This is a genomic window from Butyrivibrio sp. XPD2002 (assembly GCF_000423945.1).
In the GTDB taxonomy this organism is placed as follows: Bacteria; Bacillota; Clostridia; order Lachnospirales; family Lachnospiraceae; genus Butyrivibrio.
The window spans coordinates 1-57671 of the sequence record NZ_AUIY01000025.1 but is presented as its reverse complement, the minus strand read 5'-3'; the positions used below and the strand labels follow the sequence as shown (position 1 = coordinate 57671).

The 57671-nt window shown below is 43.3% G+C and carries 51 protein-coding genes, 1 other RNA gene and 1 pseudogene (1 of these 53 running past the window's edge); 46 read left to right on the top strand and 7 right to left on the bottom strand.

Translation table 11 applies throughout. The features are described 5' to 3' along the window. Together G587_RS0112975 and G587_RS22700 are read right to left on the bottom strand one after the other, a co-directional pair. Positions 1 to 189, bottom strand: partial view of a hypothetical protein gene (locus G587_RS0112975; RefSeq protein ID WP_207637472.1) — the 5' portion only. The gene continues 2037 nt to the left of window position 1, outside the view; only the first 189 of its 2226 coding nucleotides appear in the window; it begins with the start codon at positions 187 to 189; its stop codon lies beyond the left edge, outside the window. A 222-nt stretch (positions 190 to 411) separates the two neighbouring features. After that, entirely contained in the window at positions 412 to 1383 is a 972-nt protein-coding gene (locus G587_RS22700; RefSeq protein ID WP_051201024.1) for a hypothetical protein, read from the bottom strand. A 220-nt stretch (positions 1384 to 1603) separates the two neighbouring features. On the opposite strand from G587_RS22700, the gene G587_RS22695 reads away from it, so the two are divergent. The 8 genes from G587_RS22695 (at position 1604) to G587_RS0112935 (ending at position 8962) form a co-directional block, all read left to right on the top strand. Beyond that, complete coding sequence (locus G587_RS22695) at positions 1604 to 2098, top strand: cupin domain-containing protein (protein ID WP_081679443.1); 495 nt, start codon at positions 1604 to 1606, stop codon at positions 2096 to 2098. Further along, positions 2095 to 2655: a GNAT family N-acetyltransferase gene (locus G587_RS0112960; protein ID WP_026492605.1), complete on the top strand. Its 561-nt coding sequence runs from the start codon at positions 2095 to 2097 to the stop codon at positions 2653 to 2655. The genes G587_RS22695 and G587_RS0112960 overlap by 4 nt, the downstream gene beginning before the upstream one ends. Before the next feature lie 66 nt (positions 2656 to 2721). Next, the gene (locus G587_RS22690; RefSeq protein WP_035786648.1) at positions 2722 to 3684 is read left to right on the top strand and encodes an alpha/beta fold hydrolase; all 963 of its coding nucleotides are present in this window, start codon (positions 2722 to 2724) and stop codon (positions 3682 to 3684) included. 51 nt (positions 3685 to 3735) lie between these two features. Then, positions 3736 to 4081, top strand: an RNA gene (gene rnpB, locus G587_RS24545) — RNase P RNA component class A. Positions 4082 to 4340: 259 nt separating this feature from the next. Next, positions 4341 to 5177 (top strand): S1 family peptidase, encoded by an 837-nt coding sequence (locus G587_RS0112950; protein WP_081679442.1) that lies wholly within the window; start codon positions 4341 to 4343, stop codon positions 5175 to 5177. Further along, entirely contained in the window at positions 5174 to 6547 is a 1374-nt protein-coding gene (locus G587_RS0112945; RefSeq protein WP_026492603.1) for an MATE family efflux transporter, read from the top strand. The genes G587_RS0112950 and G587_RS0112945 overlap by 4 nt, the downstream gene beginning before the upstream one ends. A 147-nt stretch (positions 6548 to 6694) precedes the next feature. Next, positions 6695 to 7963, top strand: a complete 1269-nt coding sequence (locus tag G587_RS0112940) for a CobW family GTP-binding protein (RefSeq protein WP_026492602.1) — start codon at positions 6695 to 6697, stop codon at positions 7961 to 7963. Between the two features lie 30 nt (positions 7964 to 7993). Beyond that, entirely contained in the window at positions 7994 to 8962 is a 969-nt protein-coding gene (locus G587_RS0112935) for a TIGR03943 family putative permease subunit (RefSeq protein ID WP_035786646.1), read from the top strand. Positions 8963 to 9105: 143 nt separating this feature from the next. Here G587_RS0112935 and rpsT read toward each other — a convergent pair whose 3' ends face one another. Further along, on the bottom strand, positions 9106 to 9369 hold the full coding sequence (gene rpsT / locus G587_RS0112930) for a 30S ribosomal protein S20 (RefSeq protein ID WP_026492600.1): 264 nt from the start codon (positions 9367 to 9369) through the stop codon (positions 9106 to 9108). Positions 9370 to 9470: 101 nt separating this feature from the next. Beyond that, positions 9471 to 10118: a hypothetical protein gene (locus G587_RS0112925; RefSeq protein ID WP_026492599.1), complete on the bottom strand. Its 648-nt coding sequence runs from the start codon at positions 10116 to 10118 to the stop codon at positions 9471 to 9473. A 298-nt stretch (positions 10119 to 10416) separates the two neighbouring features. Here G587_RS0112925 and lepA point away from each other — a divergent pair, with 298 nt between their 5' ends. The 4 genes from lepA to fucO all read left to right on the top strand — a co-directional run bounded on the left by lepA (position 10417) and on the right by fucO (position 15387). After that, positions 10417 to 12234 (top strand): translation elongation factor 4, encoded by a 1818-nt coding sequence (gene lepA / locus G587_RS0112920; protein WP_026492598.1) that lies wholly within the window; start codon positions 10417 to 10419, stop codon positions 12232 to 12234. 65 nt (positions 12235 to 12299) lie between these two features. Then, positions 12300 to 13478: a radical SAM family heme chaperone HemW gene (hemW, locus tag G587_RS0112915; protein WP_026492597.1), complete on the top strand. Its 1179-nt coding sequence runs from the start codon at positions 12300 to 12302 to the stop codon at positions 13476 to 13478. Positions 13479 to 13498: 20 nt separating this feature from the next. Further along, positions 13499 to 14062 carry a TetR/AcrR family transcriptional regulator C-terminal domain-containing protein gene (locus G587_RS0112910; protein ID WP_026492596.1) on the top strand — a complete coding sequence of 188 codons (564 nt, stop codon included), beginning with the start codon at positions 13499 to 13501 and terminating at the stop codon, positions 14060 to 14062. 176 nt (positions 14063 to 14238) lie between these two features. Further along, positions 14239 to 15387, top strand: coding sequence for a lactaldehyde reductase (fucO, locus tag G587_RS0112905; RefSeq protein WP_026492595.1), 1149 nt, complete (start codon positions 14239 to 14241; stop codon positions 15385 to 15387). Between the two features lie 140 nt (positions 15388 to 15527). Here the strand turns inward: fucO and G587_RS0112900 are convergent, their stop codons facing one another. After that, positions 15528 to 16589, bottom strand: a complete 1062-nt coding sequence (locus tag G587_RS0112900) for a type IV pilus twitching motility protein PilT (RefSeq protein ID WP_026492594.1) — start codon at positions 16587 to 16589, stop codon at positions 15528 to 15530. A gap of 281 nt (positions 16590 to 16870) precedes the next feature. On the opposite strand from G587_RS0112900, the gene G587_RS22685 reads away from it, so the two are divergent. The 29 genes and pseudogenes from G587_RS22685 (at position 16871) to G587_RS0112760 (ending at position 47516) form a co-directional block, all read left to right on the top strand. Beyond that, positions 16871 to 18490: a YifB family Mg chelatase-like AAA ATPase gene (locus G587_RS22685; RefSeq protein WP_051201022.1), complete on the top strand. Its 1620-nt coding sequence runs from the start codon at positions 16871 to 16873 to the stop codon at positions 18488 to 18490. Positions 18491 to 18492: 2 nt separating this feature from the next. Next, the gene (gene dprA, locus G587_RS22680; protein ID WP_051201021.1) at positions 18493 to 19641 is read left to right on the top strand and encodes a DNA-processing protein DprA; all 1149 of its coding nucleotides are present in this window, start codon (positions 18493 to 18495) and stop codon (positions 19639 to 19641) included. Further along, on the top strand, positions 19613 to 19846 hold the full coding sequence (locus G587_RS0112885) for a hypothetical protein (RefSeq protein WP_026492593.1): 234 nt from the start codon (positions 19613 to 19615) through the stop codon (positions 19844 to 19846). Before dprA ends, G587_RS0112885 begins: the two co-directional genes overlap by 29 nt. Positions 19847 to 19856: 10 nt before the next feature. Continuing rightward, a complete protein-coding gene (locus G587_RS0112880; protein WP_026492592.1) occupies positions 19857 to 20117 on the top strand; it encodes a hypothetical protein in 261 nt (86 codons plus the stop codon). Between the two features lie 462 nt (positions 20118 to 20579). Continuing rightward, a complete protein-coding gene (locus G587_RS0112875) occupies positions 20580 to 21977 on the top strand; it encodes an extracellular solute-binding protein (RefSeq protein ID WP_026492591.1) in 1398 nt (465 codons plus the stop codon). 105 nt (positions 21978 to 22082) lie between these two features. After that, the gene (locus G587_RS0112870) at positions 22083 to 23480 is read left to right on the top strand and encodes a carbohydrate ABC transporter permease (RefSeq protein ID WP_026492590.1); all 1398 of its coding nucleotides are present in this window, start codon (positions 22083 to 22085) and stop codon (positions 23478 to 23480) included. Then, positions 23477 to 24340 carry a sugar ABC transporter permease gene (locus G587_RS0112865; RefSeq protein ID WP_242830084.1) on the top strand — a complete coding sequence of 288 codons (864 nt, stop codon included), beginning with the start codon at positions 23477 to 23479 and terminating at the stop codon, positions 24338 to 24340. Before G587_RS0112870 ends, G587_RS0112865 begins: the two co-directional genes overlap by 4 nt. 34 nt (positions 24341 to 24374) lie before the next feature. Then, the gene (locus G587_RS0112860) at positions 24375 to 25370 is read left to right on the top strand and encodes a LacI family DNA-binding transcriptional regulator (protein WP_026492588.1); all 996 of its coding nucleotides are present in this window, start codon (positions 24375 to 24377) and stop codon (positions 25368 to 25370) included. Between the two features lie 29 nt (positions 25371 to 25399). Further along, on the top strand, positions 25400 to 27706 hold the full coding sequence (locus G587_RS0112855; protein ID WP_051201020.1) for a beta-galactosidase: 2307 nt from the start codon (positions 25400 to 25402) through the stop codon (positions 27704 to 27706). Between the two features lie 388 nt (positions 27707 to 28094). After that, complete coding sequence (locus G587_RS25520) at positions 28095 to 28259, top strand: hypothetical protein (RefSeq protein WP_196812576.1); 165 nt, start codon at positions 28095 to 28097, stop codon at positions 28257 to 28259. A 126-nt stretch (positions 28260 to 28385) separates the two neighbouring features. After that, positions 28386 to 29915, top strand: a complete 1530-nt coding sequence (locus tag G587_RS0112845) for a hypothetical protein (RefSeq protein WP_026492586.1) — start codon at positions 28386 to 28388, stop codon at positions 29913 to 29915. 764 nt (positions 29916 to 30679) lie between these two features. Then, a complete protein-coding gene (locus G587_RS0112840; RefSeq protein WP_026492585.1) occupies positions 30680 to 32044 on the top strand; it encodes a transglutaminase domain-containing protein in 1365 nt (454 codons plus the stop codon). Positions 32045 to 32175: 131 nt separating this feature from the next. Further along, complete coding sequence (locus G587_RS0112835; RefSeq protein ID WP_026492584.1) at positions 32176 to 32874, top strand: metallophosphoesterase; 699 nt, start codon at positions 32176 to 32178, stop codon at positions 32872 to 32874. 2 nt (positions 32875 to 32876) lie between these two features. After that, the gene (locus tag G587_RS0112830; protein ID WP_035786642.1) at positions 32877 to 33503 is read left to right on the top strand and encodes an NUDIX hydrolase; all 627 of its coding nucleotides are present in this window, start codon (positions 32877 to 32879) and stop codon (positions 33501 to 33503) included. Positions 33504 to 33545: 42 nt separating this feature from the next. After that, on the top strand, positions 33546 to 34943 hold the full coding sequence (locus tag G587_RS0112825) for a serpin family protein (protein ID WP_081679441.1): 1398 nt from the start codon (positions 33546 to 33548) through the stop codon (positions 34941 to 34943). A gap of 102 nt (positions 34944 to 35045) precedes the next feature. Continuing rightward, entirely contained in the window at positions 35046 to 35288 is a 243-nt protein-coding gene (locus G587_RS0112820) for a hypothetical protein (protein WP_026492581.1), read from the top strand. Positions 35289 to 35561: 273 nt separating this feature from the next. After that, complete coding sequence (locus G587_RS0112815) at positions 35562 to 35861, top strand: hypothetical protein (RefSeq protein ID WP_026492580.1); 300 nt, start codon at positions 35562 to 35564, stop codon at positions 35859 to 35861. Positions 35862 to 35871: 10 nt separating this feature from the next. Further along, entirely contained in the window at positions 35872 to 36057 is a 186-nt protein-coding gene (locus tag G587_RS0112810; protein ID WP_026492579.1) for a hypothetical protein, read from the top strand. A gap of 22 nt (positions 36058 to 36079) precedes the next feature. Then, a pseudogene (locus tag G587_RS26880) lies at positions 36080 to 36241 on the top strand (winged helix-turn-helix transcriptional regulator); the annotation flags it as partial. A gap of 6 nt (positions 36242 to 36247) precedes the next feature. Continuing rightward, positions 36248 to 37237, top strand: a complete 990-nt coding sequence (locus tag G587_RS0112805) for an ROK family protein (RefSeq protein WP_207637473.1) — start codon at positions 36248 to 36250, stop codon at positions 37235 to 37237. A gap of 98 nt (positions 37238 to 37335) precedes the next feature. After that, a complete protein-coding gene (gene glpK, locus G587_RS0112800; protein WP_026492577.1) occupies positions 37336 to 38835 on the top strand; it encodes a glycerol kinase GlpK in 1500 nt (499 codons plus the stop codon). A gap of 100 nt (positions 38836 to 38935) precedes the next feature. Beyond that, a complete protein-coding gene (locus tag G587_RS0112795) occupies positions 38936 to 40384 on the top strand; it encodes an NAD(P)/FAD-dependent oxidoreductase (RefSeq protein ID WP_026492576.1) in 1449 nt (482 codons plus the stop codon). Further along, on the top strand, positions 40381 to 41643 hold the full coding sequence (locus tag G587_RS0112790) for an NAD(P)/FAD-dependent oxidoreductase (protein ID WP_026492575.1): 1263 nt from the start codon (positions 40381 to 40383) through the stop codon (positions 41641 to 41643). The genes G587_RS0112795 and G587_RS0112790 overlap by 4 nt, the downstream gene beginning before the upstream one ends. Before the next feature lie 3 nt (positions 41644 to 41646). After that, the gene (locus G587_RS0112785; protein WP_026492574.1) at positions 41647 to 42012 is read left to right on the top strand and encodes a DUF1667 domain-containing protein; all 366 of its coding nucleotides are present in this window, start codon (positions 41647 to 41649) and stop codon (positions 42010 to 42012) included. A gap of 180 nt (positions 42013 to 42192) precedes the next feature. Continuing rightward, on the top strand, positions 42193 to 43326 hold the full coding sequence (locus G587_RS0112780; protein WP_026492573.1) for a phosphate/phosphite/phosphonate ABC transporter substrate-binding protein: 1134 nt from the start codon (positions 42193 to 42195) through the stop codon (positions 43324 to 43326). A gap of 109 nt (positions 43327 to 43435) precedes the next feature. Further along, complete coding sequence (gene phnC / locus G587_RS0112775; protein WP_026492572.1) at positions 43436 to 44224, top strand: phosphonate ABC transporter ATP-binding protein; 789 nt, start codon at positions 43436 to 43438, stop codon at positions 44222 to 44224. A 5-nt stretch (positions 44225 to 44229) separates the two neighbouring features. Beyond that, the gene (gene phnE, locus G587_RS0112770) at positions 44230 to 45051 is read left to right on the top strand and encodes a phosphonate ABC transporter, permease protein PhnE (protein WP_026492571.1); all 822 of its coding nucleotides are present in this window, start codon (positions 44230 to 44232) and stop codon (positions 45049 to 45051) included. 15 nt (positions 45052 to 45066) lie between these two features. Beyond that, the gene (gene phnE / locus G587_RS0112765) at positions 45067 to 45876 is read left to right on the top strand and encodes a phosphonate ABC transporter, permease protein PhnE (protein ID WP_026492570.1); all 810 of its coding nucleotides are present in this window, start codon (positions 45067 to 45069) and stop codon (positions 45874 to 45876) included. A gap of 65 nt (positions 45877 to 45941) precedes the next feature. After that, positions 45942 to 47516, top strand: a complete 1575-nt coding sequence (locus tag G587_RS0112760) for a bifunctional metallophosphatase/5'-nucleotidase (RefSeq protein ID WP_026492569.1) — start codon at positions 45942 to 45944, stop codon at positions 47514 to 47516. A gap of 176 nt (positions 47517 to 47692) precedes the next feature. On the opposite strand, the gene G587_RS24540 is transcribed toward G587_RS0112760, so the two are convergent. After that, positions 47693 to 48751: an acyltransferase family protein gene (locus tag G587_RS24540; protein WP_051201018.1), complete on the bottom strand. Its 1059-nt coding sequence runs from the start codon at positions 48749 to 48751 to the stop codon at positions 47693 to 47695. Positions 48752 to 48955: 204 nt separating this feature from the next. On the opposite strand from G587_RS24540, the gene G587_RS0112750 reads away from it, so the two are divergent. The 5 genes from G587_RS0112750 to G587_RS0112730 all read left to right on the top strand — a co-directional run bounded on the left by G587_RS0112750 (position 48956) and on the right by G587_RS0112730 (position 57224). After that, positions 48956 to 50014: an FIST signal transduction protein gene (locus tag G587_RS0112750; protein ID WP_026492568.1), complete on the top strand. Its 1059-nt coding sequence runs from the start codon at positions 48956 to 48958 to the stop codon at positions 50012 to 50014. A gap of 19 nt (positions 50015 to 50033) precedes the next feature. Continuing rightward, positions 50034 to 50996, top strand: coding sequence for a methyl-accepting chemotaxis protein (locus tag G587_RS0112745; protein WP_035786638.1), 963 nt, complete (start codon positions 50034 to 50036; stop codon positions 50994 to 50996). A 101-nt stretch (positions 50997 to 51097) separates the two neighbouring features. Continuing rightward, positions 51098 to 53491: an HD-GYP domain-containing protein gene (locus G587_RS0112740; protein ID WP_026492566.1), complete on the top strand. Its 2394-nt coding sequence runs from the start codon at positions 51098 to 51100 to the stop codon at positions 53489 to 53491. 157 nt (positions 53492 to 53648) lie between these two features. Further along, entirely contained in the window at positions 53649 to 55433 is a 1785-nt protein-coding gene (locus tag G587_RS0112735; protein WP_051201017.1) for an ABC transporter ATP-binding protein, read from the top strand. A gap of 3 nt (positions 55434 to 55436) precedes the next feature. Beyond that, positions 55437 to 57224: an ABC transporter ATP-binding protein gene (locus G587_RS0112730; RefSeq protein ID WP_026492564.1), complete on the top strand. Its 1788-nt coding sequence runs from the start codon at positions 55437 to 55439 to the stop codon at positions 57222 to 57224. 239 nt (positions 57225 to 57463) lie between these two features. On the opposite strand, the gene G587_RS26270 is transcribed toward G587_RS0112730, so the two are convergent. Next, positions 57464 to 57610 carry a hypothetical protein gene (locus tag G587_RS26270; protein ID WP_196812581.1) on the bottom strand — a complete coding sequence of 49 codons (147 nt, stop codon included), beginning with the start codon at positions 57608 to 57610 and terminating at the stop codon, positions 57464 to 57466. Between the last annotated feature and the right edge of the window lie 61 nt (positions 57611 to 57671).

Here is a 57671-nt window from a genome sequence, read left to right as displayed (position 1 = left end):
AACGCCAAGGGAGTCCTTACGAACCTCCTGCTGTGCTGCAGTGGCACTGATTGTCGGAGTAGTCACGTAGACGAATGCTCCACATAAAAGTGTTGCCACTACTACACCTGATGCAAGCACAAGTGTGTCATGTCTCTTAAGCTTTTTTAAAAGCTCTTTCATCGAGTTACTCTGTTTAATTGGTCTCATAAAAATTTAAAAACCGCCTTTCATAAAAACTTAAGGAAAATAAATGGAAAATCGTCTCGGAAAACACCGGACTTATCGTCAGCAGAACGCCGACAAGTTGAGACTATAACACGTTATAAAAATTATGGCAAGAGTTAATTTTGAAATTAAGAAAGTCTTAAGAATTCTATAAAATTATTAAGGCTGGAACTATTGATATGGTTCCAGCCCTGTCATTGTAATTTATTGTATGGGAGAAGTCTCCTTGTATTCAGTTAACAGTTTTGCTCTGAAATCTTTGTCCGTAAATGCTCGCTGCATATCCTCATTTCTGCCTGCGGCAACTAACCAGGCATACAAATCAGAAATGGTATCGGCTCCCTTTTCTATACCTTGTTTAATACCTTTTTCGACGCCTTTTTCAACGCCTTTTTCAAAGCTTTCATCCTGAAGCTCCTGCATATGTCCCTCAACGGTATATCCAAATAATCCCATATCTATAACCTCCTGTCTGTTTGCCAAGAAGAAATCTTTAAGAATATCCTCTGCTATACATTCATCGATTGCTTTTGATACGGCATCGGATATTATTTTCTTCTCAATATCCTCCTTTTTGATGATATGAAGGGGAGTCTCATGAGAAAGATTATATGCATCCTTCGCCTCTTTTATATATTTTCGCACTTTTGATACGAAAATGGAATATCCCTTTAATGTTTGACAGGCTTCTAATAACTGAGCGCTATGTCCTGCATTTATGTTGTACATAGCTACGATAAGTTCAAGTGAATTGTCTTTAATGGGCTTTTCATACATATCGGATAGCTTATATGTTACTTTGTCCGGTACATCTGCCATACCGTTATAGAATACGATAAACTTAGGAGCCGGAATCTTTATTAGGCTGTCGCGATAAGTCTTCTTGACAGGAATCAGTTCAATGTAGGTTGAGGCTACATAGTAAAGATCACGTAGAGGAATGTTTGGACAAACAGTAGACTGGTGTTCAAACATATTTAGCTCAAAATCTATCAGGAAGGACACATCATTCTTCATGTTAAGATAGGTACTACCTTCCAAAGTGGTTATGGTAAGGTCATCCATATTTGTATAGTTAGTACCATTGATAGCATTGTATAATTCTAATAATCTTGATTTATCATTGAATAGCATACGGAATACCGTATCTCTATATTTTTGATTTTCAAATTGCAATAAATTACTCCTCCAGTTATTTGTTAATGTTTCGTTATTCATGAATAAGGAATGGAATTTTCAGAAATAAAATTTCTGTTGCATCGGAAGTGATGCGAATACCAAAATAACAAAATGACTGTGAAATGTCAATGGAAAATTATAAAATGATTCCTGCGCTGTTGGTGAATTCCTGATAATTTTGTATGTTAGAATATGAGTAGGATTTTAATGAAAAAAGATGGCAGGGGAGACAATGGAGAGAACAGAGTATTTAAAAGAAAAATACCATATGGAGCAGCATCCTGAAGGCGGATGGTTTGCAGAAGTATACACTGCCCCATTCGGACATGAAAACCGTTCGCTGATGGGTAGCATCTATTTTTTACTTGAAGGAGAGGATATATCTCATTTTCATCAGATTGACTGTGATGAGATATGGTACCACCATGAGGGCTGCGCTCTTAAGATTACCATGATCATATATGGTATCGTGTCGGAGGTTGTAATTGGTCAGGGTGAAGATCAGAGGGCTATGACAGTGTTACCTAAGGGAGCCATTTTTGCTGCAGAAAATCTTGATAAGGGTAGCTTCTGTTTTATGTCATGTGCTACTACTCCTAAGTTTACATATGATAAATTCAGACTTATAGGGGATAAAGAGATAAGAGATATCTGCCCTGCAGATTATGAGAAGATAAAGCATCTTGCTTATCCGGAGGACATGATCAGATGAAAATCAGGCAGCTTCAAAGGGGCGAGATCACAACAATATATCAGGAGCGGCTGGTCCACGATTTTATCAAGGATGAGCTCAAAAAACTTTCGATAATTCTTAAAGCAGTTGATAATGGCGTATATGAGTGTTTGGGATTATTTGATGATTCCAGAATCATAGGGTATGCGTTCCTTGTGAAGCAGGGAATGAGTTATCTTGTGGATTATCTTGCCGTTTATCCAGAGTACAGGAATAAAGGTATTGGTAGTGAGATCATTAAAATGCTCCGTGATTATATGGCGGGAGCCGGGCTTATCATCCTGGAGGTAGAAGACCCTGTTTATTCTAAGGACCGCGATCTTAAAGAACTTCAGACGAGACGCATAGGCTTTTATGAAAGGAACGGATGCACTGATACCGGACTTCGGGCAAGGTGCTTTGGAGTCCCTTTCATAATACTTGCACTGGAAAATAGTAGTATCAGATCCAAAGAAAAGCTTTGGGAGATTTACAGGTCATTTTATGGGACAGTTTTTTCAAAGGATATAGTGGAGAAAAATGTAGAGTATCTGTGAGAAAGTCACAGGTTTTGATTATGGTGATCTGTGGGATATAAGACATTCAAATAAAAAAGGAGATTTATGAGCAAGGTAAATTTCTTGGGTGAAGATAATTTCATCCGGACAATGAAAACTGAAAACAGTGAGTTTCGCAAAGCTCATGTGAAGCAGGGGAAATTTAAATCCTTTGACGGGACTACTCTCAATTACTATTTTGCCATTCCTGATAATGCAACTAAGGTTGTTGTCTTTGCTCATGGTTTTTGCGAATTTTTCGGGAAATATCATGAGTACGTCTGGTATCTGTATCAGGCCGGTTTAGGTTTCTATTTCCTTGAACAGCGAGGACACGGTTATTCTGAGGGCAAGATGAAGGAACCTGATGTAGTCTATATAGATGATTACAATACGTATGTTGAAGATTTCCATGTTTTTATGGATAAGGTGGTTATGCCTGCGACATCAGAAATGAAGCGAATTCTTATTGCGCACTCCATGGGAGGTGCCGTGGGAACTCTTTTTCTTGAGAGCTATCAGGGTTATTTCGACAGGACTATTCTGAGCTCTCCTATGTTGAAGATGAAGTCAGTTCCTTCAAAACTTGTGATCATACTGATAAGATTTTATGCTTTCTTATTTGGAAAACGAAAATCTATGGCACCCAGACAAAAGCACTTTGATGCAAAACCTGTTTTTGAAACAAGCAGTGCTCAGTCCAGGGCCCGTTATGACTATATGTTTGAGATGCGGTTAAAAGACGAGCATTATCAGACCTATGGTGCAGCCATTGGTTGGGGACTTGCAAGCTATAAGGTGCATGACAGGATTTTCAAAAATATTTCAAGGCTCACACTGCCAATAACTGTATTTACAGCGGGGCAGGACCATCTTATTGATCCGGATGGTTATAGGGAATTTGCTGCGAAGGTTCCCCATGCGAAAATTATTGCTTTTGAGAATTCCAGACATGAAATTTTCAATGCAACAGAAGAAACACGTAATGAATATTTCAGGCAGGTACTTGAGATTGTGGAATCCGTATAGATCCGGAATAAGGCTTGACATAATTTTATACACTGATAAAATGCATATGTATGAGCAGGACAAATGATCGCGGCCGCAAGTCCCGAAAGGGCGCGGGTGAGGAAAGTCCGGGCTTCGTAGGGCAGGATACCGGATAACGTCCGGCGGAGGTGACTCCCGGGAAAGTGCAACAGAAAACAACCGCTCTTTATGAGTAAGGGTGAAAAGGCGGTGTAAGAGACCACCGTGCAGATGGTAACATCTGTAGCAATGTAAACCCTATCCGAAGCAAGACCAAAAAGAAAACCATGGGCCGGCCCGGTCCGTTTTCAGGTGGGTCGCTTGAGGCTGTTGGCAACAGCAGTCCTAGATAGATGATCATTCTCGACATAACCCGGCTTACAGGCCTGCTCATACAATAGAATGAATGACAAAGCTTAGCCGCGGAATCGGCGAGCAAAATACACACTATATGCTCGTGTTAAACCGGGCACTTCGATGAGCCCTGAGCATCAATCTCTTCGTGCAATGGCACTCGAGATTGCCAGGTCTCATCTTCGTGGTTTAAATCTCGCATAGTATTGTGCATTTTGCTCACTGTTTCCACGGCTAAGCTTTTGTTTATTCATACCACTACATATTTGGGTGAGCATATCCATTTGGGAAGATGAGTAGCTATGGGGTTGAGGAATTTTTCAGTAATACTTCTAACTATAGGGATAGTATTCGGGGCTAATGTGTTTGGGGTGACTGAACTCGAGGTTAAGGCCCAGGGGCCTAGGCCGGAGGAAGTGGCTAAGGACATGATTGAGTGCGAGGCTTTTGCTGTTCCTGTGGCTAAGGATAATGAAGAGACTGAGGATAATCTGATAAGGACAGCGCTGAATGTGAGGCCATCAACTGTTCAGATCCAGGTGGGCTCTGAGTATGGCACGGGAAATATTATTTCTGTAGATGAAGAGAAGATTTTGATTCTGACTGCCAGGCATGTGGTTAAGACCTGGAGTGATGCTGGCAGTAATTATGTGATTTTTTATAATGGTTATATTGCTGATGCGACGCTTGAAGCGGTAGATAATTATTATGATGCCGCTGTTGTCAGCGTGAAAACTTCCGACATCGATGCTTTTAATCTTATGAGGCTTCGCAGTGTGAAGCCCCATTATGAGGTTATATCCGATTTTGATAAGAAGAAAAATGAAGTGGTGTTTTCATTGGACTCAGAGCATGTAGTCAATGCCAAGGAGGTCCAGACCTACGATTATTTCGGGAAGGACACCGGAATAGGCTATAAGTACGTCTATGGCCCGGTTATAAATCCTGATATAATGGTCAGGGATTACGGCTACAATATGCTTTATGTGAAATGCGACGCGCATAGCGGAATGTCAGGCGGTGGGGTGTTTGACATTAACGGCAATTATGTAGGAATGCTTGTGGGCGGTTCGGATAAAAAAGAGATGGTGGCCGTAAGGCTGGCTGATATTAGAAAGCTTGTTGAGGGTACAGAGTGAGCAAAGATAAAGATCTAACCAGGGGGAATCCGTTTAAATTAATATTTTCATTTGCTGTTTCCATGATGATGGGAAATGTTTTTCAGCAGCTATATACTGTCGTTGACGGCATCATCATTGGAAAGAAGATAAGTGCCATCGCCCTTGCTGCAATCGGCGGAACTGAATGGCTTATTTTTCTTGTGAATGGATTTTTGATTGGCCTTATACAGGGCTTTTCGGTCATTCTCGGGAAAAAGTTTGGCGAAAAGAATGAGAAAGCCTTTGAGGATTACTATAAAAAATCCCGACTAATATGTCTTGCTATATCAGTAGTCTTTGTAGTTCTGCTTTTGTTATTTTCGGGACTGTTTCTTAGAATAATCGGAACAAAAGAAGAGGCCTTTGAGTACGCAAGAACCTATGTGAATGTGCTATTTGCAGGAATTCCGTTTCTTGTGTTCTATCAGTTTTTTGCGGCTGTGCTTAGGAGCCGCGGGAACAGCCGCATTCATCTTATGGCTATGACGGTTTCTTCTATCTGTAATATTATCCTTGACCTTGTTTTTATATGCATTATGAAAATGGGCATAGCAGGGGCTGCTCTTGGAACGGTGATTTCCGAGGCCCTTGTCATGGTTATCTGTGGATATCATGTTTTTGAAATAAGAAAAGAAACAAAGCACTTTTCAGAGAGTGTATCAACTACTGGGAATTTAGCAAAAGTTTGGGAGCTTTTGGAAGTAGGTTTGCCAATGGCTTTTCAGAGCGTGATAACTGCTATAGGCGGACTTATTGTCATAAGGTGTGTGAATCAGTATGAGATCAGTTTCCTTACAGGATACACGATAGCAGGTAAGATATATGCGCTTCTTGAAATTGCGGCTTCATCCTATAGTATGGCTGTCGTGGCTTATGTTTCACAAAACTATGGCGCAGGCAGAACTGACAGAATAAAGAGCGGAGTACGGATAAGCCTGGCGATGGGAATTATCACTGCGCTTATGTGTTCGTTTATCATGATTTTCTTTGGAGAAGCGGCAATGGGACTTTTTGTGGACAGGGCTTCGGCTTCTGAGGAGATATTTGCCTATGGACATGATTATCTTGTGGTTCTGGGCATCTTTTATCCGCTGCTTTACATGCTATACATTATGAGGGCATCCCTTCAGGGCCTTGGAAACACTGTGATTCCAATGGTTTCAAGCATGGGGCAGCTTGTTATGAGAGTATCCTGCGCACTTATTCTTACGAGACTTATAGGCTGCAGTGGAATTTATTATGGAGAGATCAGTGCCTGGATATTGGCGGATATTATTCTGGTGGTGACATATTTTCTTGAGATGGGAAAATTGAAAAAACATGCACAGAATAAAGCAGTTAATTTCTGATTCTATGATTTATCAGGATGTTTTCAGCATATCGGATAATAGCAAAGGCTAACAGGTTTTCTTGACTATTAACTATGCTGGGGATAAAATATGCGGTGAATAACTTGTAATAGAAGCACATATAATTAAGAACGGAGTGTGATTGAAATGACAAAGATTGATATTATATCCGGTTTCCTGGGAGCAGGTAAGACTACTCTTATTAAGAAGCTTTTGAAGGAAGCTCTTGCAGGAACCAAGACTGTACTTATAGAGAATGAGTTTGGTGAGATCGGTATTGATGGCGGATTCCTTAAGGAGTCAGGAATCGATATCAGAGAGATGAATTCAGGTTGTATCTGCTGCTCACTTGTTGGAGACTTCGGTACATCACTTAAGGAAGTTATGGATACTTATGCACCTGAGAGAATCCTCATCGAGCCCTCAGGTGTTGGTAAGCTTTCAGACGTTATGAGAGCAATTCAGAACGTTGCAGACGGAATGACTGAAGTAACTATGAACAGCGCAGTTACAGTTGTTGACGTTAGCAAGGCTAAGATCTACATCAAGAACTTTGGTGAGTTCTTCACAAACCAGATCGAGAATGCAGGAACTATCCTTCTTACAAGAACAGACAAGGCTGATGCTGCCAAGATCGAGACTGCTGTAGAGCTTATCCGTCAGCACAATCCTAAGGCAACAATTATCACAACACCCCTTGATCAGCTTGATGGTAAGGAAGTGCTTGATACATTCGAGGGCAATCATGACCTTGAGGCAGAGCTTCTTAAGGAGGTTCTTGCTCAGAAGGCTGAGGAGCACCATCATCACCACGATCATGGCTCTGAGAAGTTCACTGATGAAGAGGGTGTAACTGTTTACAGAGCACACAAGCATGACCATGACCACGACGATCATGATCATGAACACGAGCATGAGCATGACCACGAACATGAACATGAACATAAGGAAGTTCCGCTCTCGCATAGCTCGCCGGAACACGTTCACACTAGCCTCGAAGATACCTCGGCAAGTGTTCACAGCCACGACCACGATCATGAGCACGAGCATCACCACGAACATGAACATCATCATGACCATGACCACGAACATGAACATCATCACGACCATGAGCACGATCACCACCATGATGCGGATGATATCTTCGTCAGCTGGGGAATGGAGACTCCCGCTAAGTACAATAAGTCTGAGATCGAGGCAATGCTTGGCAGACTTGAGGATGAGGAGACCTTCGGTGTTGTTCTTCGTGCAAAGGGAATGGTTCCCGATGAAAACGGCGGATGGATCGAATTTGACTATGTACCCGGTGAGCCTACTATCAGAGAGGGTTCAGCTGATGTAACAGGTAAGTTCTGTGTAATCGGAGCTGAGCTTAATCAGGATAACCTCGAGAAGCTCTTTAGAAGAAAGCTTTAATGATTTCCTTTTGATGGAGACGACCTATTTATGTTTGGAAGGAAAAGAGAAAAGAAAATGAAACCGGTTTATGTAATAAATGGATTTCTGGATAGCGGAAAGACAGACTTTTTCAAATATACACTGGCTCAGCCCTATTTTAAGACAAAGGGAGAGACTCTTCTTATCGTCTGCGAAGAGGGCGAGAATGAATATGATGAAAAGCTTCTTGCTGCTACCAATACCATTCTTGAGACCATTGAGGACGAGGAGGATTTCACTCCTGCAACTCTCATGGCTCTGGAAGCAAAGTATGATCCTGAGAGAGTACTGATAGAGTTTAACGGAATGTGGAATTTTAAGAATTTCCGCCTTCCTAAGGCATGGAGACTGGAGCAGCAGATCACAATCATTGATGCTTCTAACTTCGAGCTCTATTTCACCAATATGAAGTCACTGCTCTCTGAGCAGCTCAGAAATTCTGAGCTCATCCTGTTCAACAGATGTGATGGAATAGAGGATCTTGCTACCTATAAGAGAAATGTAAAGGCCATAAATCAGAAGGCTGATATTATTTTCGAGGATATGAACGGCGAGGTTGATGTTACTCTTGATGAGGATCTTCCCTTTGACCTTAATCAGGATCCCATCGAGCTTAACAATTTTGGCTATGGAATGTTCTATCTTGATGCTCTTGAGCATGTAGACAGATACGATGGCAAGAAGGTAAGCTTTACAGCTATGGTAGCTAAGCCCTTTGACATGGCGGATAACGCCTTTGTTCCCGGAAGGATGGCTATGACCTGCTGCGCAGATGATATGCAGTTTTTAGGCTTTAAATGTGAGTATGATAAGGCTCCTGAACTGAAAGAGAAGGAGTGGATCAAGATAACTGCTGAAGTCAGAAAGGCACTTGTTCCTGAATATCAGGGAGTTGGACCTCTTCTTAACGTAGTTGAGCTTGAGCATGTATCAGAGCCTAAGAATCCCGTTATAGATTTTTCAAATCCTGAAGTATGATAATGATTATGCCTCCCATATCAATGGGAGGTATTTTTCTTTAGTGGAAATTCACTCAGAGTGCTTGTGAAAAGACATAAAAAAATCCCGAAGATATCGGTGAGAAGATATCTTCGGGGTTTTTAAAGTTCATATATATTATCTTACTGAATCTTGTTAACAGCCTGAGCAAGACGTGAAACTTTTCTGGAAGCTGTATTCTTCTTGAATACGCCCTTAGACTCAGCCTTGTCGATTGCTGATGTAGCAGCAAGAAGTGCCTTAGCAGCCTCATCCTTGTTGCCAGCCTCGATTGCTGTTCTAACCTTCTTGATCTCTGTCTTTACAGCAGACTTGATAGCCTGATTTCTAGCAGCTTTCTTCTGATTTGTAAGAATTCTCTTCTTAGCAGACTTAATATTAGCCATAACTTCCTCCATAAAATATTACTAAAAGATTGAATTGTCATCTAAGTTATATGGCTATGAAACCGGACACGGACAGTCAATGCCACATACACCAAAATATTTTATCCATTTGTGGCCTTTGTGTCAAGTGATATATTTGTATTTTCAATGTTTGCTATAGCTTTGTCTGTCTCATCAGTTGTGAATGCGGAAGCTGTAAGTGTCATTGCATATCCGTCCTTAAGGAAGGTTACTGCTTCCTGATAGCAGTCAACATCGCCTATTGATAAATCAGCAGAAAGTACATAATGGTCTTCGCCGGCTACCTTCTTCTTATTTACTTCAAGCTTGTTTACTACGTATCCGGAGGAGGTATAAAGGTCACTCAGAAAATCCTTGAGGATATTCATGACCTCTTGCTCGTTATCCATGTCTATCTTTGCAAGACTTACATTTATATTGTTTTTTCCTGTGCTGTCGAATGCATAGCAGATGATAACAGAATCACCGCCGTCTATGGTCTTTACCAGCCCTGCGGGATCATTTAACTCCTTAAGAGGGGTTCCTGACTGGGTGGCCAGCTCCTGACCCTCAAGGAAGGTATATCCTTTGGGAAGTACGAGCTTTTTCCCGAAAAACTCGTTTGCATAGGTATCACCCTCTGTGGTTCCAACAGAAAATCCGGCTGCCCTTACAGGGGTAACACAAAATGATACTACAAGAACTAATGATAAAAGCATTAATGATGCATTTTTTATAATACTCTTCATAGGCGCACCTCTCAACTTAAAACTTTTCTGCAAAGATTAACGTACATCTGCAGTATGCACATGGTTATGGCATCATAATACAATACAAAAACGCAAAATAATCCGTTTTTAAGAAGATTTAATACAACATTTATCCGTGCTTTACAAAACTTTCAAAGAGGGAAATTCTTGCAATACAGAGCCTCGGGGAACGTTTTTACTCGCAGCATTGTGAAGGATGGCACAATTATGGTATGATTATTCATAGTTTGCCATAGAGTTGGCGCATTAGAATTATTAGAATGGAATTTGGAGTACAATGTCAGAATTTGATCAGAGTAAAATAAGAAATTTTTGTATAGTAGCCCATATTGATCACGGCAAATCAACACTTGCCGATCGTATGATCGAGACAACGGGTGTCCTCACCAGCAGAGAGATGCAGAACCAGGTTCTGGATAACATGGAGATCGAGCGTGAGAGAGGAATTACGATCAAGTCTCAGGCTGTCCGAATGGTATATAAGGCTAAGGACGGCGAGGAATATGTTTTCAACATGATTGACACTCCCGGACATGTAGACTTTGGTTATGAGGTTTCACGAAGCCTTGCTGCCTGCGATGGTGCAATCCTTGTTGTTGATGCTACTCAGGGTGTTGAGGCTCAGACTCTTGCAAATGTTTATCTTGCACTTGATCATGACCTTGATGTTTTTCCTGTAATAAATAAGATAGACCTCCCCAGCGCGAGACCTGATGAGGTTAAGGAAGAGATAGAGGACGTTATCGGTATTGAAGCCCACGACGCGCCTCTTGTTTCAGCTAAGATGGGAACAGGTATTGAGGATGTTCTGGAGTCTGTTGTTCACAAGATTCCTGCACCCAAGGGAGATCCTGCAGCTCCTCTTCAGGCGCTTATCTTTGACTCAGTATATGACTCATACCGCGGAGTTATAGTATTTGTCCGCGTAAGAGAGGGCGTTTTGAAAAAAGGCATGACTGCTAAGTGCATGGCTTCAGGAGCTTCATGGGAAGTAGTTGAAGTAGGTTACTTCGGTCCCGGACAGTTCATCCCCTGTGATGAGCTCTCAGCAGGAACCGTTGGATACTTTACTGCATCTATCAAAAATATTCAGGATGCCCGGGTCGGTGATACAGTTACAGACGCTGAGAATCCCTGTGCAGAGGCTCTTCCCGGATATAAGAAGGTTATGCCTATGGTTTACTGCGGATTATACCCTGCAGATACAGCCAGATATCCTGAGCTTCGTGATGCGCTTGAGAAGCTTCAGCTTAATGATGCATCTCTTTTCTATGAGCCTGAGACTTCACAGGCTCTTGGATTCGGTTTCAGAGCAGGCTTCCTTGGTCTTTTGCACCTTGAGGTTATCCAGGAGAGACTAGAGAGAGAGTACAATCTTGATCTTGTAAGTACCGCTCCCGGCGTTGTTTATAAGGTTCACAAGACAGATGGCACAGTATTTGATTTGACTAACCCGTCCAACCTTCCTGATCCTTCAGAGATTGAATACATGGAGGAGCCTATCGTTAATGGCGAGATCATGGTCACTACCGATTATGTCGGCTCTATCATGCAGCTCTGTCAGGAGAGACGTGGAAGATACATAAGTACAGAGTACATTGAGGCTACAAGAGCGGTTCTTAAGTATGAGCTTCCGCTTAACGAGATCATCTACGATTTCTTTGATGCATTAAAATCAAGGTCAAGGGGCTATGCGTCCTTCGACTACGAGATAAAGGGTTATGAGCAGTCAGAGCTTGTTAAGCTTGATATTCTCATTAACCGAGAGCAGGTGGATGCGCTTTCATTTATCGTTCATAAGGATGGTGCCTACGAGCGTGGACGCAAGATGTGCGAAAAGCTTAAGGGTGAGATCCCGAGACACCTGTTTGAGATTCCGATTCAGGCTGCAGTTGGCGGCAAGATCATTGCCCGTGAGACTGTTAAGGCTATGCGTAAGGATGTCCTTGCCAAGTGCTACGGTGGTGATATCAGCCGTAAGAGAAAGCTTCTTGAAAAACAGAAGGAAGGTAAAAAGAAGATGCGCCAGATTGGTAGCGTAGAGATACCTCAGCAGGCATTCCTTAGCGTTCTTAAGCTTGACGAGGGTAACTAAGAGTATTCATAAAGCCTTCTCTGTTTTTGAGAAGGTGTCAGCTATGCTGACGTGCAGGGGGAATTATGAAAAGTCTGGGAATTTATATACATATACCATTTTGTAAACAGAAGTGCCTTTATTGCGACTTCCTCTCCTTTCCGGAGGGGAGGGAGCAGCAGGCACTTTATTTTGATGCTCTGAAAAAAGAGATAGAGCTAAGTGCCGGTGAATGCAAAGACTATGAAGTGACTTCAGTTTTCATAGGAGGCGGAACGCCCACATATCCTGAGCCAGCGTATATCGCGGATATCATGGAGATAGTAAAGAGGGATTATAACCTGTCTAAGGATGCTGAGATAACAATCGAGTGCAATCCCGGAACTGCTGATTATAAGGCCTTAAGGCTCTACAGAGACGCAGGCATAAACAGGATAAGCATCGGCCTTCAGTCAGCAAGGAATGAGGAGCTTATGGCTCTTGGGCGTATTCACAACAGGAAGCAGTTTGAGGAGTGCTACGCTGATGCAAGGCAGGCAGGCTTTGATAATATAAACGTGGATCTGATGAGCGCCCTGCCGGGACAGACACTTAGGGACTGGGAGAATAACCTTGAGTATGTATGTGGCCTTGAGCCGGAGCCTGAGCATATATCCGCATATAGTCTCATAATCGAGGAGGAAACGCCCTTTTATGAGATGTATGGGCAGAATAGCAGCGCTGTGCAGGGAGCTTCTGAGAAAAATAATGGAAAAAGATATCTGCCCCTTCCTGATGAGGACACTGAGCGTGAGATGTATCATCGCACAAAAGAGATTCTTGAAAAGTATGGCTACAGCCGCTACGAGATATCCAATTATGCGAAGGATGGATATGAGTGCAGGCACAACGTAAGGTACTGGGACTGCGGTGATTATATCGGTTTTGGCCTTGGCGCAGCTTCACTGATGAAGGGTGTAAGATACAGGAATACTCCTGAACTGCCTCACTATATAGAGGCATATGATGCGGCCCGCACCGAGGTGCAGGAGCTCACAAAAGAAGAACAGATGGAGGAGTTCATGTTCCTTGGACTTCGCATGGTTCGCGGTGTTTCGGGAGATGAGTTTAAAAAGCGATTTTCCTGCGAGATGGCGGATATGTTCGGTGATGTGATAGCTGAGCTTCGCGGAGAAGAGCTTCTGGAAGTGACAGAAGAGGGCATACATCTCACTGATTATGGGATGGACCTGAGTAATTACTGCATGGCGAAGTTTTTACTATAAATGATGAGTTGGAATTAGAAATGACTATTAGCAAACAGAATGACAGTAAGTACAAGCTGGCAGAGGCTATAAAGGAGTGTATGAAAACTACCTCTGTCGAGAACATAACAGTAAAACAGATTGTGGAGGTCTGCGGTGTATCGAGGCAGACCTTCTATCGCAATTTCATAGACAAATATGACCTTATAAACTGGTATTTTGACAGGCTTCTCGAGCAGTCCTTCAAAGAGATGGGAAGCGGAGAGACTTTAAGAGAGGGGCTTATCAAAAAGTTCAAATACATAAAGGCAGAGAGACTGTTTTTTACAGCCGCTTTTAAGGTGGATGAGCAGAATAATCTTAAGGAGCATGATTTTTACATGATCTTCGAGCATTACTGTAAGCTTATAAGGGAAAAATCCGGCGCTTTGCCTGAAAAGAAGATAAGAAAGATTCTTGAGATGTACTGCCAGGCCTCAATTTACATGACTGTGAAGTGGGTGCTTGGAGGGATGAAAGAATCGGAAGAGGAGCTGGCGGATCTGATGATCGATGCTATGCCGGAAAAACTTCACGAGGTTTTTACAGAGCTTGGAATACTTTGATTAAGTGCGAACTTTGCAGCTGGGAAAAGAGAATGATTTTTCCTTTTGCAAAGTTCTTTTTTTGGTACAAAAGCGGCAAAGTGTAACTTATAAAAGATGCCCTGAAATGCTAAGCTTGTAAGTGGTAATCAAATCCTGTGTAACGCAGGAAATCATTTATATGGGAGGCATTTATAATGGCAAACAGAATTTCATTAAACGGAACATCTTATCATGGGGCAGGAGCTGTAGCTGAGGTTGTTAACGAGATCAACAGCCGCGGTTTTAAGAAGGCATTTGTTGCATCAGATCCTGATCTTATCAAATTCGGTGTAACCGCTAAGGTTACAGATCTTCTTGACGGAGCAAAGATCCCTTACGAGATCTATTCAGATATTAAGCCCAATCCTACGATCGAAAATGTAAAGAATGGTGTTGAGGCATTTAAGAAGTCAGGCGCAGACTGCATCGTAGCAGTTGGCGGTGGCTCATCAATGGATACCTCAAAGGCAATCGGTATCATCATCACAAACCCTGAGTTTGCTGATGTTCGTTCACTTGAGGGCGTTGCACCCACAAAGAATCCCTGCGTTCCGATCATCGCTGTAGCTACTACAGCAGGAACCGCTGCAGAGGTTACAATCAACTACGTTATCACTGATGTTGAGAAGGAGAGAAAGTTCGTATGCGTTGATACACACGATATGCCTATCGTAGCTATCGTTGATCCTGAGATGATGTCATCAATGCCTAAGGGACTTACAGCTTCTACAGGTATGGATGCCCTTACACACGCTATCGAGGGCTATACAACAAAGGCTGCATGGGAGATGACAGATATGTTCCATCTCGAGGCTATCAAGCTTATTTCCAAGCATCTTCGCGGTGCTGTTGAGAATACCAAGGAAGGTCGTGAGGGAATGGCTCTTGGTCAGTACATCGCAGGTATGGGCTTCTCAAATGTTGGTCTTGGTATCGACCACGCTATGGCTCACACACTTTCAGCTCACTATGACACACCTCACGGTGTTGCTTGTGCTATGTTCCTGCCTATTTCCATGGAGTTCAACCGTGAATACACAGGCGAGAGACTTCGCGAGGTTGCAAGAGCAATGGGTGTAGAAGGCGTTGATAACATGTCACAGGAAGAGTACAGAGATGCTGCTATTAACGCAGTTAAGAAGCTTTCTGAGGATGTTGGAATCCCGAAGACACTTGATAAGATCAAGGAAGAAGACCTTGACGTACTTGCAACAGATGCACTTAACGATGCATGCTATCCCGGCAATCCGAGAGAAGCAACCAAGGAGCAGGTTATCGAGATGTTCCGCATGCTTATGGCCTAAAAGTGAGAACCTGATGAGGTATTTTCGAATCTGGTTCGAACTTTGCTCTGGCGAGCGTAGCGAGAGCAGAGCTTCCTTGTGAAAAATATGAGGTAAATAATAAAGGTGATGCAGAGTTTGCTGCATCACCTTTTGTACTTTTATCTTAAAATTTTGGTTTGCATTATATCCGGATCCTGCGCGTACTGTACAGCTTTATCTCTGGATATTTTTCCTGCTCTGCACAGATCGATTATCGCTTCATCCATGGTTATCATACCGAGCTTTCTGTTCGTCTGCATGATGGTGATGAGCTGGTGGGTCTTGCCCTCGCGGATCATGTTGCGCACCGCTGAGTTAACATGCATTACCTCGAAGGCTGCAACTCTGGCATCCCCTGTCGCTGTAGGAATAAGCTGCTGGGAGATTACTGCCTCAAGAACGTTTGCCAGCTGGATTCTGATCTGCTGCTGTTGGTGAGGCGGGAAAACATCTATGATTCTGTCCACTGTACTTGCGGCACCTATGGTGTGCAGTGTTGATAGTACCAGATGACCGGTCTCTGCAGCGGTGATAGCTGTGCTTATGGTCTCAAGATCACGCATTTCTCCTACGAGGATTACATCGGGATCCTCACGAAGAGCAGCTCTTAGGGCATTAGCATAATTGTCACTGTCAAGGCCAACCTCTCGCTGGTTAACGATGGACTTGTTGTGCTGATACAGGAACTCGATGGGATCCTCAAGGGTTATGATGTGAGCTTCCCTGTTGTTGTTTATCATATCAATGATTGACGCAAGGGTAGTGGATTTTCCTGAACCTGTAGGACCTGTTACCAGAACAAGACCGCGCTGTCTCTGATAAAGATTAACAACTGATGGCGGTATTCCCAGGGTTTCTGCATCCGGAATTTCGGTTTCAACCAGGCGGATTGCCATGGCGATTGAGCCTCTCTGTTTAAAAACGTTAAGTCTGAAACGGCCAAGTCCCATGATGGAAAATGACATATCATGCTGTCCGTTTGCATCAAGAAGCTCCTTTTGCTTGACGCTCATTATGGTGTCGGCGATCTCTCTGGTGTCATCAGGCATCATTTTGGTATAGCCTTCAAGTGCGATCAGTTTGCCATTTACACGCATCTTGGGCGGAATACCTACAGTGATGTGAACATCAGAAGCTCCCTGTTCTTTTGCTGTTTTGAGAATATCATCGATTCTTGACATTTTCACCTCTCCCTGTGTCTTCATGCGGGTCAGTCTCGCAGAAATTCCTACCTTTATCTTGTCGATAAATAGAACGAAAATCAACGAACTTAGAATGAAATAAAGGTAAAATTTAGATAAAAAAAATCCAGCTTGCAAAATAATTGGAATCTTATATAATAAGTTTTGCGTTTTAAACGCTCGATTTTTTCACGCGAAGTTTCTTCGCATTTTCCTATTTGTATTTATGAAGCAAAGGTCCTTTGCTGCACTTTTGGTGCAATGCGAAAGGAGTTTTTAGTATGTTTAGTACAGTTGTTTCGGGTGCGGTAAAAGGAATCATGCCGTATCTGATGCAGGTTGAGGTGGACACCTCTGATGGGCTTCCCATGTTCAGCATGGTGGGCTTTATGAGCAGCGATGTGAGAGAAGCCGCTGAGAGAGTGAGAGTCGCTTTGAAAAATGCGGGATATCCGCTTCCTCCCATGAGGATAACAGTGAATCTGTCTCCGGCGGATATCAGGAAATCCGGTATTGCTGTTGATCTTCCGGTGGCAGTTGGAATCCTCACGGCGATAGGGGAGATTGAGGAGGAGAGCCTCAAGGATACGATTGTCATAGGAGAGCTCGGCCTCGACGGTGAGGTTAAGGCTGTGAGCGGCGTTCTTCCCATGGTTTCCCACGCCTATAAATGTGGTTATAAGACCTGTATTCTTCCCGCTGATAACGCAAGAGAAGGCGCTGTTGTGCAGGGGATGAAGATAATCGGAGTGGAGTCTTTATCGGAGGTAGTGGCCTACTTTAAATCCGATAAGGAGGAACGGGATCAGATAATAGCGCCCACTGTGGTGGATGTTGATGCGCTTTTTACAGAAACGGGAAGCTATGAGGATTACCTTAAGGGAATCGATTTTGCAGAGATAAACGGACAGTCTGCTGTGAAAAGAGCCGTTGAAATTGCGGCAGCAGGCTACCACCATATACTGCTTATTGGCCCGCCGGGCTCAGGGAAAAGTATGGTTGCAAAAAGGATACCTTCAATAATGCCGCCGCTTTCCAGAGAGGAGGCGCTGGAGGTTTCGTCAATATACAGTGTTGCAGGAATGCTTAAAAAGGGCGAGACGCTGATTACAAGGAGACCCTTTATGAGTCCCCATCATTCAATTACGGAGTCTGCCCTTGCAGGAGGTGGGAATATACCGCATCCGGGAGTGATTTCGCTGTCCCATCGCGGAGTTATGTTTCTTGACGAGATGGCAGAGTTTAAGAGGAATACCCTGAATCTGTTAAGGCAGCCTTTAGAGGACAGGGAGGTGCATATAGCAAGGAGCGGTGGCAATTTTTCATATCCTGCGGATATTCTTCTGGTGGGAGCAATGAACCCCTGTCCGTGCGGCTATTACCCTGACCTTAATAAGTGCAAGTGCTCTGAAAAGGAGATACTAAAATACCTTGGCAGGATTTCCGGACCCATTCTGGACAGAATAGACATCTGTATCGAAGCGGCCAAGATTGATGTGAGTGAGCTGAGCCACGGTACTCAGTGCAATGAATCAAGTGCGGACATCAGAAAGAGAGTCATGGAGGCTGTGAAAATACAGCAGAAAAGGTTTGAGAAGGATGGAATAAGATTCAATTCTGAAATGAATCCCACGCAGATTCAGAGATACTGCAAGTTGGGCATGAAGGAGCAGAGGCTGATGGAACAGATTTTTAATACCATGGATCTGTCTGCTAGGGCTTACCATAAGGCCCTTCGTTTGGCAAGAACCATCGCGGATCTGGACGGTGCTGAGCAGATTGAAGCAAGGCATCTGACAGAGGCTGCCTGCTACAGGATGATGGATGCGAAGTATTTTGGTAAGTCAGGCCTTGCTGCTGAGCAGAATAACGCCGCTAAATACGCCGGGAGAGGAGCCTGATCATGACTGACAATAATTATGCCTATATGCTCCATAACATTCCGGGATGGGGAAATAAAACTCTCATTAGGCTCATTGATGAGTTTGGGAGCTGTGAAAATATCTATAATGCGACAGAAAATGAGCTGAAGACGAAGGTGACTGTAAAGCAGTATGAGGCCTTTCTTAAGGCAAAGAAAAAATGGAGTCTGGAGGGCGAATATGAGTACCTTTATAATCGCGGCATAGATTTCTATTCTTACGTGTCGGATAAGTATCCCAAACGCCTCAAGGACATACCTGATCCGCCTTTTGCGCTTTACTGTATGGGTAAGCTCCCTGATGAAAACAGACCATCGGTTTCAATAATCGGTGCCAGGAACAGTTCTGAGTATGGGAAATATGCGGCTAAGCTTTTTGGAGAAAAGCTGGCCATGTCAGGAGTACAGATAATTAGCGGCATGGCAAGAGGCGTTGACGGTATATCCCAGCAGTCTGCCATATTTGCCGGTGGAAGCTCTTTCGGAGTGCTGGGGAGCGGAGTGGATATCTGTTATCCCGAGGAAAACCACAGCCTATACGATTCTCTTATAACCAGCGGCGGCGTTATATCAGAATATTTACCGGGAACGCAGCCAAAGCCTCAGTATTTCCCTCCGCGCAACAGGATAATCAGTGGATTGTCGGATGTGGTGCTTGTGATTGAAGCCAGAGAGAAGAGTGGAACTTTGATCACAGTTGATATGGCCTTGGAACAGGGCCGGGAAGTTTTTGCAGTTCCTGGAAGGATCTGTGATTCTCTAAGCTATGGCTGCAATTCGCTGATAAGGCAGGGGGCAGGGATTGCTTCGTGCGCAGAGGATATAGTGGAGTATTTGAGGAGGAATATATGCGACGCAACAATGAAGATAAAAGAAAGTGAGGACAATAATAAAGGATTGAAGAAAAATATAGATGCAGAAAGCAGCAGAGAAGCACTGTTAAATAACGATATGCAGAAATGTATATACAGAGAACTGGACTTTTACCCTCAGACCACTGGAGTAATATTCGAAAAAATAATTGCTCAGGGCCTTCAAATGACCGTTTCTGAAGTTATGAATGCTTTGGTAGAGTTGTGTCTTCTTGGCGTGGCGTCCCAAAATGGGATGGGATTTTATAAGAGGGGATAGAAACGTTGTTACTGATGATTTGGAAACATTGCTTAAATGTGGGAAAATGGAGCTAATAGCACATTCTCATCCTGATATAGAGAAAATAATTCCTTCAAGTAAGGATAGAAGATTCCTAAAGGAAATCGGTCAGGAAAAAAGTATAATAATATCATGGTATACAGGACAGCAGGTGGAGTTTTATGCGGATGAGTTTGTAGAATAGGAGAAGAACTATGTCAGATAAAAATATTGGATTTGATATATGTGTCAAAACAATAGGAAAAGATTTTTATGAATCATATAAAGATAACAGTGTTTTTGCATGTGGAGAGGATGAGAAAGGATTATGGTGCTTTTTGGGAATAAATACAACTGATCCAGATTGCGAAGAGCTAAAACTCACGAATGGCGAAAAATGGGAATATAGTGTATCCTGCTATGTTAAGGATGGCATTGTTCAGCTAGATGAAATACATACACCAGAGCTAATTTAATTATCTCCGGATTTTTATTGACCAGTCCATGTGACTGGTCTTTTTTTGTGACACAAGACCGACAAGAGAAAGGTTAATGACAAGGTTATATGTTTAACCTATCAGTAAACATCAGCATTTATGCATGGGACGCATTTTTGTTAAGGGAAATTTTTAGGTTAACGAAAGGTTTTTGTAGTGGTGGTTATCAAAAATGGAAATGAATTAACGGTAACGATTCCAATATAGATAAATACTAGTGAACAAACGGTTGCGCAGCTTTTTTTGGAAAACGTTTGCTACCGGAAACGAATTTGGTTAATCTGTATAAGGAAAACGTTTTACGTTTGTACAAGATTGACGATTGACGGTAAATTAAAGCCGAATTAAAATTACTTTCAGAACAACCGATTGCGCAATTTGAACAATTTGCGCGAACAACAAAACCTTTTCTTGTGAAGGTAAAACAACGGAGGAAAAAATATGAAAAAGAAATTGGTTTCAGTTTTGATGGCTACAGCTATGACAACATCACTGATGGCAGGCTGCGGCAACGGTGCAGCACAGCAGGCAGCTGATACTGCAGAGAGCACAGCAGAGGAAGCTGCTGATGCTGCAGAGAGCACAGCAGAGGAAGCTGCTGATGCTGCTGAGGAATCAGTAGAAGAGGTTGCAGATGCAGCAGAGGAAGTTGCAGATACAGCAGAGGAAGCTGTAGCAGACGATACAGATTATGGCACAGGCGACATCAAAGTTTGGGTTGCTGATAACGTAGTTGATTTCACAAATGAGCAGATCGAGACTTTCAAGTCTGAGCATCCTGAGTTTGCTGGTTACACATTTACAGTTGAGCCTGTAGGTGAAGGCGATGCAGCCGGCAACATGATCACAGACGTTGAGGCAGGTGCAGACGTTTTTGCATTCGCACAGGATCAGATCGCAAGACTTGTTACTGCAGGTGCTCTTGAAGAGGTTGAGGAAGAGAACGCTAAGGTAGTTACAGCTGAGAACGATGCAGGTGCTGTTTCAGCAGCTACAGTTGGTGGCACACTTTATGCTTATCCTATTACATCTGACAACGGATATTTCCTTTACTATGATAAGAGCGTTGTAACAGATCCTTCCACACTTGAAGGTATCGTTTCTGATTGTGAAGCAGCTGGTAAGAACTTCTACTTCGAGATCAACTCAGGTTGGTATCAGACAGCATTCTTCTTCGGAACAGGTGCTAAGCTTACATACGATACAGATGATCAGGGTAACTTCACAAAGTGCAACTCTACATACGCAAGCGAAGAGGGTATCGTAGCTCTTAAGAAGATGGCAGAGCTTGCTTCTTCTAAGTCATTCCAGAATGGTTCAGCAGTTGGTGAGGCTACAAACGTTGGTGCTATCGTTGATGGTACATGGGATGCTCAGGCAGCTAAGGATCTCTTCGGTGACAACTATGCATGTGCTAAGCTTCCTACATTCGAAGGTTCAGACGGTAAGACATATCAGATGAGCGGCTTTGGTGGATTCAAGCTCCTTGGTGTTAAGCCTCAGCAGGATGATAACAAGCTTGCAGTTTGTGATGCACTTGCAGCATTCCTTTCAAGCGAAGAAGTTCAGCTTGCAAGATACAATGCAGTAGGTTGGGGCCCTTCAAACCTTAAGGCTCAGCAGTCTGATGAAGTTAAGGCTGACGAAGCTCTTTCAGCTCTTGGTGAGCAGCTTCAGTACACAATTCCTCAGGGTCAGTACCCTGGAGATTACTGGTCACTTGCTACATCACTTGGTGATTCTATAATTTCTAAGGAGCTCACAGTTGATTCTTCAGATGATGACTTCAAGAAGGCGCTTGATGATTTCCAGGCTACATGTGAAAGCTACGCTCAGTAATAAACTGTGAAATCAGGAATACATTGAACTAACTAAAGGCTCGGATTCAATACTGTTTCCGAGCCTGTTTTTAACTAAGGTTATTTAGATAAGGAGGCCAAAGATATGGCAGGGGGCGCGAATAAGAGAAAAAAAGATGCAGCGTCTTTATCCTTCAAGGCTATAGGCAACGGCTTTAAGGAAATAGGAGTGACATTTGTTGAAGGCGATATAAAGACAAAGCTTTCATATTTAATATTCGGACTTGGTCCAATTTTAAGAGGACAGTTTTTAATCGGAGCTGCGCTCTTGTTATGTGAAGTGCTGTTTTTCTGGTTCATGTTTGGATTTGGATGGCAGTATTTATCCAAGATTACAACCCTTGGTACAGTTGAAACCCATAAGGTAAAGCGTAAGACAGTATATGGTGATAATAGCTTCCTTATTTTGTTGTTTGGAATATTATGTATCTTTGCAATTATTGCATTTATCACAATCTGGTATATCAATGTAAAGGTAAATCGTAACGAGGAGCTTGCTCTTAAGCAGGGTAAGAAGCTTCCTTCAAACAAAGATGCTTTCCGTTCTTTATTTGATAAAAACTTTGATAAGACATTACTTGCACTGCCTGTAACAGGTGTGTTTGTTTTCACTGTGCTGCCGATTGTTTTCATGATTCTGGTAGCGTTCACTAATTATGATAAGAACCATCAGGCGCCTACCAACCTGTTTACATGGGTTGGACTGGAGAACTTCAAGAACCTGGTATCCTTCTCAGGAACAGGACTTGGCCCCACATTTATAAAGGTCCTTCTGTGGACTCTTATATGGGCTTTCCTTGCTACATTTATTGATTACTTCCTTGGACTTGCTGTAGCGATTCTTATCAACAAAAAGGGTATAAAGTTTAAGAGACTTTGGAGAACAATCCTTGTACTTACAATTGCTGTTCCTCAGTTTGTATCTCTTCTTTATGTTATGAAGATGTTTGCGAATGATGGAATCATTAATGGCTACCTGATAAAGTGGGGAATCATTGATAACTATATTCCCTTCTGGTCAGATCCCATGCTTGCCCGCATCACGATCATCGTAGTAAATATCTGGATCGGTATTCCTTACATGATGCTGATCGCAACAGGACTTCTTATGAATATTCCTGAGGATCTTTATGAGAGTGCAAAGATCGATGGCGCTAACGGCTGGCAGATGTTTAGAAGCATTACACTTCCTTACATGCTGTTTGTCACAGGCCCGTTCCTTCTTACACAGTACACAGGAAACCTTAACAACTTTAACGTTATCTACCTTCTTACACAGGGTAGACCTCAGTCTATGAACATGGCTGAGAGAGCAGGTGCATCAGACCTTTTGGTTACCTGGCTTTATAAGATGACAGTAACAGACACCAACTACAAGATGGCTGCTGTACTGGGAATTGTAGTATTTATTGTTACAGCTTTCATTTCTCTTGGTGTTTATAACATGCTTCCATCAGTTAGAGATGAGGAGGGATTCCAGTGATTAAATCATATAAGAAGAAAAGAGCCATGGGAAATGCCCTTGGCTATATAGTACTAATACTTATAAGCTTTATCTGGCTGTTCCCTTTTGTGGGACTGGTGCTCCAGAGCTTTAGATCATATTCAAATGAATACGGCGGAATGGTAGATTATCTGGTGCCTCACCAGTTTTCACTTGATAACTACAGATTCCTGTTTTCAGGTGAGACCAATTATATCAGATGGTACCTTAACACCCTGATAATTGCTGTTTGCGTAGCATTACTTCAGACCATAATAGTTCTCTGCGTAAGCTATGCACTTTCCAGAATGAGATTTAAGGGAAGAACCTTCCTTATGAGATTCTGGCTTATCCTCGGAATGTTCCCTGGATTCCTTACAATGATCTGTCTGTATTTCCTTTTGAAGCAGTTTGGACTTACACAGGCAGGTGCGGTACCCGGACTTATTCTTGTAGGCGTTGCCAGCTCAGGTATGGGTTACTATGTATGTAAAGGCTATTTCGATACTATTCCCAAGGCACTTGATGAGGCAGCAAGAATTGATGGTGCGACAAGAGCCAGAATATTCTTCACAATGATCATTCCTATGTCAAAGCCTATCATTATCTACACTGCGCTGGTTGCCTTCATGGGACCCTGGTGTGATTATGTATTTGCTTCCTACGTGGCTTTCGGACATGATACAAGCTACAACGTAGCTGTTGCTATGACAAGATGGGTATGGACTAACGACTATCAGGGATATTTCACAAGGTTCTGTGCCGGTGGTGTGCTTATCGCAATTCCCGTAACATTATTATTCATGTTCCTGCAGAAATACTATGTTGAGGGTGTTACCGGTGGAGCTGTTAAGGGCTAAGCCTTCCTTGTGCAAACGATAAAAGGACAAAAACATGGGGACACAAATTACTATCGAGGATGTGGCGGATGCCCTTGGCGTATCTAAAACGACCGTATCCCGAGCAATTTCCGGGAAGGGAAGAATTGGTGAAGTAACAAGAAGACGCGTCCTTGAATTTATTGAACAGAATAATTACAAGCCTAACGTGGTTGCAAAAGGACTTGCTCAGCGAAGAACCTTTAATATTGCAGTAGTCTGGCCGGGGGATTATTTGCTTGTGGATCTGCCGTTTTTTCAGAGGTGCCTTGTGGGAATGAGCGAGGTTACAAGCGGTTACAGCTACGATATCATTATATCGGTGGTTACCGGGGATGAGATATCCAACCTCAAGAGGATTATTGATAATCACAAGGTGGACGGAGTAATCCTGACCAGAACCCTCATAGATGATAAGCCTGCAGAATATCTGCAGCGAACCGGTATACCGTTTGTTGCGATAGGAACTTCAATCGATGAGAGTATAGTTACTGTAGATAATGACCACTTCGATGCGTGCAGGGAGCTTACCTCCATTCTGATAGGAAAAGGGCAGGGCAAGCTTGCTCTCATCGGCGGTTCACAGAATCATATGATTACAAGGACAAGATACGAAGGCTTTGCCCATGCATACGAGCAGGCCGGGAAAAAGCTTGATGAATCGCTGATTTTCCTGAACCAGGGTAATGAGCAGAAACTTACAGAAATAGTTAAGCACCTTGCAGAAAAGAAAATTGATGGTGTAATATGTATGGATGACCAGCTCGCTGGATATGTCATGAGCATATGCAGAGCTTCCGGGATACGCATACCTGAGGATTTGAGACTTGCATCATTTTATAACAGTAATATCCTTGAGAATGCTATAGTGCCTGTCACCTCCCTTAATTTTGATGACAGGAATCTTGGAGCAGTTGCCACAAGAATGCTGATGCAGCTTATTGACGGCGAGAGGGTTGGAAGTAAAAAACTGAAAAATTATGAAGTTATTATGAAGGAGAGCACGAAATAACGTGCTCCCTTTTCACAAGGAGAATTTTTATGTTATCTAGTGCGAGTAAACTGTCATATACACCGATGTCTCTTACTGTTGACGAAAAGCCCTATTTCCCTGTGATGGGAGAAATGCACTTTTCAAGATACAGAAACAGATACTGGGAAGAGGAGCTCTGCAAAATGAAAAGTGGTGGAGTGGACATTGTTTCGCTTTATACCATCTGGATCCATCACGAAGAGATACGCGGAGAGTTTGATTTTAGCGGTGATAAAAACTTAAGAAAATTCCTCGGGACAGTTAAACGCGTCGGCTTAAACTGTATTCTCAGGATTGGCCCCTGGGCTCACGGTGAAGCCAGAAACGGTGGATTTCCGGACTGGCTCCTTGAGGATGCTAAGGAAAAGGGCTATGAAGTAAGAAGTAACAGCCCTGAATATCTTGCTCATGCAAGGAATTTCTATGAACACATTTATGAGCAGGCAAAGGGAATGTTTGTAAAAGATGGCGGTCCTGTCATTGGCGTTCAGATTGAGAATGAGTACGGACACTGTGGCGGTTTTGGCGGCGAAGAGGGCGAGGAACATATGAGAATCCTCCGCGACATGGCGATTGAGATCGGCTTTGACGTTCCGATTTATACCGCAACCGGTTGGGGCGGTGCCGTGACAGGCGGAATGCTTCCTGTTATGGGCGGATACTGTGAAGCACCCTGGGATCCCAGAACCACAGAGCTCGAACCCAGTGGCAACTACATTTTTACAAGAGAAAGAAATGACCACAACATCGGATCTGACCATGGTTTAGGTGCAGGCATCACCTTTGATATGGATAAATTTCCTTATCTCACGGCTGAGCTTGGCGGTGGTTTGCAGGTTACTCATCACAGAAGATGCATTGCAACCGGAAAAGATACAGAAGCCATGAGTATGGTCAAGCTTGGAAGCGGTGCGAACCTCCTTGGTTACTATATGTACCACGGCGGAACCAATCCTGAGGGAAAACTCACAACTCTTCAGGAGAGCACTGAGACAGGATATCCCAATGACCTTCCTGTATTATCCTATGATTTTAATGCACCGCTCAAGGAATATGGACAGATGTCTGATACATACAGGAAGATCAGAAGATTATCCATGTTTATCAGGGATTTTGGCTCTGATCTTTGCGAGATGCCTTATATAGAACAGCCGGGGAATCCGGATAAGCCTGACAATCTTGCGGATTTGAGGACTGCTGTTCGTGCTGTGAAAAAGGATGTAAACGGAAGCGAGCTGATGAGCGGATTCCTTTTCGTGAATAATTATCAGCGAAGATATGATATGGCAGATCATGAGGATAACGTTCTTAAAGCCTATGACCGCGAGGGTAATGTTATTACCGAATTCGAGGAGAGGGATATCAAAAACGGAGATACATTTTTCTATCCCTTCAACATGCCTATAGGCTATGATGCGGTATTAAAGAGAGCCAACATGATTCCGCTCTGTAAGCTCCATGATGAAAAGAACAGAGAGATTGCCTATGTTTTTTATACTGATGACAGAGACTCTGCAGCTGCTGAGATAGAGGGCGACCTTGGCTATATCAAGATTGTGACTCTTAGCAGCTACGAAGCTGAGCATGCTGTGAAGATAAAGGATGAACGCGGCGCAGAGCATCTTGTAATCTGCGAATATGATGTTGTAGACAGGATGATCGGAACCAATAAGAAACGTGCCGGAGTCCTTGAAAACGGCAATCCCAATGGTTACGAGATCTATGCGGAGATTCCTGCTGACGGAAGAGAGCATAATGTTGCCTTCAGAGTATGGCCTGATCTTGACGAGACACCTATTGGCTTTATCCATGATGATGCTGAGAATGTCAGCGATACCTATATGGTAGACAGCATGGATTTTGCGGATTACAGATATGTTGATGCACTTACCTGCAATGTGAAGACTGAGCTTACTACTGAAAAGAGCGATGCAACTGCGAAATATATCATCAAAGTTTCGGATATTGATGAGGAGGTTGACGAAGTTTACCTCCATGTAAAATACGCCGGTGATAAGGCCGAGCTGTATGCTGTAAGCGATGTGGATATATTCCATGAAGGCGAGCTTATAGCCGACAGCTTCTACACCGGACAGGACTGGGAAATCGGACTTAAGAGATTCATCGGTTCAGAGGGTAATAGTGAGCTTGAAGGAACCTTTGAGGCGGAAGCGGTAGTTTATCCGCTTTTGGAGGATCAGAAGATCTATCTTCAGGAATGGCCTGAGCTTAGCGAAACAGCAGATGGCAAAAAGGCTGCCTGCAGGGCTGAGAGCGTAGAGGTGATAGCGCAGTATAAGATTAAGATTTGGTAAAGTATAGTAAATAAAGAATAAAAATTAGTTGGATAGAGCTGTACACAGTTTTGTGTGCAGCTCTTTTATGATGGCCGGATTTTTAAGATGGTTGTGCATAAAATGATGGATTTGTCGAGCAATCTTATAAAATACAGTTATATTTAAGATGATGAAATTGAATGAAATATATATCACAAAAACGTTAATTATAACTCGCGTTGTTATATTTAAATTTGATAGAAAGGATAGTGTTGAGTGGACAGCAGTAATTAAATAAAGATTTGTTTTTGTTCTGTGCAATATGAATTGTTCCACCAAAATTCATGAAAGGTAGGTAATTTCATTGCATTATAATAAAATCAAAGATGTTCTTTTTAAGAGGGGAGGGCTTAATCATGCCATAGTTATGGCTATGCACACAACTGAATCCTTCAAGTACCTGAAGGATGAGGCAGTTTATCTTGAGAATGCCAGAACTCTGCTTAGGGATGAACTTCTAAGCTGCTATGCTTTTTTAGACAGGTATGATCTGTTTGAGATTTATCTGGATGACAGGGATGGGATTTTATAACAAATGAATTGAGGATATCACTATGCTATACTATAGCTAACAGCAAACCACTTGCTGTTAGCTATTTTTATGTCATAAGGAAATATCACTTTCAAAAATAATAATTACTGATCAGGAGTATCCGTTATGCCTAAAAAGACAAAGCTTAGAATATATTTTTATATGCTGTTATCGGTTTCTCTCTGCCTTCTTTTGGCGTCGAGATCGTCATTTTTATATCCTCTAAACAACTGGGATGATGCCAACAGCTACTTTTCCGTGGGGAAGGCTATTTTTAACGGGAAAATGCCCTACAGAGATGTGTTCGACCAGAAGGGAATGTATCTGTACTTTTTCTATGGCCTTGCCTACCTGGTGTCACACACCACATTTGCAGGAGTCTATATCCTGGAAATAATTCTGGGGTTTTTTGATGCGATAGGATTTTTTAGAATAATAAGACTATATACGGGAAAACATAGAATAGTATCCTCTGCGATTTTCTCTGTGTTTACCTTTGCAACAGTTGTCTGTTCCAGAAGCTTTTGGTGGGGCGGAGCAGCTGAGGAAATATGCCTTCCCTTTTATGTGTGGGGATTGTATCTGATTCTGGACTATTTTAAAAATCGATACAATAAAGAAACGATGCCCTTTAAGGCGGTTTTCTTTGGCGGTATTCTCGCAGGTTTTATTGCAAATATCAAATTCACCGGACTTGGATTTTACTTTGCATGGATGATGATGGTGTTCTTTTCATACCTTGCACATAAGGAGATTGTAAGGGGCATCAAGGCCTGCTTGGTTTTCCTCTTTGGAATGTTTTTACCATTTGTACCGTGGCTAATCTACTTCGGTGTTCAGGGCGGACTCTATGAGTGGTACTGGGGCTACGTCTATGTGAATGTCTTTGTATATACCAAGGTTGAAGGAGCAGATGCGGGCATAATGGGAAGAGCCATGTATCTTATCAAAACCCTGTACTGGCTTATCATTGATGACTGGCAATACTTCGTATTCGTGATAGTTGGGATGGTGTATGGCATTTTGAATAAGGGACAAAAACTACTTTCACGACTGGTTGTACCGGTACTGTTTGTGTTCATGTTCCTTGGATTCTTTGGAGGTGGAAGGGACCTTCCCTATTATTCACTGCCGCTTTCAGTTTTTGCCGTGATGGGCTTTGCTCTTTTGGGAAGACTTGCTGCGAAGCACCTTATTGAAAAGGGAACAAGAAGTGACAGAATTGGCATGAGATTTATTACTGCTCTGATATGCATGGCACTTGCTACGATTTTCGTGGATGTTAACTCAATGAATGTGTCTTTCAGGCAGGTTAGTAGGGATGATTATTTTATGTATCGCTTCCGTGATGAGGTTATGGAAACTACGAACCCGACACTTCTGAACGTGGGATGCCTTGATGCTGGTCTCTATACCTTATGTGACATCGTTCCCAGCTGCCGCTGGTTCCAGACACAGACCTTGAGCATTGAGGAACCTGAAAATAATCCATACCTTGAGCAGGAGAGATACGTTCGTGAGGGACTTATAGATTACGTCCTCGTCCGCGATCACATCCCTGCCTCCATAAACGACCACTACGAGTGCATCGACAAAGAGGTTTATGGGTGGGATGGTATGGAATTTAACTACTATCTGTATAAAAAGGTTAAGTGACAAAAGTCCCCACACCACACCAAGGGGGCGCCTACCCATTTTGTGCGTCACGCCTCAGAACATTTAATGCGCTCACTGCTTTATAAACACTTCTATGTTTCAATAACTCACTTCTGAGCCAGGAATTATGCCTTATGCTCATTTTTTACAAGTGGATGTGAGCGTCTGTTTTTCTTAAGCTGGTAAGTCACTTTGCTGCATGCCGTGAAAATGTCTGAAGCAGGACGCTGGAAGATTTTTAATTGTCATGGTCACATGGTGCGCTAGCGCACCTGCAACAAAAGAACGTGTGTCCCCAAGCTCTTTCAGAGTTTGGGAGCGCACGTTTTTTGTTGTAACTCGCTTGCCTTTGGGCAAGCAGTGACCATGACTTTCTTTACATACATTGCGTCCTGCAAGTTTTTTTCTAAGGCATGCTTATAAAGCAAAGTGACACCAGCTTTAAAAAACAAGCGAGCATGAAAGAGCTTGTAAAAATGAGCGTAAGGTTAATTCGAAGGCTCAGAAGCTCAGACATGTTGAAACATAGAAGTATTACACAGCGAGCGTATTAAATATCGGCGCAGAAAATCGCACAAAATGGGTAGGCGCCCCCTTGGTGTGGTGTGGGGACACTTTTGTTAAGTGATTTTTTATAGTAATTTAATATCAAAGGAATACGTAATTTCATATAATAATAGTGAAAAGGGGGCATATTGCTCCCTTTTTTGTTAGAGGGGTTACGGTTAACGGATTAACATTTCATACACAAGGATGTGATTATTATGAAGGTAGTTGAGAGCTTAGCTTATGGAATATTAGGGCTTATTACGGCCGGGGTTATGGCGATACTTGCGTGTGTTGCAAACCCCGATATTGGCGTGTGGGTAGGAGAGCTACTGCAGCCTGCTGACGAGGAAGAGGTAAAGGTTGATACCTCGAATAAATACTATGTAGAGGTTCCTGACTGGGACTATATATATGGTGTGAGAGAAAAGAAAGAGAAGGTAGAGGTTGAGGAAACCGAGAATGCTTCGGGAATTGGCGCGATGATAACCAATGCGGTAAACGGATTATCAGATGCGATAAATGAGCTGGAAGCAACAAATGTGGATAACCTCGCAGAGAGAGATGTTACTGTTGAGGATGTTGCGAATGCTGCTGATGCCATTGCCAATGCCGTTACAGGAAAAGGCAAAAAGAAAATCTCAGTTAGTATTGAGACTGAATCAACCAAGACGAAATCATCGGATGACGTAAAGGCATCAGAGGAAGAGATGACTCCCGTTTACGCACCTGGAATACCTGCTGGGAAAAGCGGTTATGCAGCTTTTGAACCTGATATTGTAGAGCTTACTGATCCGGGACTTGCCAATCAGGCGATCAACAGTACAGATTATGGATACCTCGGTGATGAGTTTGACTTCAGCACGGAGTACTATCCCTATTACCACATGCTCAATGATACGGGAAAAGCTCTTTACAGACAGATATATGCCAATACCCTTAATCTGAATACAACCTTCAGGCCGATAGAGCAGGTGAATATGAATACAATGCAGATGATAATCCTTAGCGTTGTGTTTGATCATCCGGAGCTCTTCTGGCTTGATACCACTTTTTATCAGGAGTTTGATTACAACGGAGCAGCGATAAAGCTGCGACTTAGATACTATGACAGAATAAACAACATACCGGCAGCCAATCGGGAGTTCCAGTCACAGGTAGAGGCTATTGTTGCAGGGGCAGCAGGGCTTCCTGACAATTATTCCAAGGAGCTGTATATCCACGATTTTCTGGCTAATAAGCTTACCTATAAGCACAATCCGCTGGATCAGAGTGCCTACAGCGCCATAGTTGGCAATAATACAGTATGTGCTGGCTATGCAAAAGCCTTCCAGTATCTGATGCAAAGGCTGGGTGTTCCCACATACCTTTGCGCAGGCTCCGCGGGAGAGCTCCATGCCTGGAATATCATAAAGCTCGATGGCAATTACTACAATGTAGACTGCACCTGGGATGACCAGGATCCTACGGTTTATGACTACTATAACCTCTCGGATGCAGATAACTATATGCACAAGAGAATGTTCAATTCCGTATATCTTCCGGCGTGCAATGAAGGAACCTTTATAGCAGCTGCAGAGTGAGAAAACAAGCGAATTAAAGTTCGCAGTAGGACCTTTTGACACGTGCATAATTATATTGGATAATAACTTATATCCGGGTGGTTCAGGATGTACTACCCGGATTTTGTTTAATATGTAGAACCGGAGTAGTTATGGCGTTATATGCACTGGGCGATCTTCATCTTGCCTTTCAGTCGGATAAGACGATGGATATTTTTGGCAAGGCGTGGAGAGGACATGAGAGAAAAACAGAAAAGAACTGCAATAAAATAATGACTGAAGAGGATACCCTTGTTCTTGTGGGGGATCACAGCTGGGGGAAGGGGCTTGAGCAGTGCGAGCTGGACCTTAGATTTATTGAGAATCTCCCCGGCAGAAAAATACTTATAAGAGGCAATCACGATAATTTCTGGAATGCAAAGAAAACCCAGAAACTGAACGATTTATATAAGGGCAGGCTGTTTTTCCTGCAAAACAATTTTTATCCTTACAAGGACTATGCGATAGTGGGAACAAAGGGTTATTGCTATGAGGGCTTTGATACCAGGGAGCACGCGGACATGCTGATAGAGCGCGAGGCCAAAAGACTTAAAGCTTCATTCGAAGCAGCAAGGGCTGAAGGGTTCGAGAAGTTCATCGTGTTCCTGCATTACCCGCCCACTGAAATAGGTGAGAGGCAGAGCAGATTCACACTGATGGCAAGAGCCTATGGTGCAGAGCAGGTGATATATGCTCACTGTCACGGAAAAGAGAGGTTCCACGACAGCCTTCTGGGAAAAGTTGATGGAATAAAGTACAGCCTGGTTTCGGGCGATTATTTAGATTTTATGCCGCAAAGGATTTTAGACTGATTATGGATAGAAAAAGAGAAGACCTCGCATGGGAAGAGGTAAGAACAAAGCATCTTGTTCAGAATGAATGGATTGATTTCAGGGAGTCTGCCTTCAGATTCCCGGATGGCTCAGAGTTTGAGCCCTATTACAGCTACAGCAGAAGAGATTATGTGGTAATTGTTCCTTTTGATACTGAGGGGAATCTTATCTGTGTGCGTCAGTACAGACAGGGGATTCGTGAAGTGACCACGGAATTTCCGGCAGGCGGCATTGAGAGAAACGATGGAAAAGAGTACAGGGATAATGCTGCTAAGACAGCCAGGAGCTTTGGTAATGATTCTGAGGACAGTGAGGCTGCCCTTGATGCTGCAAAGCGCGAGCTTACTGAGGAGACGGGCTATGTGTCAGATGAATGGACTCATCTGTTAACGGTACCTTCCAATGCGACGATAGCAGATAATTATGCCTATGTTTATATGGCAACGAACTGCAAAAAGGTGTCGGGGCAAAATCTTGATGATACGGAATTTTTAAACGTTGAAATAAACACAAGAGAGAATCTTGAAGAAATCATAAAAAGAGGAGAGTTTCAGCAGAGCGTGCACATTATGGCGTGGCTTTTGGCAAAGGAAAAAAGAGGGGAATAAACATCCGAGGAGATAGCTGTCAGATGAAAAAACGGAGGGAAAATGATGACCGAAATTCTAAAGTGGCTGTTGGTTGTAGCGGCCTGTGGCGGCCTGGTTTTTGCAACGTTCGTAACCATCATATATCTGGGTCATAAATTAAAAGAGGATGAGGAAAAAGAGACCTCTGAAGAAGCCGAAAATAATGCAGATGAGGCTAAAGCTCCTGAGTCCAAAATGGAGGTTGTAAAGCCTGAGCCTGTAAAGCCGGCTGAGGAGGAGACTTCCGATCCGGATGAAATAGATATGAGTGCTATTGCAGAGCTTGCCGAGGAACCTGCGCCCAAAGAGGAGGAAGAGACTGCCGGTATAGCTTTCAGCACGGGAAATGGTGAGCTTAAGCTGTCTGAATTTGACCGCGGACTTATCGATTTTCTTGAGGATGAAGGCTACAGAAACGAGAATTATATGGTTTCACCTGCATCCCTAAGAGCGGTTATCGGGCTTGCTGTGGCGGGTGCTGATTCAGATACTAAGTCAGAGCTGCTTAAGGCTGCCGGTTTTTCGAATGAAGCAGAGATGAATATGTGGTACAACGCCATGGTGAATGCGCCTGATACCTCTGCTGATGACTTTGCCTTTAAGATGCTGAATTCCGCGTGGCACAATAGTAAGCTTAAGGGTGAGCTCTCACCTGATTATAAGGATTACATTAAGAATCACTATGGGGCAGAGGCTCAGGATATTGCCGCTGATGAAATCACAGACGCTGTTAACAACTGGGTAAACGAAGGAACAGATGGCCTTATTCCCACGATTGCAAATGATCTGTCTGAAAAGGATTTAGTCCTTGTGAATACACTTTATCTGAAGTCATCATGGATCAGGAAGTTCGAGAAGGAGGCTACCGGGGAGGACGACTTTATGTCCTATGACGGATGCTGCATCAAGAAGGAATTCATGGATAAGACAGATCACTACAAATTCTACGAGGATCCCAAGTCCAAGATTCTTGTTATGAGCTTAAGCGGAGACGTGGAGATGGCCTGCATTCTTGGTGATACCGAAGGCTTCCAGGGCAAGCTGTCTAAGGCATCGGATGAAAAGGTTCATGTGATGCTACCCAAGTTTGAGACAGAGACCTCCTTTGAAAAGAAGGAGCTTGTTCATTTCCTTCAGAGCAGAGGCGCAAAGAGTGCATTTGCACCGGAGGCGGATTTTTCTGCAATGAGTAGTGATTCGGGATTTTTCGTTTCTGATATCATCCAGAAGACGAAGATCATTACTGATGAAAATGGTGTTGAAGCTTCAGCGGCTACGGGAATGGCCATGGTTGGAGCGGCTCTTGATATTGATGAGAATCCGCCTAAGGAATTCTTCGCCACCAAGCCCTTCAAGTATTACATTATGACCTCCGGAAATGTAAAGGAGGTCCTGTTCTACGGTCAGATAGTTGAGTAATACATATTTTAATAATAGATAATTCTTATTTAATAGTTTTTTTCAATGTGTTGGATTATCATTAACTTAGTAACTTATTTCTTAGTGAAAGGGGGTTGAATTATGAGCAGAGTATCTGAAGTATCCGGATTACAGCAGGCAAGAATGTTAAAATATGATCAGATAGTAAAAAAGGGTGATGAGTCTGCGATTACCAAGGCTTCCCTTGAGAACATCGTTATGGCTCTCAATGATATCTCCCAGACCCTTGCTATGATCGCTGACAGAGATTCAGCAAATACACATGATATATTCGAAGCCATGGCAAGAAGTCTCGCTATGATGGCTGACAATAGTAAAAAGTAATCAACAGGCGAGGTTGTTTTCACATTCAACCAATAAATGAGCATATTCGAACATCCGCATATTTACTGGATATGCGGATGTTATTTATGCACAATTTGCATGGATTTTTTTCTTTATATATTCACAATTGAGAAAACAAAATACATACATTAGAATGATAGAGGTTGATTAAGAGAATTAATCAACCTCTAGTTTGTTTTTAATAGGGAGGAGATAACAATAGATTTTAGCAGGATTGCTCTAACAGTAGGTAATGGCGAAAATAGATTCACCATGAAGCGTGGGAGCTTTAAATATAAGCATAAAATTAATTGGAAACAGGAATGCAACCTGGTAGAAACTGCTAAGACAGATGATGGCGAAAGTCTTGTATACAGATGTGACAAAACCGGAGAACTGCTGACACTTAAGGTTACGACAGTTTCAGGTAAAACCGTAGCTGAGCTTACATCAGATGCGGGGGGAAGTTCACAGATAAACAGATTCTGGCTTACCTTTAAAACCTCTCGTGACGAGCATATTTACGGATGCGGAGAGAACTATTCGGAGCAAGTTCAGATTCTTCATCGCTGAAGGAAATGTAATGGATAAGCCCAAGCAGTTCAACGGTGCATCAATAGTAGTTCAGACCAACGAGTCTGCAGAGAAAATTGTTAAAGAAACAATCAAAAACGGATGGGAGCCGCACTACGTAGTAATTTACAAGAATATTGCAGAAGAGCTCGAAAAATTGGGCAATATGCTTGATGTAGAAGTTGTACGTTACTAATGAGTGTTATACGATTTAGTTTATGAAATATCAGGGGATAAATTTAGAAAACGTAAAACTGAGTAACCGTTCTTCCATCCTCCTATTGCTCAACAATAATGGGGCGATGTCAAGGAAAGATATAGCAGAAACGGTTGGCTTAACAGCCGCCTCTGTTACATTAATATGTTCAGAGCTGATGGAAGAGGGTTTGATAGTCGAACTTGGCGAAGCGAACGAAGAAAAGCGAGCAGGCCGCAAGAAGATTCTTGTCGATATCAATCCGGGATATAGAAGTGTATTATGCATAGCTATAGAATCAGATGTCACATATATAGCTGTTACCGACATGAAGGGAAAGGTACTTTGCAACACTTCACTTCCGACAGATAAGGAGATCGATCCTGAGGAATTCTTCAAGAACATCACTGATGAATGTCAGAAGCTGTTCTGGAAAAACGGCATCGTCAAGGAAAAGGTTCTTGGAGCTGCTGTGACTATTCCGGGAAGCGTAGACAGGAAAAATGGAGTAAGCCTTAACAGCTACAACATCTGGACAGAGAGCATACCGGTTGCTTCTTATATTAAGAAGGAGCTTGGAATTCCTGTAGTTGTTGAGAATAACCTTAAGGCCTACGCCCAGACAGAGATCTATTTCGGACTTGGGAGAACAGTCAACAATCTTTTCGTCCTTAAGTGGGGACCCGGTGTTGGTGCATCAATCATTATTGATGGAAAAATATACCAGGGTTCAAACAAGATGGCAGCTGAGATAGGGCATATGATTGCCATTAAGGATGGTCGTGACTGTAATTGCAAGCGAAAGGGCTGCCTTGAAACCTATGTATCTACAAAGGCGATAAAGCAGGAGCTTAAGAGCGTTTTTGGTAAGAACGTTGACAGTGTTTTCAATTCAGAGCTTTTTGATAATCCGAAGGCCAGCGATATCATAGATGACAAGATTGACATGCTTGCCCGAAATATCAGAAACGTCATCACCATGCTGGATCCTAAGAATGTGGTTCTTATTGGCTACATGTTTGAGATTTCGGGATGTGTGGAGCGCTTTATAAAAGCATATAAAAAGTACGATCCTCTGGTATCGGATGACTTTTTCGTCAGGAGTACTCTTTCAGAGAGCATAGACCATACAGAGGGACTTGCGGTTTTCCTGAACGAGGTGCTTTTGACACAGAATTAGTAGTTTAAAATGCTTATTTTTTTGTGGAATATGACAAGTATTAAAGGGTAAAACGAGATAAAATTTAGTAAAAACTTGAAGGTGGGGTAACAACAGTAATGGCAAAATATGTAATGGCGCTGGATTCCGGCACAACAAGTAACAGATGCATCCTCTTCGATCAGAAGGGCAAGATCTGCTCATGTGCACAGAAGGAATTCACGCAGTTTTTCCCTCAGCCCGGCTGGGTTGAGCATGATGCCAGCGAAATCTGGCAGACGCAGCTGTCTGTAGCTCGTGAGGCTATGAGCAAGATAGATGCAACATTCGAGGATATCGCAGCAATCGGTATTACCAATCAGCGTGAGACAGTTATTGTATGGGACAGAAAAACAGGACAGCCTATATCTCATGCAATTGTATGGCAGTGCCGCAGAACTGCAGACTTCGCAGAGAAGATGAAGGAAGAGGTTCCCGGCATCGTTGAGAAGTTCCAGCAGAAGACAGGACTTAAATTCGATCCTTACTTCTCAGGAACAAAAATAAGATGGATTTTGGATAATGTTGAAGGAGCAAGACAGAGAGCAGAGAATGGGGAGCTGTGCTTTGGTACGGTTGATTCCTGGCTCATCTACAAGCTCACAAAGGGTAAGGTTCACGTAACAGATTACTCTAATGCTTCCAGAACATTACTTTTTAATATCAATACACTTGAGTGGGACAAGGAGCTGTGCGAGATCCTTGATATTCCCATGAGCATGCTTCCTGAGGCAAAGCCCTCAAGCTGCATTTACGGAGAGACAGATCCTGAGTTCTTCGGTGGCGAGATCAAAATTGCCGGCGCAGCAGGAGACCAGCAGGCAGCCCTTTTCGGACAGACCTGCTTCGAGGAAGGCGATGCAAAGAACACATACGGAACAGGTTGCTTCATGCTGATGAACACAGGTGACAAGCCTGTTTATTCCAAGAATGACCTGCTCACAACAATCGCATGGGGAATCGGCGGAGAGGTTACATACGCAATCGAGGGTTCTGTGTATGTAGCAGGAGCTGCTATCCAGTGGCTTCGTGATGAGCTCAGAGCAATAGACTCAGCTCCAGATTCAGAGTACTTTGCAACAAGAGTTAAGGATACAAACGGATGCTACGTTGTTCCTGCATTTACAGGACTTGGTGCTCCCTACTGGGATCCTTACGCAAGAGGTGCGATCGTTGGACTTACACGAGGCGTTAATAAGTACCACATCATAAGGGCGACAGTTGAATCCCTGGCATTCCAGACAGCAGATGTACTTAAGGCTATGGAGCTTGATACAGGTAAAAAGCTCACAAGTCTCAGAGTTGACGGTGGTGCTTCCAGGAACAATTTCCTTATGCAGTTCCAGGCTGACATCATTGATACAAGCGTTGTAAGACCCAGTAACGTAGAGACAACAGCGATGGGTGCTGCTTATCTCGCAGGTCTTGCAGTAGGCTACTGGAAGAACAAGGAAGACGTTCTTAATAACTGGTCCGTAGATAAGGAATTCAAGAGCACTATGGACAGTGAGAAGAGAGAAAAAGAGCTCGCAGGCTGGAAGCAGGCAGTAGCTTCAACAAGAGGCTGGGCTAAAAGCTAAGATAGCAAATCTGTAATTTGCGTGATCAAAGCTTGTTCTGTCGAAGGCTTTAGCCTGAGACCAGAACTTCCATTAGAGAGAAGGAGAATAAACAAAAATGATATATGATGTCGTAATCATAGGTGCAGGTGTTTCCGGAAGCGCTGTAGCAAGAGAAGTTTCCAGATATGACGTATCTGCATGTGTGCTTGAAAAATGTGAAGACGTATGTGAGGGTACCTCCAAGGCTAATTCAGCAATTGTACATGCCGGATTTGACGCAGCTGAAGGATCCCTTATGGCAAAATTGAATGTTGAAGGAAACGAGATGATGGATCAGCTTTCCAAGGATCTCGACATTCCTTTTAAGAGAAACGGTTCCCTTGTTGTATGCGTACACGAGGAAGAGATAGACGGACTTAAGACACTCTATGACAGAGGTGTTAAGAACGGAGTTAAGGGTCTTGAGATCCTTACAAGAGAGGAAGCCATTGCGAAGGAGCCCAACCTTTCAGATGAGGTTGTCGGAGCTCTCTATGCACCCACAGGTGGAATCGTATGTCCCTTCGAGCTCAACATCGCTATGGCTGAAAATGCCAACATGAACGGCGTTGATTTCAGATTCAATACTGAAGTAGAAGATATCAAAAAGGGCGAGGATGGCTTATGGCACATCAGAACCAATAACGGTGAGTATGTGAGCCGCGTAGTTGTAAATGCTGCAGGTGTTTATGCAGACAGAATTCATAACATGGTAAGCGAGGACAAGATGCATATCATCGAGAGAAGAGGAGATTATCTTCTTCTTGATAAAGAGGTAGGCGGATTTGTTTCTCACACAGTTTTCCAGCAGCCTACCAAGTATGGTAAGGGCGTTCTTGTAACCCCTACAGTTCACGGCAATGTCCTTGTTGGACCTACAGCTATCGACATTGAGGATAAGGAAGGAAACAACACAACAGCAGAGGGACTTGGTGAAGTTACAGCCAAGGCTAATGAGAGTGTAAAGAATCTTCCTCTGAGAAACGTCATCACATCCTTCGCAGGACTTCGTGCTCACCTTGAGAGACACGAGTTCGTTATCGAGGAGGTTAAGGACGCTCCTGACTTTATAGATGTAGCAGGAATCGAGTCTCCCGGACTTACAGCTTCACCCGCTATCGGCAAGATGGTAGGCAACATGCTCAGGGACAAGATGGGACTTAAGGAAAAGGCAGACTGGATCGCTACAAGAAAGGGAATAAAGAGTACTCAGGGTCTTTCAATAGAAGAGATGAACGCTCTTATTAAAGAGAATCCCGCTTATGGAACAATCGTATGCAGATGCGAATCCATCACAGAGGGTGAGATCCTTGATGCTATCCACAGACCTCTTGGAGCACGTTCACTTGACGGTGTAAAGCGTAGAACAAGAGCTGGAATGGGTAGATGTCAGGCAGGCTTCTGCAGCCCCAGAACCATGGAAATAATTAACAGAGAATTAGGACTTCCGTATGAGAAGATTACAAAGAGCGGCGGAAAATCCAATATTATCTTAGAGAGAACTAAAGGGGAGGTAAGCCACTCATGAAAACATATGACATTGTAATCGTCGGAGGCGGACCGGCAGGCCTTGCAGCAGCAGTAGCAGCAAAAGAGGCTGGAAACGACAGTATTCTTATTCTTGAGAGAGACCACGAGCTTGGTGGTATCCTCAACCAGTGCATACATAATGGATTCGGACTTCACACCTTCAAGGAGGAGCTCACAGGTCCTGAGTATGCATACAGATTTATCAAACAGGTTCTTGACCTTGGTATCGAGTACAAGCTCAACACCATGGTTATGGATATAGCAGCAGACAAGACAGTTACAGCAATGAACAGAGAAGACGGAATGTTCCAGATTCCTGCTAAGGCAGTAATTCTTGCAATGGGATGCAGAGAGAGGCCCAGAGGAGCCCTCAATATTCCCGGATACAGACCCGCAGGCATTTTCTCAGCTGGTACAGCACAGAGACTTGTTAACATCGAGGGATATATGCCCGGTCGTGAAGTAGTCATCCTTGGTTCCGGTGATATCGGACTTATCATGGCAAGAAGAATGACTCTTGAAGGCGCTAAGGTTAAGGTAGTGGCTGAGCTTATGCCTTATTCAGGAGGCCTTAAGAGAAACATCGTTCAGTGTCTTGATGACTATGGAATTCCGCTTAAGTTATCTCACACTGTTGTTGACATTGAAGGAAAAGATCATGTTACAGCAGTTACTATAGCTGAGGTTGGCCCTGACAGAAAGCCCATTCCGGGAACAGAAATCAGGTATACCTGTGACACACTCCTTCTCTCATGTGGTCTTATTCCTGAGAATGAGCTTTCAAGGTCAGCTGGCGTTAAGATGAGCCCTGTTACTTCAGGTCCTGTTGTAAATGAGTCACTTGAGACCAACATCCCCGGCGTATTTGCCTGCGGTAACGTTCTTCACGTTCATGACCTGGTTGACTATGTTTCCGAGGAGGCAAAGAGAGCAGGTGCTAACGCAGCAAAATTCGTCAAGGAAGGCGAGGCAAAGAGCGGCGAAGTGATTGAACTCTTCGCTACAGACGGTGCTCGTTATACAGTTCCTTCAACCATAAACGTAGATCGCATGGATGATCTCTTAACCGTAAGATTCCGTGTCGGTGAAGTTTTCAAGAACTCATACGTGAGTGTATTCTTCGATGACGAGCGTGTAATGCATAATAAAAAGCGCATTATGGCCCCCGGAGAAATGGAACAGGTAATTCTTCAGAAGTCAAAGCTTCAGGAGTCAAAGCCTAAGAAGATAACAATTAAAATCGAGGCGGAGGAGTAAACCATGGAAAAGAGAGATCTTACATGTATCGGCTGCCCTATGGGTTGCCAGATCACAGTTGAATTAGAGGATGGTGAAGTTATTTCCGTAAAGGGTAACACCTGCGCCATCGGTGATAAATATGCCAGAAACGAAGTAACACATCCTGAGCGTACAGTTACAACAACTGCAGTTATAGAGGGCGGCGATAAGCCCCGCGTATCTGTTAAAACTGCAGGCAACATCCCAAAGGATAAGATATTCGATGCCATGAAGGAAATCGACAGTACTGTTGCCAAGGCACCTGTTCATATAGGCGATGTTCTTGTAAAAAATGTAGCGGGAACCGGAGTTGATGTTATCGCAACAAGGGAGATTGGAGTTAAGTAAAACCGCTACTTTCAGCAACGGTAAGGAAACTTAAGAATTTCTTAAGTTTTGTTTTACTACGCCGCATTGACATAATTTTTCATGTCAAATATAATTTCATATGTAGTTGTAGGAGCTCTTGTGGAATTCCGCAAGGGCTCTTTTTATGAGCAAAATTTTATAATTTTCGTAGGAGGAATTATGAAGAGATTATTCGCAATGATGATCGCAGGCGTTTCTTGTGTATCAATGCTCGCTGGATGCGGCGCAAAGAGCACAGAGACCGCAGAGCAGGCTACAGAGACTGCTGAGACAACTGAGGCTACAGAAGATGCAGCTGCAACAGAGGAAGCTTCAGAGGAGACAGCAGAGGCTGCTGAGGCACCCGCAGAGACAGTTAAGATTGACAAGCTTACAGTTGGTTTCGTACCTTCACGTGAGCCCGATGAGATCGTAACTGCTACAGAGCCCCTTAAGGCACTTCTTACAGACGAGCTTGCTACACTTGGTTACGAGGTTGGCGAGGTTGACATCACAGTTGGAACCAGCTACGAAGCAGTTGGTGAGGGCCTTTCAGCAGGTACTATTGATATAGGTCTTATCCCTGGTGGTACTTATGTACTTTACGAGGACGGATGCGATGTTCTTCTTACAGCAACAAGAGACGGTCTTTCAATCGAGAGCCCTAATGCTAAGGATTGGAACGACAACAAGCCCACAGAGCCCACAGATGAGCAGGTAACTTTCTACCGCGGACTTATTATTGCAGGTCCCTCAGAGGCTGGTCAAGCTGTAGCTGCTAAGGTTAACGCAGGCGAGGAGATTACATGGGAAGATCTTGATGGTCTTAACTGGAGCGTAATGAACTCTTCATCTTCAGCAGGATATATTTATCCCTCACTTTGGCTTCAGGCTAACTATGAGAAGCACGTAACAGACCTTTCACATGCTGTTCAGGCTGATTCTTATGGTAATGCTTTTGCAAGACTTGCTTCAGGTCAGATCGACGTTCTTTGCTGCTATGCAGACGCAAGACGTGACAACGAGGACAAGTGGACATCAGAGTACGGCAGAGAAGCAAGCATCTGGGATGAGACAAACGTTATCGGCGTTACAGACGGTATCTATAATGACACAATCAGTGTAAGCAAGACTTCACCTATCATGGACGATGCATTCAAGGCTGCTCTTTCAAAAGCTTTCATCAACATCGCTCAGACAGACGAAGGTAAGCAGGTTATTGATATCTACACACACAAGGGTTATGTAGAGGCTAATTCAGCAGATTATGATTCAGAGAGAGCTGCTCAGGAGCTCATCAAGTCAATGAACTAATACAGCACCGATTCAGTCATAATATTTTTTAAACTAAGGGGAAGGTGATCAAATACCTTCCCCTTTATATAGGAGCAAAAAACTTTATTTTATCGCCAGGAGAATTACAATGATCAAGTTTGAAGACGTAGGAAAAAGATATCCCAACGGATTTGAGGGATTAAAGCATGTAAACCTTACTATTGAGCAGGGTGAATTTGTAGCAATTATCGGACTTTCAGGTGCAGGTAAATCCACACTCATTCGTACCATCAACAGGATGCACGATGTTACCAGTGGAAAACTCACCGTGGATGGTGTTGATGTGATGAGTCTGTCCGGAAAGCAGCTCAGAAGGTTTCGCAGAAAGATTGGTATGATCTTCCAGTCCTTCAACCTGATCACAAGAACAACTGTAATAAAGAATGTACTTACAGCTTTCGTTCCTGATATGTCCTGGTTCAGATCCACTTTCGGTATCTATACAAAGGAAGAAAAGATGAAGGCTCTTGAGTGCCTTGATAAAGTGGGCATTTTAAGAAAGGCCTTTGTTCGTGCCGATCAGCTTTCAGGTGGACAGCAGCAGAGAGTTGCCCTTGCAAGAACTCTTGCACAGAATCCTCAGATTATTCTTGCTGATGAGCCTGTTGCAGCTCTTGACCCTGTTACAGCTAAGCAGGTAATGGACGACTTTAAGCGAATCAATGAGGAGATGAAAATTACAATCCTCATAAACATACACCACGTTGATCTTGCACTTAAGTATGCAACAAGAGTTGTGGGAATAAGAGAAGGTGAGATCGTCTACGACGGACCTGCATCTGAAGTAGATAAGGACGTATTGGCTTCTATCTATAACGGTAAGGTGGATGACGAAGGTAACGTTCTCGATGCAAATGACCATAATGAAAAGAGGTGATCAGCATGAGTGTATACGATAAGATTTTTAAACCTAAAGTATATACACTGCCTAATGGAAAGTCTGTAGAAAAGAAGGCATCCAGAATGCCGATTTACTTTATACTGATTCTTCTTATGTGCATACTTTCAGTTAAAGTCACAGGCTTCGACATGAAGATATTAACACAGAGAATAGGGCAGTTCTTCGTAATTCTCGGTGAGATGTTCCCGCCTAACATGGGCTTTGTTGAAAAGGTTATGGGACCTCTCTTTGATACAATCAAGATGTCACTTCTTGGTTCTGTTCTGGGAGCTCTTATTTCAGTTCCCTTTGCTATGCTTGCCAGTACAAATGTGTGCCCTAACAAGGTAGTCGTATCAGTTGTAAGAGTTATGTTTTCACTTATCAGAACTCTTCCTACACTGGTTACCGCTCTTGTAGCAACTCTCGTGTTCGGACTTGGAACCCTGGCAGGTACCTTCGCTATTGCTGTTTTCTCCTTCGCTTACATCGGTAAGCTTACCTACGAGGAGATAGAGACAGTAGATATGGGCGCTTTTGAGGCTATGGAAGCTATGGGAGCTACCAAAGCGAGAGCATTTATCTCAGCTATAATTCCTCAGGTTCTTCCCTTCTATTTCTCAAACTGCCTCTTCAACTTTGAGGGTAACGTAAGATACGCAGCAGTTCTTGGTTATGTTGGAGCCGGCGGTATCGGACTTGTTCTTAACGAGAAGATTTCCTGGAGAGAGTATTCAAGCGTTGGAACAGTACTTGTTGCGCTGTTTATCGCTGTATTTATTATCGAATCAATCAGCAGAATGCTTCGAAAGAAGCTTGTCTAAGGAGGGGAGGTAAATATGAATCAGAGAATAAAAGAAGCATATGATAAACGTCCCCAGACCTGGATATATCACCTTGCTATTGCAATTATTTTTGTAGGTCTTATGGTATGGAGTGGTACCGCTGTTGAGACGGCAGGAACCACAATGGATGGCGGTCAGATAGCGCTGAATGTTTTGGCAGGTATTTTTAATCCTGATCTTTCATTCCTTTTTGACTTTACCACTAAGGGAGTTCCTTACCTGATGCTTGAGACAATATGTATTGCGTTCCTTGGAACAATCGTAGGTGCGATCCTTTCAGTTCCGCTTGCATTTATATCAGCATCAAACCTTACTCCCAAGCCGATTGCCTTTGCAGGAAGAATAATCATCATGGCTGTTCGTACCATCCCTGCAGTTGTTTACGGTCTTATGTTCATCCGTGTTACAGGCCCCGGACCCTTCGCTGGCCTTCTTACAATGGGTGTCTGCTCAGTCGGAATGATCAGTAAGATGTACATTGAGGCTATTGAGGACCTTGATACACACGTTGTAGAATCTCTTGATGCAGCAGGCTGCAATACCTGGCAGAAGATCCGCTACGGAATCCTTCCTCAGCTTCTTCCTAACTTTGCATCAACAGCTATCTATAGATTTGATATCAATTTAAGAGATGCAACTATTCTTGGTATGGTTGGTGCCGGTGGTTTCGGTGCGCCTCTTATCTTCGCGATGAACGCTTATCGCTGGAACGAAGCAGGTGCGATCCTTGCAGGACTTATCGTGCTCATTCTTGTAATTGAGTTCATTTCAACCAAGATTAGAGTTAAGCTTACAAGAGGATAAAAACTAAAATATTAACGCCTTCTCTTTATAGGGAAGGCGTTAACTGGACTTAGGCGAGGAATTCAATGAAGATTATTTTTACATCAGATACACACGGACATGTATATCCAATAAACTATGCTACCGATAAAGAGGAGAATTCAGGACTTTTTCGTATAGCATCCAGGATAAAAAATGAGATCGACGGCAATACTCTTGTTATCGATGGTGGTGACAGCCTTCAGGGAACACCGCTCATGGCATTCTATCTTGGAAGAATGGATAAGTACGATTTTAATCCTATGGCTGAGGGCTTCAATGCCATGGGACTTAACTACTACACTCTTGGTAATCACGATTTTAACTTTGGCTACGATGCCATCGCTGATTTTGCAAAGGCTATGAAGGCAACTCTTATCTGCGCAAACGTAGAGGATAAGAGAGGAGAGCTTGGAATTAAGAAGCATGTGATTCACACTCTGGAGGATGGCACAAGGGTTGGAATAACCGGCGCTGTCACAGGCTATGTAAATGTCTGGGAGCAGGAGAAGAACTTAACTGAGCTTACTATAACAGACCCTGTAAGCGCACTTGCAAAGGAACTTGAGGAATTAAAGCCTCTCTCAGACATCACTGTCTGCATCTATCACGGCGGCTTCGAGGAGGACCTTAAGTCAGGTGAGAAGCTCTCAGAGACTGAAGAGAACCTTGCATGCAAAATTTCAAGAGAGCTTGATTTTGATATCATTCTCACGGGACATCAGCACATGTCTGTAGATGGTGTAATGCTGGATGGAACCTATGGAGTACAGCCTCCGGACAAGGCTATGAAGTACTGTGTGATGGAAGTTACTAAGGCTGATGAAGCTATTAGCAAAGCGGGAGCAGCTCTTACAACAAACGGCTATGTTGTAACATCAGATCTCGTTACAGTCTGTGAGGATCCTGAAGAATATCAGAAGATAATAGGTGACCACAGCTTCATGGAGGATATGAACAGAGAACTTCAGGTGTGGCTTGATGAGCCCATAGGCTGCCTTGAAGAGGAGATACTGCCCGAGGCAAAGCTTGACGCAGCCCTTTACGGAAGTAAGGTTGCATCAATTTTCAATCAGGTTCAGCTAGAGCTCACTGGTGCTGATTTTTCATGCACAAGCCTTGCAAATGAGCCCCTTGGACTTCACAAGGAGATCACTGTAAGGGATGTTCTTGGAATATACCAGTTTGCCAACACCGAGGAGGTCAAGGAGGTTACCAAGGCTGACCTTAAGGCAGCGTTAGAGAGATGCGCCGAGTACTTCGATTATGATGAAGCAAGCGGTGAGGTTAAGATCTCAGATGTGTTCCTTCAGCCCAAGGTAGAGCATTATAACTACGATTTTTATGCAGGTCTCTGGTATGAGTTTGATTTAAGAAGACCTGTGGGAGACAGAGTTGTGGTTATGAAAAAGATAGACGGAACAGAGCTGTCAGATACCGATAAATACACGCTTGTAACCAGTAATTACAGAGCTACAGGAACAGGCGGATATGAGTGCATCGGTAACTGTCCTACCATCAGGACCTATCCTGAGGAGATGCCTGATCTCGTAATAGACTATGTAAGAAGAAATACTCCTGTTAAAGAAGTAGTAAACAGCAGATTTAAGTGCATAATGTAAACCAAGAAAGAATTTCGCATGCGAAATTCTCGCGCTGAGCGCGGTTGCAGAATGCAACATATTCCATTCGCGCGAGTGCGCATCCACGCGGAGCGTTTTAATATCATAGGAAAGCAATTTCCTATGATATTAAAAAGCTTTCCGTATCTGAATCACATATCAGATACGGGAAGCTTTTATCTTTTTATGGAACTCATTATTACTTTGCAAACCTTGTGGGAAGCATAGGCAAATATAAGAGTTGCCGCAAGGTACATTAAAAAGCATACAGTCCAATGGTATTTATCGTAGAGCTTATAGTGAAGAAGAAGATTCAGGAAAAGCCAGTGATAAAGATACATGCCGTAGGTTATATCAATTTTTTCCAGAGGACTTAGGAGCTTTTTTATAAAGGGCTTGAATTTGTCAGGCTGAATGAGGTGGGCTGCAAGGACAGCAATAGCTGCTGCGGCCATGCCTGTTATAAGTCCTGTGTAGTAGCCGTGATCCCCAAATCTCGTGATTCTTATGACGGAGTGGAGCATTAACAAAATAGCAAGAACCAGATTCGTATAGTTCCTGTTATAGAGCCTTAAGGTCTGACAGAGGACACCTATGAAAAACCACACTGCGTAAGGAATAAAGCTTCTTTCAAGGATTTTCTGTCCCATCTCTGAGAGCGAATCCTTGCAAAAGAAGGCAGCTATATTACCCAGAGAAAGGATGAAGCAGGTAACTCCGTATAGGAGTGGTGACTTCGAATTTTTCGTAATAAGCTTAAACAAAAATATAAGGATGTAGAGCTGGATAATGACTGTAATGTACCATATGGGGCCATTTATGCTGCCTGTGGCGAATTTCTCCATACAATAGGGCGTCTGGGCAAAGCCTGCACCCTGAATGAAAATCCAGGGAATTATTGATAGATCAAACTTCTTTGGAACAACCAGAAACAGCACACCAAGATAAACAGCCATACTGAGCCATAGCTCCGGGTACAGACGAAGGAACCTCTTTTTGAAGTAGGCTGCAGCATCAGGACCTGAGCGCTCGAGCGATGCGGATATAAGAAAACCGCTTATCGCAAACAGGATAACTGTTGGCTGATAAAAGTCGATTGCAGACCTGAAAACACTGATGGTACCGAAGTGATCAGGCACGCGAATACGCATGTATCCGGTGAAGTGCAGGCACATCACGCAGAAGGCAGCGAAATATCTAATTAGGTAAAAAGCATTGTTGTCTTTTCTTGGCATAGCTTAAATAGTCCTAATAATTAAATTTATACACTATAATTTTACCACATTTGGGGTGAATTTATGAAATTTTAAGAGATTGTTTAATGAAATATAGTTTTTAGGGCATTGTTACTCATAATATAATGATGATAAAATTATTATTGGAGTAAGTGTTATTTTTAGCATATGCAGTGTTTCCAAATTTATAGGAGAAAATGCCTTATGAAAATGATAAACGGAAAAAGTGCATCAGCAAATGTGGCTGAAGCTGTAAAAGGAGTGACGGCACCAAAGTTACTTATTTTTACCTGTGACGCTGATCATTTTGATGCCAGCGTAGCAGAGATTGAAAAGAAATTCCCAGGTGTTCCCAGTATCGGCTGTGTCGGAATGTCGTATGATTCAGCTATGCTCGAGAAGGGCATTTTAGTTACCGCTTTTACTGAAGGCGTAAAGGTGAAGACTGGAGTCCTTGAGAACGTATCAAAAATGCCTGCCCGTTATATCCACAGATTGCAGAAGGATATAGAAGAGATTAAGCCCGGTAAGGAGAATACAGCGATAATTGATTTCTGTGCAGGAAATGATGCTGCTGTTCTTACAACCCTTAGAGGACTTATTGATAAATATAATCTTCAGGTTATGGGAGCAACTGGTGATGCCGGCAAGGTTTCCGTTAACGGTAAGGTATATGAAGATGCAATGACCTATGCAGTCATCAAAAATGAGGGCGGAAAGGTTAAGACCTATAAGGAGAATATCTACGAGCCCAAGGATAACAGACAGCTGGTTGCATCCAAGACAGATAAGGCAAAGTATTATCTTGGAGAGCTTAATGGCCGTTCTGCAAAGCAGGTTTATATGGATCTCACCGGAGTAAAAACCGATAAGGAGATCATAGACCAGACCTTCCAGAATCCTCTTGGAAAGATGATCGGAAAAGACGTATGCATATGCTCTATTAAGGACGTTTCAGGAAGCGGCCTTATCCTTTATAGACAGATCAATGACTCTGACATTCTCACACTCCTTGAGATGAAGGAGCCCATGGAAGTTGCCCAGCATACCATAGACAGGATCAGGAGCGATTTCAGCAGGGTTTCAGGCATTTATTCCGTAAACTGCATATTCCGTTATCTTGTATTAAATGGACGAGGCGAGATGAATACTTATCTTAATAAGGTAGCATCCCTTGGACCATCCTGCGGACTTATCGGATTTGGAGAGCATTATAACAGCCAGTTCGTAAATCAGACGATGACATGCGTTGTATTTGAATGATATACAGAGGGAGAATAATATGCTTACAGATATCTTTAGAAAGAAAACAGAAGAACCGATAGCCGAAGTCCAGCCGGTAAAGGGAGAAATTGATGCGGAAAAAAGAGATTCTCTTATCTACATTGCCGATTCTATAAAGACCTTCCAGAAGGAGCTTGTACATAATGAGGTTACTGCTCTTACGGAAATCCATGATATGGGAGAAGCCGTTGAGAACGTAATTGAGAGTAACACTCAGCTGAGAAGCGAGATGGATGCCTTCAATGAGATGTTTGCAGCTGTCAATGAAAGCGCAGGTAAATTCGAGGATGTTAAGGTAAATATTCTTAACAGCGTTCAGAATGCACAGAACAAGGTATCAGAGCTTAAGGACAGCTCCAATGAGGTTAGAGCAACCTTCGATGAGATGACCCAGAGCTATGAAAACTTCAAGAACGCCGTTGATCAGATCTCCGATTACATGAAAAAGATCATCGGAATCGCAACACAGACTAACCTCCTCGCCCTTAATGCTTCAATCGAGGCTGCAAGAGCAGGTGCTGCAGGAAAAGGCTTCGCCGTAGTTGCAACAGAGGTTAGAGAGCTGGCAGATGAGATCAAGGTAATGATCAGCCAGGTTAATGCTTCCATCGATGCAGCAGGACAGGAAAGTGAGAGACTTTCTGAAAACATCCAGAATTCAATCGCTGCCATGGATAAGAGTATCCAGGAGGTTGAGGAGACCAATGCAACCTTCGATGAGATCATCGAGAGTGCAAACGGAGCAAATGCAGTTCAGCAGGAGATTGCTGATACAGCTGACGCAGCATCCGATGAGCTCGGAAGAATCGGCAACAGCTTCACGGATATCAACAATAAGTATGATGCCCTTGTAAGCCAGCTTGAGAGAGTAAATGCTCTTGGAACGACAAAGAGTAGCGTATTCGAGCACATCGATAATCTGACATCTCAGATTGAGCCTATTGTCAGAGATAAGAAATAAATTAAAAATAAGTTGAATTTACATACATAACTCCTTTAAAAATTAAGAATAATCCTCTATACTTCATAGATAGGGGATTATTTTTATTGGAGAGTATGGTAATGATAGAGTTTTTTAGGGCAAACCAACAGGATATAATGCTTTTCTTAAGTGGAATCTGCGGAATTATTTCCTTTTTTTCAATGATGTCGCAGAACATGCCTCGCAGAAGAAAGGGCTATGTTGTGTATCTGTCCCTGTCAGGAATGCTTCTTTTGCTGGCTGACAGATTTGCATATATGTACCGCGGAGATCAGTCCACCCTGGCGTTCTGGATGGTGCGTGTATGTAATTTCCTCGTTTATTTCTTTACAATTTCCATCGTTCACGCTTTTAATCTGTATCTTTCCAATATGCTTAAAACTGAGGGCGGACTTAAAGACGCACCTCTCCGTTTGAGATTTGTAGAAATCTTCATTTCTGTTGGAGAAGTTCTTCTTATAATTTCCCAGTTTACAGGACTTTATTATACAGTGGATGAGTTTAACCGCTACCAGCGGGCTCCGGGATTTCTATTAAGCTTCCTGTTCCCTATACTGTCGCTGGTGATTCAGATGACGGTTATCATTCACTATTACAAATACTTCGGTGAACGCGTAAGAGTTGCCCTTCTTTTGTTCCCGATAGTTCCGATTATTGCTGCTATTGCGCAGATTTTCCTGTATGGACTTGCTCTTATAAATATCGCCTGCACGCTGATGATCGTGGTAGTTTACACCTTTTCACTGATGGAACTCTACGAGACGGCTAACCGCGCCAATACCTTAGAGATCGAATACCTGAAAAATGAGCGTGAGAGTATGCAGACCCTGTTTGAACAGACGGCGAGAGCTCTGGTAAACGCAGTCGATGCCAAGGATAAAAATACCCACGGACATTCCTCCAGAGTGGCTGAGTACGCCAGAAAAATTGCTGAGCTGAACGGAAAGAGCGAGAAGGAATGCGACGAAGTCTACTACGCAGCACTTCTTCATGACGTTGGTAAGATAGGAATATCTGACGAGATCATTTTGAAAAACAGTGAGCTTACAGATGATGAATACGAGGAAATCCAGCAGCATGTTCTCATCGGTGATGACATCCTGGCGAGTATCACAGGCTTCCCGTATCTTCGTATCGGTGCAAGATATCACCATGAGAGATATGACGGCAAGGGTTACCCTGATAACCTGAGGGGTGATGACATTCCTGAAATTGCAAGAATTATTGCGGTTGCAGATGCCTATGACGTCATGACCTCCACAAGAAAATATAAGGATATTGTTCCACAGGAGAAGGTTCGCGAGGAGATAATAAAGGGAACCGGAACTCAGTTTGACCCCAGGTTTGCCAAGACTATGCTCTATCTTATCGACATGGATTCCAACTATCAGATGAAGGAGAGAGCAGAGGTTAAGGAGCTTTCCGGAAAAAGCGGTCTTAATCCCGAGGAATACAGAAGCGATATTTCAGACGGAATACTTATTACCAAGAAGACAACTAAGATTCACATGAACTGCCGACCGGGAGATGTTCAGGAAGGTCAGATCACAATGCCGGCACTTCTCCTGTTTGACTCACTTGACGGACATATTTACACCAATGAAAAGAAGAAAGTGCTGTTTAATTATCACGAATATGGTGATATCTGGTTTGACGGCAAAACAGTCTGCAGCAATGCCAGAGATATGAGAACCGAGGTAAGGAATTTCGATAAGGAAAAGCTTGATCTTCTTAAGAAGGAAAAAGGCGAGACAGAATTTGTTGTCGAAGCTGTTAAGTATAAGGATCATGCCCTTATAAGAATCGTATGCAGATACAGAACGGTTGAAGTTATAGTAGCGCTTCCTGATTCATCAGGATTTTTGTACCTGGCACTTACTGGTGAGCACTGCCACATAACAGATGTATCGATCGACCAGTCAGAGGAGGAGGTTGGAAGCACCTACATTCCCAGAATTGCTGAGGAGATCAGCTATCTTGATGGCCCTGAGGGCGATGTACCCAGCATTCAGGTTGATGATTACCATTCTGCAATTACCGATGGCCATGCAGTTACAGATGGTATGAAGCTCAAGTTCCACACCATGAGTCTTCCGACTTCAAGACGAGTATGGCACTGCCCGCACATCATTCTGTTTTACTCAGATGATGCAAAGGTAGATGGAGGAAACTACAGAGAGTTTTCACTTGTCAGACTTGATGGAGAACACTGGGCATCCAATGGCTCATCTGAAAATAAAATGGTTACTAACCTTCTGGATGATTTCGAATCCTGGGATGATTGGAAGGAGATCAATAAGAAGGGCTATGACTGTGAGGTTAACTTTAAGCGCGTAGGCAATAAGGTTACGATCACCACAGAAAATGGTGGAATTGCAATACGAAACGTGACTATCGTTCCTGATACTCAGGAAGAGATATATGTTGCACTTTCAGGTGACCAGGTAGCACTGACTAATATCAGATACGAATAAAAATACAACACCATCGAGGTAAGGAATACCCTCTCGATGGTGTTTTTTGCTAATAATACGACAAAAATTGATTATGGCATGACAAAAAATGGTTAGAATTATGTCTTGTAGCGTGATTAAATACCCTTTAACGCTAAAAAAGTTTTGGAGGAGAATTATGAAAAGCGCTGATAAAAACTGGCAGTTTCCGAGAACCAGACTGCAGTGGCTGTGGGACAATATGGAGGGCTACAGGGCGATTTATATTTTGGCTGTAGCAGGTACATTTGTCTACAACATGATGCAGCTTACAGTTCCCTATTTTTCCGCACAGATAGTTGATAAGTTTCTGTCCGGGCCGGAGGCGAGGGCTTATTTTGGCTCGCATTCCGATGAATTCTACAGACTGATCTTCATGATGATATCCTTTACCCTGCTCAGGGTAATCATCGTGTACGTGGACTGCGTGGGATATGAGAAGGTATCCCAGGGAGTTCTGTTTAGGATCAGGAATTTCATTTACGACAAAATACAAAGACAGGACATGAAGTTTTACAGCACCTACAGGACAGGTGACCTTATGACAAGAGTTACCGGAGACCTTGATGCTGTAAGACACATGATCGCATGGGTTGTGAGAATGGTTGTTGAAGCATTTTCTCTGATTCTTGCTGTGGGCATCTACTTTATTTTCATGAACTGGAAGATGGCACTGTGCCTTCTTGCAGTCGCTCCGTTTATTTTCTTTGTAATAATGGCCTTCAAGATGCAGGTTGCTCCCATGCATGCACTCCTCAGGGAAAAGCTTGCGAAGATGAACACCATGGCTCAGGAAAACATATCTGGTAACCGTGTTGTTAAGGCCTTTGCCAAGGAGGACTACGAGATAGAGACCTTCGACGAGTGCAACAGGGATTACAGGGACACCAATAAGAAAACAGCCATGATATGGCTTAAGTTCTTCCCTGTTATAGAGACCTTTGCAAATCTGCTTCCCGTTATCCTTCTTCTGGTGGGCGGACTTTTCCTCATGGACGGTCAGATGACAATGGGTGAGTACGTTGCCTTTTCAGGTCTGATTTGGGCTATTGCCAACCCTATGAGACAGCTCGGTAACGTAATGAACGAGTTCCAGAGATTCTCCGCAGCATCAGTTAAGGTTATGGAAATTTACTACTCAGAGCCTGAGATCGTGGATAAGGAGTATACAGCTCTTATGCCCAACAGATTCGATGGCAGGGTGGAGTTCAGGGATGTGAGCTTCCAGTACTCTGATGGTAAGCTCCCTGTTCTTAAGAACATTTCGTTTACCGCTGAGCCGGGGCAGACCATCGCTATCATGGGTGAGACAGGCTGTGGTAAAACATCACTGATTCACCTTATTCCAAGGTTCTACGAGCCTACAGGAGGAAAGGTCCTTGTGGACGGCGTTGATGTTCAGGACATTTCTCTGCACCAGCTTAGGAGAAACATAGGACTGGCTACTCAGGACGTGCTCCTTTACTCAGACACCATCGACGGCAATATCGCCTACGGTGATCAGCTTCTTAGCAAGGAGGATGTCATGAAGTATGCAAAGTACTCTCAGGCCTCTGACTTTATCGCCAAAATGCCGGAAGGCTACGAAACAATAGTCGGCGAAAGAGGAGTCGGATTATCCGGCGGACAGAAGCAGAGAATATCTCTTGCGAGAGCTCTTGCTGTCAGACCTTCGATATTGATACTTGATGATACGACATCAGCGGTTGATCTTGAGACTGAAAAAGCTATTCAGGACAGCCTCAGAGATCTTGATTTTAAGTGCACCAAGATAATAATCGCCCAGAGAATATCCACCACCAAGGATGCGGACCAGATACTTATCATGCAGCACGGTGAGATAACTGAGCGTGGTACACATGAGGAACTTATTGAAAAAGGCGGCTACTACGCTGAGCTTGTAAAACTTCAGATGGGGGCATAAAAAATGGCCAGAAATACATATAAACAGGATGAATTATTGGAGGAGCCCTTTGACATAAAGCATTTGCTTCGGGCTTCGGGATATATTAAGAAACACTTGGGAGCTATGATCGTGGCACTGGTGTTATCTGCGATTGCAGGAATCACGGCACTGGTAAATCCGGTCATAGTAAGAAAAGCGCTTGATGAAGCGATACCTCAGAGTAACAGACAGATGCTGTTCCAGCTGGTGATATTGTCCGCTGTACTCTATGTGCTTAGCATGCTCTTTTCACTGATAAGATCCAAAATCATGGTGAATGTGAGCCAGGATATCATCTACCAGATAAGAAATGATCTGTTCAGGCACCTGCAGGAACTGCCGTTTCAGTACTACGACGACAGACCTCACGGAAAGATTCTTGTAAGAGTAGTAAACTATGTAAATTCCGTTTCGGATATGCTAAGTAACGGACTTATAAATATCGTGCTGGAATTCCTGAACCTGATATTTATCATAATCTTCATGTTCCTTGTGGATGTGCAGCTTAGCCTTGTGGTAATGGCAGGTGTGCCGGTTCTTATGGTTTTCATGTTCTGGATCAAGAACAGACAGAGAAGAGCATGGCAGATGGTGTCCAATAAAAACTCAAACCTGAACGCTTATCTTCAGGAGAATATCGTTGGCGCCAGAATTACGCAGATATTCGCAAGAGAGGATGAAAATGCAAAGATTTTCAGAAGCCTCTCTGATGACTGCAGAAAGACCTGGATGAAGGCTATCTACTACAGTACTCTGGTGTGGCCGGGAATCGATACCATATCTGTGTTTGTAAGAGCAGCTATTTATTTCTTCGGACTTGTGATATTCGCAAACGGACATCAGAGCCTTGGAACCATCGTTGCAATATCGAGCTACGCTTCAAGATTCTGGCAGCCTATCATGAACCTTGGTAATATCTTTAACGGCTTTATAAATAATATCGCTTACCTTGAGAGAATTTTTGAGACCATGGATGAGCCTGTGACAGTTAAGGATGAACCCGGTGCTGTTGAACTCAAGCCCGTAGAAGGCAGAGTGGAATTTCAGAATGTATCCTTTTCCTATGAAGCGGGTAAGGAGGTTCTACACGACGTGTCCTTTACTGTGGAGCCCGGTGAGTCAGTTGCTCTTGTTGGTCCCACAGGGGCAGGTAAGAGTACGATTGTAAGCCTGGTTTCAAGGTTCTACAACGTGGACAGTGGAAAGATTCTGATCGACGGACAGGACATCTCCAAGGTGACCCTTAAATCGCTTCGTGATCAGATGGGAATCATGCTTCAGGACAGCTTCATCTTTTCAGGAACCATTGAGGACAATATTCGTTATGGTAAGCTCGATGCCACAGATAAGGAGATTAAAGAGGTTTCAAAAACTGTCTGCGCTGACGAATTCATAACAGGCTTAAGTAAGGGGTACCTCACAGAGGTTAAGGAGAGAGGTGCACTTTTGTCACAGGGACAAAAGCAGCTTATATCCTTTGCGAGAACTCTGATATCTGATCCCAGGATCATGGTTCTTGACGAAGCAACCTCAAGTATAGACGTTCAGACTGAGAAGGACTTACAGCGCGGACTTAATGCGATGCTCTCAGGTAGAACCAGCTTCATTATCGCCCACAGATTATCCACCATCACGGGCTGTGACAAGATCATGTACATAAACGATGGCGGAATTACAGAGTGCGGAACCCATGAGGAACTCATGGCAAAGAAGGGTGATTATTATCATCTGTATACCGCACAGATTGGGGATATGGCACATTCCGCGTGAGAAACAGATATATGCGCCTTTTCAGGGCGATAAAAAATTTTGAAAATATTTTTATCCTTGATGGACATTTGTTGGACAGGGGTGTTTATACTGAACTCAGAAAGTTAAATAAAACAGTTTTTCTTATCGATAGTGTAAAGTCTGCTATGGAAAAATGAGCCAAAGAAAAAAGGCTCAAAAGAACCTTGAAAATGTAGATATTGATACCGACAAGCTCTCCGAGGGCTTAGGGCTCCGCCCTAAGAACCTGCAAGGGACCAGTCCCTTGACCCGTTAAGCGGGCTCTGCCCGCACCCGTCCTCGCCGGAAGCAGGCCAGCAAGCACACTTGCTGACCAATGTATCAGGATTATCCGTGAACCTTATGTCAAGGAACTTTCGCGGCATATCCTCGCGGCGCTGCCGCTTCGGTATTCCACGTTTTCCTTGACAACGGTTCCGCTCCGTT

Excerpts from the sequence above, each read along its gene's own strand:
- G587_RS0112885 (WP_026492593.1), top strand. The coding sequence starts at position 19,613 with ATGGGATGGGATTTTATAAGAGGGGATAGAAACGTTGTTACTGATGAT.
- glpK (WP_026492577.1), top strand. The coding sequence starts at position 37,336 with ATGGCAAAATATGTAATGGCGCTGGATTCCGGCACAACAAGTAACAGA.
- G587_RS0112780 (WP_026492573.1), top strand. The coding sequence starts at position 42,193 with ATGAAGAGATTATTCGCAATGATGATCGCAGGCGTTTCTTGTGTATCA.
- G587_RS0112835 (WP_026492584.1), top strand. The coding sequence starts at position 32,176 with ATGGCGTTATATGCACTGGGCGATCTTCATCTTGCCTTTCAGTCGGAT.
- hemW (WP_026492597.1), top strand. The coding sequence starts at position 12,300 with ATGAAAAGTCTGGGAATTTATATACATATACCATTTTGTAAACAGAAG.
- G587_RS0112840 (WP_026492585.1), top strand. The coding sequence starts at position 30,680 with ATGAAGGTAGTTGAGAGCTTAGCTTATGGAATATTAGGGCTTATTACG.
- G587_RS0112935 (WP_035786646.1), top strand. The coding sequence starts at position 7,994 with ATGTTTGGAAGGAAAAGAGAAAAGAAAATGAAACCGGTTTATGTAATA.
- G587_RS0112830 (WP_035786642.1), top strand. The coding sequence starts at position 32,877 with ATGGATAGAAAAAGAGAAGACCTCGCATGGGAAGAGGTAAGAACAAAG.
- G587_RS0112900 (WP_026492594.1), bottom strand. The coding sequence starts at position 16,589 with ATGTCAAGAATCGATGATATTCTCAAAACAGCAAAAGAACAGGGAGCT.
- G587_RS0112925 (WP_026492599.1), bottom strand. The coding sequence starts at position 10,118 with ATGAAGAGTATTATAAAAAATGCATCATTAATGCTTTTATCATTAGTT.
- G587_RS0112870 (WP_026492590.1), top strand. The coding sequence starts at position 22,083 with ATGGCAGGGGGCGCGAATAAGAGAAAAAAAGATGCAGCGTCTTTATCC.
- G587_RS0112820 (WP_026492581.1), top strand. The coding sequence starts at position 35,046 with ATGAGCAGAGTATCTGAAGTATCCGGATTACAGCAGGCAAGAATGTTA.
- G587_RS0112845 (WP_026492586.1), top strand. The coding sequence starts at position 28,386 with ATGCCTAAAAAGACAAAGCTTAGAATATATTTTTATATGCTGTTATCG.
- G587_RS0112950 (WP_081679442.1), top strand. The coding sequence starts at position 4,341 with ATGGGGTTGAGGAATTTTTCAGTAATACTTCTAACTATAGGGATAGTA.
- G587_RS0112940 (WP_026492602.1), top strand. The coding sequence starts at position 6,695 with ATGACAAAGATTGATATTATATCCGGTTTCCTGGGAGCAGGTAAGACT.
- G587_RS25520 (WP_196812576.1), top strand. The coding sequence starts at position 28,095 with ATGGCTATGCACACAACTGAATCCTTCAAGTACCTGAAGGATGAGGCA.
- G587_RS22695 (WP_081679443.1), top strand. The coding sequence starts at position 1,604 with ATGGCAGGGGAGACAATGGAGAGAACAGAGTATTTAAAAGAAAAATAC.
- fucO (WP_026492595.1), top strand. The coding sequence starts at position 14,239 with ATGGCAAACAGAATTTCATTAAACGGAACATCTTATCATGGGGCAGGA.
- G587_RS0112810 (WP_026492579.1), top strand. The coding sequence starts at position 35,872 with ATGGATAAGCCCAAGCAGTTCAACGGTGCATCAATAGTAGTTCAGACC.
- G587_RS0112875 (WP_026492591.1), top strand. The coding sequence starts at position 20,580 with ATGAAAAAGAAATTGGTTTCAGTTTTGATGGCTACAGCTATGACAACA.
- G587_RS0112815 (WP_026492580.1), top strand. The coding sequence starts at position 35,562 with ATGAAGCGTGGGAGCTTTAAATATAAGCATAAAATTAATTGGAAACAG.
- G587_RS0112760 (WP_026492569.1), top strand. The coding sequence starts at position 45,942 with ATGAAGATTATTTTTACATCAGATACACACGGACATGTATATCCAATA.
- G587_RS0112735 (WP_051201017.1), top strand. The coding sequence starts at position 53,649 with ATGAAAAGCGCTGATAAAAACTGGCAGTTTCCGAGAACCAGACTGCAG.
- G587_RS0112785 (WP_026492574.1), top strand. The coding sequence starts at position 41,647 with ATGGAAAAGAGAGATCTTACATGTATCGGCTGCCCTATGGGTTGCCAG.
- G587_RS22685 (WP_051201022.1), top strand. The coding sequence starts at position 16,871 with ATGTTTAGTACAGTTGTTTCGGGTGCGGTAAAAGGAATCATGCCGTAT.
- G587_RS22690 (WP_035786648.1), top strand. The coding sequence starts at position 2,722 with ATGAGCAAGGTAAATTTCTTGGGTGAAGATAATTTCATCCGGACAATG.
- G587_RS0112745 (WP_035786638.1), top strand. The coding sequence starts at position 50,034 with ATGCTTACAGATATCTTTAGAAAGAAAACAGAAGAACCGATAGCCGAA.
- phnE (WP_026492570.1), top strand. The coding sequence starts at position 45,067 with ATGAATCAGAGAATAAAAGAAGCATATGATAAACGTCCCCAGACCTGG.
- G587_RS0112960 (WP_026492605.1), top strand. The coding sequence starts at position 2,095 with ATGAAAATCAGGCAGCTTCAAAGGGGCGAGATCACAACAATATATCAG.
- G587_RS0112825 (WP_081679441.1), top strand. The coding sequence starts at position 33,546 with ATGATGACCGAAATTCTAAAGTGGCTGTTGGTTGTAGCGGCCTGTGGC.
- G587_RS0112880 (WP_026492592.1), top strand. The coding sequence starts at position 19,857 with ATGTCAGATAAAAATATTGGATTTGATATATGTGTCAAAACAATAGGA.
- G587_RS0112740 (WP_026492566.1), top strand. The coding sequence starts at position 51,098 with ATGATAGAGTTTTTTAGGGCAAACCAACAGGATATAATGCTTTTCTTA.
- G587_RS0112910 (WP_026492596.1), top strand. The coding sequence starts at position 13,499 with ATGACTATTAGCAAACAGAATGACAGTAAGTACAAGCTGGCAGAGGCT.
- phnC (WP_026492572.1), top strand. The coding sequence starts at position 43,436 with ATGATCAAGTTTGAAGACGTAGGAAAAAGATATCCCAACGGATTTGAG.
- rpsT (WP_026492600.1), bottom strand. The coding sequence starts at position 9,369 with ATGGCTAATATTAAGTCTGCTAAGAAGAGAATTCTTACAAATCAGAAG.
- G587_RS0112855 (WP_051201020.1), top strand. The coding sequence starts at position 25,400 with ATGTTATCTAGTGCGAGTAAACTGTCATATACACCGATGTCTCTTACT.
- lepA (WP_026492598.1), top strand. The coding sequence starts at position 10,417 with ATGTCAGAATTTGATCAGAGTAAAATAAGAAATTTTTGTATAGTAGCC.
- G587_RS0112790 (WP_026492575.1), top strand. The coding sequence starts at position 40,381 with ATGAAAACATATGACATTGTAATCGTCGGAGGCGGACCGGCAGGCCTT.
- G587_RS0112860 (WP_026492588.1), top strand. The coding sequence starts at position 24,375 with ATGGGGACACAAATTACTATCGAGGATGTGGCGGATGCCCTTGGCGTA.
- G587_RS0112750 (WP_026492568.1), top strand. The coding sequence starts at position 48,956 with ATGAAAATGATAAACGGAAAAAGTGCATCAGCAAATGTGGCTGAAGCT.
- G587_RS24540 (WP_051201018.1), bottom strand. The coding sequence starts at position 48,751 with ATGCCAAGAAAAGACAACAATGCTTTTTACCTAATTAGATATTTCGCT.
- G587_RS0112730 (WP_026492564.1), top strand. The coding sequence starts at position 55,437 with ATGGCCAGAAATACATATAAACAGGATGAATTATTGGAGGAGCCCTTT.
- dprA (WP_051201021.1), top strand. The coding sequence starts at position 18,493 with ATGACTGACAATAATTATGCCTATATGCTCCATAACATTCCGGGATGG.
- phnE (WP_026492571.1), top strand. The coding sequence starts at position 44,230 with ATGAGTGTATACGATAAGATTTTTAAACCTAAAGTATATACACTGCCT.
- G587_RS26270 (WP_196812581.1), bottom strand. The coding sequence starts at position 57,610 with ATGCCGCGAAAGTTCCTTGACATAAGGTTCACGGATAATCCTGATACA.